The following is a 57,671-nucleotide window of genomic DNA, read 5'->3' on the forward strand; positions in this document are numbered from 1 at the left end:
CTTCTGAACCAAACACTTTAAATTCTTCTGGGAATGCTACATCATTAAAGTTTCCGTTTGCATAAACTTTAATAGGGGTTGTTTTCTTTGCGTCACTAATATATTGAATAATTTCTTCTGCCGTTAAATGTTGTACCATAATTTAATACGCTCCTTGAATTTTATAAGTTGTTAAATGTGTAATAACCATTTTCTTTGTTAACTAATTTCTCTGCAGCACCGATTGCACCATTGGCAAAAATATCTTTTGATTGTGCACGGTGTGTAATTTCAATTGTTTCATCTGTACCTGCAAATAATACATCATGTTGTCCTACGATTGTACCACCACGTACTGCATGAATACCAATTTCTTCTTGTGTTCGTTTTTCATTGTTTTCATGACGATCATATACCGGTGTTGATTGTGTTCTTAATTCTTTAATTACATCATATAATTTTACAAGTGTGCCACTTGGGGCATCTACCTTTTTATTGTGATGTGCTTCTGTTAATTCAATATCAAAATCTTCTAATAGTGGGACTGCTGCTTCCAAAATTTTAGTTAGGGCATGTACACCATAGCTCATATTTGCACTAAAGAATACAGGCATTTTTTTACTTAACAATTGCAATTTATCGATAATCTCTTCTTTTTCACCTGTAGTTGCTATAACTAATGGTAATTCGAAATCATCATCTAATAGTGGTAATAATAATTCTGGATTTGAAAAATCAATCGCTACATTTGCATCTTTTGCGTCAGATATTTTTTCAAAAGTAGGGTAGGGATATGACTTATCATTATTTCTCACAATAATACCACTGATTTCATGTCCTTTTTCTTCAGCTAATCTTGCTACACGCTCGTTCATCGCGCCGTAACCAATTAATAATATTTTCACACTAGTTCACCTGCTTTAAATTGTTCATATGCTGTTTCTAATTTCTGTCTATCATCATCTTGTAGCGTCACTAGTGGTAATCTTACTTCATAATTGCCAAAACCTTCCACTGTAGTTAACACTTTAATCGGTACTGGATTGACATCAACTGCCAATGCATCAAGTAAAGCTTTAACTGGTTTAAATTGCGCTTCAATATTTTCCCCTTGTTGTTTAGCGTCGTATAACGATTGGAAAGTTTTTGGTATAACGTTAGCTACTACAGAGATAACACCGTGACCACCTCTTTGATAATATTCTACAATATTATCGTCATTACCACTAAAGAGCGCAAATTCAGCTAAGTTTAAACGTGATTTTAAAGCTTCTAAATACTCAAAATCATTTGTGGCATCTTTTAAAGCAACAATATATTCATTTTCACTTAAAGTTTCTACTGTTTCAGGTTCAATTGTCATATTCGTACGAGAAGGGACGTTATATAATACAACTGGTAATTTGACTGCGTCAGCAATTGTGGTAAAGTGTTCGATTAAACCTCGCTGACTTGTTTTATTATAATAAGGTGTAATAAGCATAATAGCATCTGCACCTATTTCACGTGCTCTCACTGATGCTTGGATTGATTTTTGAGTATTGTTAGTCCCAGTTCCAGCAATTACAGGAACACGCCCATCAACATAATTCACTACTACTTCTAACACGTGTTCTTTTTCTTCATCTGTTAGTGTTGGATTTTCTGCAGTTGTTCCATTTACAACGATTGATTTCGCATCATTTTCTAATAAATATGCTAAATGTTTTCTTAAAGCATCGTAATCAACTTCATTATGTGTGAATGGTGTGGTTAGGGCTACACCAACGCCCTCAAAAATATGTGCCATCTTATTTAACTCCTTTCAGACTCATTACTTGCTCAAGAATTTGTACTGCGTTCAATGCTGCACCTTTCAATAAGTTGTCTGAAGTACACCAAACATGGAATGTATTATCTAAAGAATCATCTTTTCGGATTCGACCTACAAATATTTCATCTTTACCAGTAGAATGAATCGCTAACGGGTATTCATTTTTTTCTGGGTTATCGACTAATACGACACGTTCGTCCTGTTCAAATAATTGTTGAATCTCAGCAACAGACGTATCTTTGTTTAATGTCACACTCATGTGAACACTGTGACTATCTTGTACAGGAACACGTACACATGTCGCCGTTACTTTTAAATCATCATCTTTTAAGATTTTTCTTGTTTCATCGATCATTTTTTGTTCTTCTTTCGTATAACCGTCTTCTAAAAATACATCAATATGTGGTAATACGTTATTATAAATAGGGTGCGGATAAGCTTCTGGTTCTTTACCATTTGCGCCTTCAGCTAAATCTTGTTTACCCTTAACACCTGAACCAGAAACAGCTTGATATGTGGTATAAGCTACACGGTTTAAACCAAACGTTTCTTGTAAGACTTTTAAAGGAACTACAGATTGAATCGTTGAACAGTTTGGATTTGCAATAATCTTACGCTCTAACACTGGTTCATTAACTTCTGGAACGATAAGATCAATACCTTCCGTCATTCTCCATTGACTTGAATTATCGATAACGATTGCTCCTGCTTGTTCAAAAATAGGGGAGAAGTGTTCACTTGTGCTACCACCTGCACTCATTAATACATAGTCGTAGTGTTCATTTGCTGCTTCCTCTGTTAATTCTTGTACAGTATATGTGTTACCTTGGAATTCTACCTGTTGACCTGCTGAACGAGCTGATGAAAATAACACTAATTCATCATATTTAACGCCTTTTCTATCTAAAGTCTCTAACATGTTTCTTCCTACTAAACCTGTTGCACCTGCTACTGCTAATTTTGTCATAATTTATACACTCCATTTATAATTTAATTTTATAAAAATTTTAGAAAATTCAGATTTCAAAAGCTTTATATAAAGCATGTACCGCGCGCTCACCGTTATCTGCATCAATCACACTTGAAATACTAATTTCTGAAGTTGTAGTTTGGTAAAAAGGAATATCGTTTTCAATTAATGTAAGAAATGCTTTTGAAGCGACACCTGACATATCACGCATACCTGAACCGATTAATGAAATTTTGACATAGTCTTCATTAATTTTGAAGTCTAAAGCACTGTATTGTTCAGTCAATGATTCAAAAATATTAGTAATTTGTAATACATCTGTATCTTTTATAGTAAAGGACATTTGTAGTCCTTCCAAGTTAATAATTTGAGAAATCATATCAACATTAACAGACCCCGCTTCTAATTCATTAAACAATGCTGTTAACAAATTGTTATCGGGTAGGGGATAACTGATTGTTACATGCATCATATGTGTGTCTAAAGCAACGCCTGTTACCGCTTTTTTCTCCAATATCTCAGTTTGTGGCATAATCCATGTTCCTTTCACATTTGATAAAGTTCTTCCTAAATATAGTGGAATATTATAATTATTAGCGAGTTCAACACTTCTTGTTTCCAACACGCCAGCACCTAAAGCACTCATTTCCATCATCTCTTCATATGAAACATAATCCAAACGCCTTGCTTCTTTATATAACCTAGGATCTGTTGCATAAACGCCGTCTACATCCGTATAAATTTCACACGGTGTTTGATTGCTAGCTGCTAAAGCTACTGCAGTCGTATCTGAACCTCCACGACCAAGTGTTGTTATCTCCAAGTCGTCATTGACGCCTTGGAATCCAGCGACTACTAACACATCGTGATGGTTAAACGATTGATTAAACGTTTCGGGGTCAATTTCAGCAATTCTACTCTTCAGATGATGTCCGGTCGTTTTAATACCTGCTTGATAACCGGTCATCGCTCTTGCCGAAACACCGATATCATTCAATACCATCGAAAGGTAAGAAACAGTCTGTTGTTCACCCGTCGTAAGTAACAACGCTAATTCTTGATCCTTAGGCGTAGAAGTTAATGATGATACATTCGCCATTAACTCATCTGTGGTTTTACCCATTGCACTTACAACTACAATCAATTGTTCTCCTTGTTCCACTCTATTTTTTAACATTTCAGCTATGCTTTTAATTTTAGTAAAATCACTAACTGAAGAACCTCCAAATTTTAAAACACTTCTTTCCAATTTCTATATCCTCCTCAATGATAGGGGAGAATCACAGTAATATAAAAAAAGAACAAGTCCGGAGTTGCGAACCTGTTCATTAATATATACAAGTGATGCACTCCATTATTTAAAAATAATGACAGACTCTTAGCTCTTAACCATAAAGTCCAACGTGTTATAAGCTGCTATTATAACTGTTTCGGCATCTCACCCTTTCAAAATTAGCTGCTAGCAGACAGGTTCTACTAAAATTTACTAATGATTGATGCGCCTCATCAAAACTATTTAATTTTTGTTTATGATTCACATTATACATAGGGTTATATGTCATGTAAACTGCTTTCAACAAAGTTTTTCTAATTTACTGAAAAATTAAACTATATAATTTCCATTTAACTTTAATAGTGTATTATTTAACTAACTAATTAGAATTCTTCATAATTATCCGGATCTTGTCCTTTTAATCTACCATCTGGTTGTGTTAAATTATCAATTTTTTCTAGGTCTTCATCTGTTAATGCGAAATCAAACACATCTTTATTTTGTATTTGTCTGCTAATAGAAGTAGATTTTGGAATTGGAACGACGCCGTTTTGCACATGCCATCTTAAAATAATTTGCGGAATTGTTTTATTGTACTTTTCAGCAATCGTAGCAATATTTTCATCATTAATAACAGTTGATGCTCGTCCCAGTGGACTCCATGCTTCTGTAACAATACCTTTTTCTTTGTTGAATTGAATCATTTCTTTTTGATTAAAGTAAGGATGTAGTTCGATTTGGTTAACAGCAGGTAAGACACCTGTTTCACGTTCAAGTGTTTCAATATGTTCTTGTGTAAAGTTACACACACCGATAGATTTAATTAAACCTGCTTTTTGAGCATCGATTAATGCTTTCCAAGCTTCAACATATTTACCTTGTTTAGGATTAGGCCAATGAATTAAATATAAATCAATGTAATCTACATTCAAACGATAAATTGACTCTTGAATTGCTGTTAAAGCAGCATCATAGTCTTGATAACGTCCTGGTAATTTAGAAGTGATAATAATTTGATCTCGAGATACATGACTTATTTCTATCGCACGTCCAACTGTACCTTCATTTTCATAATTATAGGCAGTATCAAGTACTCTATAACCTTGATTAAGGGCATTTACTATAGCATGTACACCTTCAGATCCATTTAATTTGTATGTACCAAAACCAATTTGTGGCAATACTTGGCCATCAAGCAAATTCAAATTTTTCATAAACTTATTCCTCCTATTTACTTTGTCAATGTTGATTATATAACTCAACATTATCTATTTAAAATAATTTGCCTACACAAAGTAATATTAAAAGGGGAGACAAACAAAAAACGCAGTTATCAAATACATTAATTTGCACTGATAACTACGTTACTTACTAATTAAAATTATTTATTTAAAACGCCTGTTTCCTTTAAATATTCCTCATATGGAATTTCTTTAGAAACAGATCCTTCTGGATTTAAATCGATGACACGATTTGCAATCGTATTTATAAATTCAAAATCATATGATGTAAAGATAATTGAACCTTTAAATGATTTCAATCCATCATTCACCGCTGTAATACTTTCTAAATCTAAGTGGTTAGTAGGTTCATCAAGTAACAATACATTCGAACTTGATAGCATCATTTTACTTAACATACAACGCACTTTTTCTCCACCAGATAAAACATCTGCTTTTTTCTTAACTTCTTCACCACTAAACAACATACGTCCTAAGAAGCCACGTAAGAAAGTTTCAGTCTGTTCATCTTCAGGTGCATATTGACGCAACCAATCAACTAAGTTCATATTTACGCCTTCGAAGTATTCAGAATTATCTTTTGGTAAGTAACTACGTGATGTTGTTACACCCCATCTAACAGAACCTTCGTCTGGTTCCATTTCTCCAGCTAATATTTTCAGTAAAGTTGTCTTAGCAATTTCACTATCACCAATTAATACCGCTTTGTCATTTGGATCCATTGTAAATGAAATATTGTCTAATACTTTCACACCATCTACAGTTTTAGATAGGTTTTCCACAAACAATAAATCATTACCGATTTCACGTTCAGGTGTGAAGTTAACAAATGGATAACGACGTGAAGAAGGTTGAATATCTTCTAATTCTATTTTTTCTAATTGTTTCTTACGACTTGTAGCTTGTTTTGATTTTGATGCATTGGCAGAAAATCGTGCTACGAAATCTTGTAGTTCTTTGATTTTTTCTTCTTTTTTCTTATTTTGATCTTGTGCCATTTTCATAGCTAATTGGCTAGATTGATACCAAAAATCATAGTTACCAACGTAGACTTTAATTTTACCATAATCTAAATCTGCAATATGAGTACATACATTATTTAAAAAGTGTCTATCATGCGAAACAACGATAACTGTATTTTCAAAATTAATTAAGAAGTCTTCTAACCAGCTAATCGCAGGAATATCTAAGCCGTTTGTAGGCTCATCTAGTAATAACACATCTGGTTCACCAAATAAACTTTGCGCCAATAACACTTTTACTTTTTGATTATTTTCTAACTCAGACATCGTTTTATCTTGTAAATCTGCTGAAATACCTAGACCAGAAAGTAGTGTGCCTGCATCAGCTTCAGCATTCCAACCATCCATTTCAGCAAATTCACCTTCTAATTCCGCAGCGCGGATACCATCTTCATCGCTGAAATCTGGTTTCATATAAATTTCATCTTTTTCTTTCATCACTTGATATAAACGTTCATGTCCTTTAATAACAACATCTATTACACGTTCTTCTTCATATGCGAAATGATCCTGTTTCAAAATAGCTAAACGTTCATTTTTCCCTAAAGATACATGTCCTGTTTGAGCATCTAACTCACCAGATAAAATCTTTAAAAAAGTGGATTTCCCAGCACCATTTGCGCCAATTAAGCCATAACAATTGCCATCTGTAAATTTAATATTTACATCTTCAAATAATTTACGATCACCAAATCGTAAACTTACATCAGTAACTTGTAACATGTATTTACTCCTTTATTCGTTAATCTACCGGACAAATTATAACACAATTAACTTGGACTTTCGACCATTCTCGATGGAGTAATGCTTGTTTGTGTTATGCGTGTTATAATAATATAGAATAAATTTATGTACGAAGGAGAAAAGTATGGCCAGAGACGAAAAAGATATTGTAGGCTCAATTGAGTTTTTAGAAGTAATCGGTTTAGAAGGATCTACTTATAAATTAAAAGGACCTAACGGCGAAGAAGTAAAGCTCAATCAATCTGAAATTCAAGATGATGATGAATTAGAAATCGGTGAAGAATATAGTTTCTTCATTTATCCAAATAGATCAGGAGATTTATTTGCCACACAAAACATGCCTGATATTACGACAGATAAGTATGATTTTGTAAAAGTATTAAAAACAGACAGAGATGGTGCACATGTTGACGTAGGTTTACCTCGTGAAGTATTAGTACCATGGGAAGATTTACCAAAAGTTAAAACTGTCTGGCCGACACAAGGTGACGAATTACTCGTTACATTAAGAATCGATAGAGAGAAAAATATGTTTGCACGTTTAGCATCAGAGACAATCGTCGAAAAAATGTATACGCCTGTACACGATGAATCATTACAAAATAAAATAATAGAGGCAAGACCATACCGTTTATTAAGAATCGGTAGTTTCCTATTATCAAAAGAAGGGCATAAAATTTTCGTTCACGAATCAGAACGTAAAGCTGAACCTCGCTTAGGCGAAAATGTCGAGGTACGAATTATTGGTCACAATGACAATGGCGAACTTAATGGGTCATTTTTACCATTAGCCCATGAACGTTTAGATGATGATGGACAACATATCTTTGACTTATTAGTTGAATACGATGGAGAATTACCGTTTTGGGATAAATCTAGTCCAGAAGCGATAAAAGAGGTGTTCAATATGAGCAAGGGTGCATTTAAACGAGCAATCGGACATTTATATAAACAAAAAATAATTAACATTGAAACAGGAAAGATCTCTTTAACTAAAAAGGGATGGAGTAGGGTAGAAGACTAAACCCCGCCACAAAGAAGACAATATAATAGATAAATATTTATATTCCCAACCGAAATACACTACAAATTTGTAGTGTATTTCGGTTTTTTTATTAACATTTACTATTTTCAACGTAATCTCTGTAATATTGCACACACCTAAAAATGTATTAGAAACCGCTAAATGACAATGTTTTCAAGTACATTTAAACACCTGAAATATTTCAATTATAAATTTTGTAAATAACATCAACATTTTCTTAACATATCTTTTACATTAAACTCATTTGTAATTAATAAACGATGTGTAGTATAGGGATTGTAAGAACTACATATAAAACACATATGGGTTATTTATCTATTAGGAGGATGTTTCAATGAAAAATTGGCAATTAGTTGGTACTACAGTAATTGGCGCTTCACTTTTATTAGGTGCTTGTGGTGGCGGTAATAGCGGCTCAGGCGAAGGTAAAGGTAGCGGGGAAGTTAAAGGCGATGGTTCGTCAACAGTAGGCCCTATCATTGAAAAATTAAATGAAAAATTCGCAAAAGATAATAAAGATGTAACAGTATCTAACGGTACAGCTGGTACTGGTGGAGGATTTGAAAAATTCATTTCGGGAAATACTGATTTCTCAAATGCTTCAAGACCAATAAAAGATGAAGAAAAGAAAAAATTAGAAGATAAAGGCATCAAATATGATGAATTCAAAATTGCACAAGATGGTGTAACAATTGCAGTAAATAAAGAAAACGACTTTGTAAATGAATTAACTAAAGAACAGTTAAAAGAAATTTATTCTGGTAAAGCAAAAACATGGAAAGATGTTAACTCTAAATGGCCAGACAAAGAAATCAAAGCATTTTCACCTGACCAATCTCACGGAACTTATGACTTCTTCACAGAAGAAATTATGGACAAAGGTGATATTAAAGCAGAGAAAAATGCCGATACAAACGTAATTGTTTCATCTGTTGAGAAAAACAAACAAGGTGTTGGTTACTTCGGTTATAACTTCTATCAACAAAATAAAGATAAATTGAAAGAAGTTAAAATCAAGGATGACAACGGTAAGTTAACTGAACCAACTAAGAAAACAATCCAAGATGGTTCTTATGCATTAAGTAGACCATTATTCATCTACACAAACGAGAAGAAATTAAAAGATAACAAAGGATTCCAAGATTTCATGAAATTTGTCATCGATGACAAAGGTAAATCAGCTGAAGATGCAGGATTCGTCGCTTTACCTAAGAAAGACTACAAAGAACAAAAAGATAAATTAGATGACATCATTGGTAAAGAAAGTAAAAAAGAAGATAGCAAAAAAGAAGACAAATAAGTATTAAAACATATTTAAAGGTTGGGATTCTGGATTAGGGGTGACAAAGTGGTCTATGTGCCACTTTGTCAATCCAATTCCTTGTTCAATACATCTAATAATTATAGCGTGTGCTGTTATGTTTTTACTAACGCTTAAATTAACGGATGTGAACATCCCAGCCTTTATTCATATTTGGGAGTTTAATAGAAAGAAGGGAAATTTATGGCAAATCAGAACCTTTCAGTAAGTGAAATGATCGCTAAAAATAATGCTAATAAAAAAGGAATAAGCAATAAACTTGTTCCAATTATCTTGGGAATTATTGCATTGTTTTCAATCCTCACTACTGTCGGCATAATCGTAACATTACTAACTGAAACAATTACATTCTTCACACGAGTTCCAATTACCGATTTCTTATTCACTAAAGATTGGAATCCATTTTCTTCTAATCCAGAATATGGTATTTGGGCTTTAATCTTAGGAACGTTAAAAATTACCTTTATCGCTACGATTGTTGCAGTACCAATTGGTTTAGGAGCAGCATTATATTTAAGTGAATATGCATCGCAACGTTCTAAAAAAATCATTAAACCAATCTTAGAAATACTGTCAGGTATTCCAACTATTGTATTTGGTTTCTTTGCATTAACATTTGTAACACCGTTACTAAGATCAATTTTCCCAGAGTTGGGTAGTTTTAACTCAATTAGTCCTGGAATTGTCGTTGGTGTAATGATTATTCCACTCATTTCAAGTATGAGTGAAGATGCTATGTCATCTGTACCTAATAAAATGCGTGAAGGTGCATTAGGATTAGGGGCTACAAAATTTGAAGTTGCAACGAAGGTTGTATTACCGGCTGCCACTTCTGGTATCATGGCTTCAATTGTATTAGCAATCTCTCGTGCAATTGGAGAAACGATGATTGTATCACTTGCTGCAGGTAGTACACCAAATTCAACATTAGAGTTAACAGGTTCAATTCAGACAATGACTGGTTACATTGTTCAAGTTGCTACAGGTGATGCTACATTTGGTTCAGATATTTACTATAGTATCTACGCGGTTGGTTTCACATTGTTCTTGTTCACTCTTGTAATGAACTTAATATCTCAATGGATTACGAAACGCTTTAGAGAGGAGTATTAATATGGAACAAGTGAATAATAATTCAAAATCGTTAGTTAACCAAAATACAGTCGAGAAAAAACTATCTAGTCGATTAACAAAAAATAAAATTAATAAATGGGCATTTTTCGGTTGTACGATGATTGGATTACTCGTATTGGCCGTCCTATTAATAGATACACTAATCAAAGGTGCAGGTCATTTAACACCTTCATTCTTTACTAATTTTTCATCTTCTACTCCGTCAATGGCAGGGGTTAAAGGTGCATTGATTGGTACGATTTGGTTGATGATTACAATTATTCCTATCTCAATTATTTTAGGAGTTGGTACAGCAATTTACTTGGAAGAGTATGCAAAGGATAATGCATTCACAAACTTTATTAAAGTTTGTATCGCTAACCTTGCAGGTGTACCGTCAGTTGTATTCGGTTTACTTGGTTTAACAATTTTTGTAAGAGGTATGGGCGTTGAGGCTTTAGCATTAAGTAACTCAGTACTTGCTGCAGCATTAACAATGTCACTATTAATCTTGCCAGTAATTATCGTTGCCAGCCAAGAAGCTATTAGGTCCGTTCCAAATTCTGTTAGAGAAGCTTCTTATGGATTAGGTGGTAATAAATGGCAAACTATTCGCCGTGTTGTATTACCAGCTGCTATTCCTGGAATCTTAACTGGTTTTATCTTAGCGCTATCTCGTGCATTAGGTGAAACAGCACCGTTAATATTAATCGGTATACCAACCGTATTATTAAACTTACCGTCAAGCGTATTCGATCAATTCCAAGCACTACCAATGGCAATTTATAATTGGGCGAAATTACCTCAAGATGAGTTCCAAAATGTTGCTTCTGCAGGAATTATCGTCTTACTCATTATCTTATTATTAATGAATGCTATCGCTATATTCTTAAGAAATAAATACAGTAAAAAATATTAATCATAGAGAGACTAAAATGGGAAAATTGCAAAGCTTTATCAATATTTGCAAACAGTCTGAATAAAAGGAGTTTTAATTATGACTAAAAATGATATTATCGAAGAAAAATCAGCACTAGATGCTCACACAGATCACGACGCAACGCCTGTGACTACAATCGAAGCTGAAAAGAAAGACAATAAAATTCCAGATAGCGAAAAGAAAATCGTGTACTCAACTAAAAATTTAGATTTATGGTATGGTGAAAATCATGCACTAAAAAATATTAATCTAGATATTTTAGAGAATAATGTAACAGCAATTATCGGTCCATCAGGTTGTGGTAAATCAACTTATATCAAGACATTAAACAGAATGGTAGAACTTGTTCCAACTGTTAAAACAGCTGGTAAAATCGTATACCGTGATCAAAACATTTTTGACGAAAAGTATTCAGTTGAAAAATTAAGAACTAATGTCGGAATGGTATTCCAACAACCTAATCCATTTCCTAAATCAATTTATGACAATATCACTTATGGGCCAAAGATTCACGGTATCAAAAATAAAAAAGTACTTGATGAAATCGTAGAAAAATCACTTCGTGGTGCAGCAATTTGGGACGAACTAAAAGATCGTTTAGATACAAATGCTTATAGCTTATCAGGTGGACAGCAACAACGTGTTTGTATTGCCAGAACATTAGCTATTGAACCAGACGTAATTTTAATGGATGAACCAACATCTGCATTAGATCCGATTTCAACATTGAAAGTTGAAGAACTTGTTCAAGAGTTAAAAGAAAAATATTCAATCATCATCGTGACACACAATATGCAACAAGCAGCTCGTGTTTCTGATAAAACTGCCTTCTTCTTAAATGGTTATGTAAATGAATATGATGACACTGATAAAATCTTCTCAAATCCATCAGATAAACAAACAGAAGATTATATCTCAGGTCGTTTTGGTTAATATGCCTATGGCCGTAATTAGACATAAATATGAAGGTCAACTCGAAGACCTAATCAAAGATTTACGTCGCTTAGGTATACAAGTGTATCGCCATATCGAATTTGCATTAAACTCTTTAAGTGAAGAAGATAGAAATTACGCGAGACAAATTATTGAAAAAGATAAAGAAATAAATCAACAAGAAACCAATATAAATGAAAAGGTAATCATGTTAATTTCAAAGCAACAACCTATTGCTTCTGATTTGAGATTGATGATGGCTTCATTGAAAATTGCATCTGATTTAGAGCGAATAGGTGATAATGCTGCAAGTATCGCTGAAATCAGATTACGTGCCAAAATTATCGATAATTACGTGTTAACACGTTTAAATACGATGGGGAAATTAGCATTATTAATGCTTAAAGATTTAGACGATGCTGCAAAAAGTAATGATATCACCTTAATCAAAGAAATCATTGAACGAGACGATGATATAGACGACTTATATAAAAACATCGTTAATACAACTTATTTAATTGATAACGATCCATTTGTATCAGGTCAAGCCCATCTTGCTGCGAGACACTTAGAACGAATAGGTGATCATATTTGTAATGTTGCAGAAAACATATACTTTTTCATCACTGGAAATAGGTACGAATCCTATAATAAATAATTTAAACAATATCATCCAACTAATAGAATATAATATAATCAATAACCAAATTTGAAATTCATATAATTAATCCTATGAAATATAACCTAATAAAAAGCAAGTAAATGATTTTTTGTTCATTTACTTGCTTTTTTATTATAGAAAAAAACCATACGCAATGCGTATGGTTCAGTATTTACAAACCAGTAAATTGTAGCGCACTTGTTAGTGACGGGCACACATTAAGTCTATCTACGTATATTTTTATTTTATATCACTTTCGCAGTTAGTTAATTTATTGGTCAGTAGCTTCTATTTCATCGGTAAGTTGCTCTAATTCATTTACTAATTTACCTATATATTGAATTGTCGCTCTCAATGGTTGATCGGTAGTAATATCTATACCCGCAATGCTAGCTAAATCAGCAGGGGACTTACTTCCTCCAGCGCGTAAAGTATCTAACCATTGCTCGACTGCAATCTGTCCTTCATTTTGTATTCGTTGCGACATAACAGTACCAATTGTTAATCCTGCAGAATAAGTATAAGAATAGAGACCCATATAATAGTGTGGTTGTCTCATCCAAGTCAATTCAGCACCTTCAGTTAACTTCACACTATCACCAAAGAATTGACTATAAACATCTCTCATTATTTCATTAAGTTGTGGTGCTGTAAGTGATTCACCTGCATCAACTTTATTATATACTTCACGTTGATATGCAGCTTCTAATAAATGTGTAACCATATTATGATAGTATGTTCTTGAAACGATTGAACCAATAACCCAACGTTTAAATTTCGGATCATCACTATGTTCAAATAGATAGTTTGCCATCAACATTTCATTCATAGTTGATGGGGCTTCAACAAAATACATAGACGCTTCAGATTCTAAATAATTTTGTTGGTGTTGGGCTAATGTGAAATGGCCAGCATGACCTAATTCATGAGCTAATACAAATGTTTCAGTCATTTTACCGGTCCAAGAGATAAACACATATGAGTGTGATGCATATGGACTTGCACAATAGGCACCCGTTTCTTTACCTTTATTCTGGGCAAAATCAATCCAACGATCCTCATATGCAGTTTCTACCATATTAAGGTAATCTTTACCTAACACATTCAACGCACCATAGATATAGCGCTTTGAATCTTCAATTGAAATCTCAGGCTCAAATTCAGGATCTATTGAGACCTTTAAATCTTCGAATTTCATTACGTCTAGGCCATGAACACGTTTGAGTAACTTAGCATATTTTTGCATAATAGGAGCTAAATCGCTCATAATAACATCAATTTGTCGGTCAAACATATCACGTGTGACTTCTTGGTCTTGCAATAAATAGTCTATAACCGAGTCATAACCACGTAAATCAGCTTCAATTTTTTCCTGTTGAACCTTCATATTATAAGTTGCAGCAGTCGTATGCTGATATTTTTTCAACGCCTCACTAAAATGCTTAAAGCTCTTTGTTCTAAATGACTCATCCGGATTGTCTTCATATTCATTTTCAAATGTTGCATAGTCTAATGGATATGACTGACCATTGTGTTCAAAGGATTCAAAATCAATATCTAACATTTTAGTAATACCATATAATTCATAAGCGCCATCCAATGTAGGGGATAAACTCGCTAAAGTTTTTTCAACTTCAGGTGCTAATAGATAAGGTTGTCTATGCTTTAATTTAGTTAAATAATGAGGATATTTTGAAGTTGAAATAAGTTGAGCCAATTGATTACTATTAAGTTCTAAAATTTCTGATTCTACAAATGCTAACTCACTTGCAATCTTTCCATAACTTGTAGAAAATTTCGAACTTAATGTTTGAGCTGTAGGATTTGTCGTATCAACACTTAGTCTTAATTCAGCAAAATTTGCCATTTTGTCTAGATTTATCAGTATGTTTGCATATTCATCTAATGCTGTTTCAATTAAATCTATGTCTGTTAAACGTCCACTGTAATTTTGATTAAACGCTTTAGCATCTGTTATGGTCTGTTCAATCATTTCATAAAATTGTTGATCTGATAAGAACAAATCTGTAGTGTCCCAAGTTTCATTTGTAGGGACATCATTTCTAAAAGGTAATGCTTTACCCATGTTAACAACTCCTTTATCACTACGTTATATCATACATATTTCATTATACATGAATTTAATGTTTAAAATACAATGCGAGGCATTAACCAATTCGAATCAGATTAAAGGAACATGTAAGGCATTTTATTTATATAGAAGATTTTAATTCAGAAAATATATTAAAAATTATATTTGACCTAATAAATTGAATATTTTAATATAAAATCATACTACTGAAGTCTGAACAGTTATGAATAAAGATATAGTATACTTATAGATAATAAAGAAAGTAGAACCTTTAAAAAATCAATCTAAGGAGTGCTCCAAATGACAATAATGGATATGCCTAATTTTTTATGGATTACAATTGGAGCTATGATAATATTAACTTTATTTTGTAATCTTGCTTTAAACAAATGGTTTGCACCTGCAATTATTACATTTATCGTCTTGGGTGTTGCAGCATTCTTAATTCCAAACTTCCAAGATATTACTTATGAACCACTACTTGGTTATGCAGCATTTCTAGCTATAGTCAGTTTGATTATTAGTTTTTTAATTTGGTATTTCACACGAGATTTTCGACGCAAACGTAAAGAGAAGAAAATGCAAAAAGCTATTGCTAAACGTGGGGGAATTCCAGAAGAACATATGGAAGATTATAAACACTATAGAAAGCGATAAATAATAAAAACTACGGTAATCCTTATTATTAGGGATTACCGTAGTTTTTTAGTATAATTATTTTTTGTATGCTTGTTGTATATTGTTTAATTGTTCGATTGTTAAATTGATGCCACCTTCACCAAAGAACCATGCATTCGATTCAAAAGGGGTTACATCATTTTGTTTGATAGCTTTCACATTTTTTATTACAGGATTTTTCAACGTCTGAGGAATATGCTGTTTATCTTGCTTTAAATCTTTTGTTCTATCAATAACAAAAATTTTATCAGGGTTAAGTTTTTCAAGATATTCATTTGAAACTAATATACCACTTGAATTTGCTTTCATTTTCGGATCAGCATGTTTGATGCCTAAATCTTTGTTTAAAAAGCCTCCAAATCTACCACTATCTGCAAATGCTTTAATTCCTTTATCATCTACATTTAAGAACAGTACACGATCATTGTTTATACTCTTTTTAGTTTCATTAACTTTATCATCTAATTTTGAAATTAATTTATCTGTCTGTTGCTCTTTATTAAAGATCTTCCCAATATTTTGTGTATTATGCTTAATAGATTTTATGTAATTATCATTATCTGGACTTACAAATACTATTTTGGCTTTAGGAGCAGCTTTTTTCATTTCATCTAGCGTCTTTGTATGTGCCTGTCTAAATGAAGCAAATATTACATCTGGTTTTGTTTTAGCTAAAGCATCATAATCTGGTTGACCTGGATTACCTAAATTTGTATATTTTTTATCTTTAAACTCATTCAAGCTCTTAGGTAAAAAAGATGCACCTTGACCTTTAGAAATTGCTACGATTTTATTTTGTAATTTCAATGATTTCATAATATCTAAAGCACCATAATCCATAACTGCAACACGTTTAGGATTTTCAGGAACTTTAATTTTTTCTGTTTTCATTTTCCCACGATTATGATCTTTATTTTTATCTTTAAATTCATAAGTTTGTTTAATACTAACTGTTTTTTGATCTTTTTCTGCTTTTTCATTTGAATTGGAACCACACGCTGCTAACATCACAGCAAAACATAAAACTACAAACAATATTTTCTTCATTACTTTATCCTCCTTATAATAGCTTTTATTATATCCTAATTGAAAAGTGTTATCAATTAGATTTTTAAAAACTTAGTTTTATACTATTACTTTGATTGCAGAATAATTCACTTTTTGCAGAAAATATGTAAAATCTAACAAACCAATGATAATAACTACATTAATAAGTACAAACTCACAATCATAGGAGATAAATGTATATCAAAAATTTAACTATTACTGAATGCAAAATAATAGTTAAATATAGGACAATCAATAAAATATACTTGCTTAAAGCAGGTTAACTTAGATGCTAGTGATTTATTATTCAAAATTTACAGGATTGTTCAAATACAAACATATGGAATTGAATAGCATTTTGACTTTAGAGAAAAATGTCTTAAAAGAATGAGCTTGAACAAGATTCTGATTAGAATTATCAACAATTTAAATAATATGAATAATTTTATTAGTTAAATGACTCGAATTTGAATTTATAAAATGTGATGAATTAGATTTATAAGCATTAGCAAGCTAAATTATATTTATTGGATTTAGTAACTGAAATCAAGTCTTAAATAATAACATAATTTCAACTATAGAAAGCAACCAATAATTAATGAACAGGATTATCTATAATTTTAAAAATTGAAATTTACTAATGAATGATATGATAGACGTTGATGCAAATTAACAGTACGATAGATGAAATAGGGTTATAATGCGCACTTTTCAATCACTGCACATAACTTCCTATAATATATATTATGTAAACTAAAAACAAAAATTCAAAGTAAGTCATATGAATCAATGACTTTAACTGTCCATTAGTTATATTTAATGTAATTTCATGTTTAATATATTAAACGTTTATAACTGCTCATACATGTTGCTTATTATTACTGAACGATTTATCGTCCTTATAAACTTACAACGATCTAATCCATATATTGCGAATTAACTCGCAATCTCAAAAATTTTACGCCACAACATTCTAATTTTTAAGATTTAATTATATCCATAATACTCAGACAACCAAATGCATTATTGCTCATCATGCTATATGTGATTCTATATTACATTCAACGTACAATGACACGTAAAATTAATTTCCGATGCTCAGAAATTGCAATCTCAGCGTCATAATATCGAACACGCAACATGCTGCTAGATACATTCTTATACGGCTGACATTTTTATGATATATAAATAACATGATGGAACAATCCTTAGTTAACTGGTTTTAAAATAAAAATTAACTACTATAGGTTTACATAACATATTTATGGTTATTTATATTTTATGGTTGCATTTACATTATATATGTTTATACTGTTATTATTATTAACTTAGGAGTGACTAAAATGAGTCAAAACAATCGAATCAAATGGCCAAGTTTAGTTGTTGGTGTGATTTTCCTGATTATAGCAGTTTTTATCATGAGTTTTCCTCAAGAAAATCTCTTCGTTATTACTTGGCTAATTGGACTATTATTTATAATCAATGGCTTTATGGAGCTTGTGATGAGCTTTAATATGAGGAAACATACAAATCAAAATTCAGTATTCATAATGCTAACTGCTGTTATTAATATTATTATCGGTATTGTCATTATGCTTAATATTGTTACGAGTACTACATTTATCATTTATCTATTTGCTGTTTGGTTTATTATTCATGCAGTTTTAGCTATATTTACAGTTACACAGCTCGAGAGATCTAATCGTTTATTACACACGATTTCTATTTTTATTAATATTTTAGAAATAATTTTGGGGATACTTTTATTATTTAACCCTATAATTGCAGCTGTGCTAGTATCATTTGTACTTGCGTTCGTATTTGTGATTATAGGTATCTCACAAATTATTATCGCATTATCATAATAAATTAATTTTAAAAACCACATTGTAAGACAAAAGCGTTTATTGAAATAAATGTATTTCAATAAACGCTTTTTTAAAGATAGTTCGGTAGTTATAATGACACTATTTCGTTAGCACATTTGTTAGAACTAATCATACGCAATAATCGAGCCATTTCATTGCAAAAACAAAAATTATAAAAATAAATTTTACTATAAAAATATTATAATGTAATGATATTGCAATATAATATTTCGATTGATATACTAAAAATGTGGAAGACATCGAGTATCAACAACTAAGATTATTCCACACAATTTAGTATACTTGTTATATTAGATTGCCATCCTAATATAACTAATATTTTCATTTAAAAATGAAAGACAGCAACCTGAATTTTGCTCATACATAATCAGGTTGCTGTTTTATTTTTGCTATTTTTTCACTTTTTTACGTACATTATTTAATGTATTAAACAGCCAATATTTCGTCTTCTTAATCGGCTTATAGAAGTCACCAATCAACTCTTCAATTTGTACATTAAAGCCTCGTTTAAATCTATATACACCGTAATCCTCACTATTTTCAGTGAAATCACCTGATAATCCATAGAAATTATAACGCGCATACCCATGTTCAAAACAATAATTCATCATAAACCAATGCATCATATAAGGTCCCATATATTGATTATATTTCGTTGATGATCCACCAGAGAAATAGTTAACTTCATAAGCATTTGCAAAGTAAACACCAGATGCTAGGTTTAATATCGAACCGTCTGTTTGACGTAATTCACTTGCTTGTAACAATTCTTTCTTGTCATGTTCAATTTGTTTATCTAGTTCAGCAATTTTCTTTAACTGCTTATCATTTTTATTTTCTTTTTGCATGATTTGATCTCTACGTGATTCCTTATCATTAATGGCTTCTTGAGTGCTATTAATATATTCATCTAAATCAATATACGCTAACGGCACCAATGCTTTGTCGCCATAATTATCAATAAAATTATAGAAATATTCATCTGTTTTCGATACAAATCCAGTACGTTCTTCTGTTTCTCTATATAAATCCAAGAATATACCGAACTCGTCACGTGATAACATACGTACCTTTACGCCATAATTAATCGCTTTATTAATATTACGCTTTCTTTGGCTATCAAATTGCTTTTTCAAACTAGCAGGCGTTTCATTTTCAAGGTTTAGTACACCGATCCATCTCACTTGGCTTGAAGTATCGTATTTTGTAGTGAAGCCATGATGCGTATAGCCATGTGATTTAAACAGATTAACCAATGCGTCATTTTCATTATATTCTGGTAAAGGATTAATATCTTTATCATAGACATTATAAATCCAATACGGATCCATTTTCACATATAAACAATTGTTTTGTTGTAAATATGTATCTAATTCACGTAAATAGAAATCCACTAAACCTAAATCGTTATAATCCATGACCGGACCACGGTTTGAATAATAAACATAGCTACCCATTGTGGGAATTTTAGAGAAAAGACTAGCAGCAATAACTTGATTATCGTCATCTTTTAAGCCTAATAATACAACTTGAAATCCATCTTCTTCTCTCGTCGCAATATTTTCTTTCACTTGAAAGTAATGACTTTCTAATGCTGGATTCTGTACAAAATTGTCATATTCTTTGACAGTTAACTCTGTAAATTTCATTCTAGCTTAGTTCCCTTCTATAATTTATGTTTACTTCTTTATATCTTTTAATTTTTTAAGTGCTGTATATATTTTATATGCTGGTTTATTAATTGGTTTGATAAAATCACCAACGTATTCAATTACATCTGCATTGAAACCTTTTTTAAATTTAACTACGCCTGCATCCTCTGCATCTTCTGTAAAGTCACCACTAATGCCATAAAAATTATAGCGGTCTATATTATTGTCTAATGCATAGTTTATCATAGTCCATTGCACTGCATAACTTCCAGCAAAATGTCTAAACTCATTTGATGTTCCACCGGCATAGTAGACAACTTCATAAGGGTTGATAATGAAGAATGCTGCAGATATTGGTAACTCATTACCATGTTGTTTTTGTAATGCTTTTGCTTCGTCAATTTTCTGTTGATTTGCAATAAGTTGTTTTTCTAAATTATCTCTTTTGTTATAAGCTTTTTTATTTTCTGGACGTTTTTCTATATCTTTTAAAGCTTTGTTGATATCTTTACTTAAAACTTCACGTTCAGCAGTAAGTTCTTCGATATATTCATCAAAATCCATATATGCCAACGGTACCAGCACACGATTTTTATAATATTTCAAACGATTATAATAGAAACTATCGTCTCTATCTTCGAAAGCTTTAGTTTCAGACGTATCTTCCATAAATGCTCTAAAGATTGGCAATTCATCTTCACCTAAGAAACGTACTTTAACACCATTTTTTTGAACTTTTTTAGTGTTTCGCTTACGTAAACCATCCATGTCTTTTAGGACATCCTTATCAGTCTTATCCTTTAACTCTAATACTGAGTGAAATCTTATTTGAACGACTGGATCAAAACCAGTTAAGAAACCTTGGTGTTTATAACCTAAATGCTTCATCTTATCGAAGATCCAATCATGCCCTGCATTCTCTAATACATCACCATCATGATTTCGATATTGGTAAGGTAAATATGGATCAACTCTTAAATAAAGCGCACGATGTTTCTTTACATATTTTGATAATTCATTAAAGAAGTAATGCACAAGTTCTTTATTTTCAAAATCTATTACCGGTCCACGGTTAGTATAAAAATATTTAAAGTATTTCATTACAGGTACAGCAGTTAATAAACATGCTGCAATAACTTCATTTTCATTATTTTTTATACCTACTAAATGTGTTTCTGTACCTTCTGCAATTTTTAATTCATAGTTCCCCACCATTTGAGTGAAATGGCTATTAGGCATACTATCTGTAAATGTCCCGAATTCTTTTGCAGTCAAATTAGTAAATTTCATTTTATATACTCCTAAATGTCTATGATTCTATTTCTAATATTATAATCTTCAATCTTTATTATTATACAATATTCATTTATAAAACAAAATCAATACCTATGTTCAACGATGTTGATTTAATGCATTTTATAACGTTTTCTTTAAATAAAATAATATTTTACACTTAATCACTATCTATTCTTTCAAAATGTATTAAAAATAAGAACTAGTTACCGTAAAGTACAAAAACTGGAAAACATAAAGTTCTCCAGTTTTATACTACTTAATACAGTAATTAAGCTTTGCTTCTATTTTAATTTATTTTAATGCATCACGCAAAGTTTTACCTATCTCAACACTAGATTGTGGGTTTTGACCAGTGATAAATTGTCCATCTGTTTCAACATGTTCAACAAAATTATCTTTAACAATAAATTTAGCCCCTTGATTCTCTAGCTCTGTTTGCGTCAAGAATGGCACTTTGTCGTCTAATCCCATTGCACGTTCTTCATCATCAGTAAATGATGTTAGCGTAACGCCTTGGACTAAAAAGTTGCCATCGTTATCTTTGGCACCGACAAATGCACTTGGACCGTGACATACAGATGAAATGACTTTGCCATCAGATTTAAAGTCAGCTAATATAGATGCTAATTTTTGATTGTGCGCATAGTCAAAAACTGTACCATGACCGCCCGGTAAATAGACAGCATCGTAATTTTGGACATCAACTGTTTCAATACTTGGCACATCTTTTATAGCATTAACAAAGTTATCATATTGAGTTAACTCATCATTTTGTGTTGAATTGGGATCTAATGGTACTGCTCCACCTTGAATAGACACAATATCTACATCAATGCCTGCTTCTGTTAAAATATTATATGGTTCACTAGCTTCTTCTAACCATAAACCTGTTGGTGTACCATCATCATATTGACTTCTGCTCGTTAATATAAATAAGACTTTTTTACTCAAAATAAGTCACCTCTTCATTAGTAATATGAGTAGTTTCTAAATCTTTATTTTAAACTCATTTCTTCCTTTAATATTTTACCCGTACTAAATAAAGAGTATGCATTTCTTACTACATTTATTTTAACTATCAAGTGCTTGACGAATTGAATTTAAATAATCTGTAGTTGTATCGTGGTTATCTTCGCTAAAACGTCTAACAATCTCACTACCGATAACGACACCATCAGAAGCTTCAATAATATCTTTTACATGATCAGGCGTTCTAATACCAAATCCTGCTACTACTGGTACACTCGAAATTTCTTTAATTTGCTTAATTTTTGACTTTAGTTGTGGATGAAACTTACCATTTTCCCCTGTAGTGGCATTCATGGTAACGGTATAGATAAAACCTTCTGCTTGTTTAGCAATTTGCTCAATTCGTTCTTCAGAAGTCGTCATAGCAATTAATGAAATGATATGAAGCTTACGTTGTGGATGGCGCTCCTTTAGTTGTTCTAATAATTCAAATGGCAAATCAGGTATTATTAATCCATACACGCCTGCATCTTCACATGCTGTAAAGAAAGCATCTTCTCCATAAAAATTTATTATATTATAATAAGTCATCAATACATAATCACTCTCAATTTCAGCTTGATGAGATTTTAATTCATCCAATATATATTGAATGTTTACACCTTCTTCAATCGCCTTGCTTCCTGCATCCATAATCACGGGTCCATCAGCAACAGGATCAGAGAATGGCACACCTACTTCTATAATATCTGCACCAGCAGCACTTAAAGTTTTCATATTTTCAATAAAACTTTTGTTTCCCATTATATAAGGAATAAATAGTTTACTCATTATTGTCACCGCCTTGTTGCATATAATTCCTTATCGTTTCCATATCTTTATCTCCACGTCCTGATACAGTAACTACAAGAATTTCATCTTTACTCATCTTTGGAGCTAATGATTCTACATAGCTTAGTGCATGGGCACTTTCAATAGCTGGTATAATACCTTCAGCCTTAGTAAATGAAACAAGTGCATCCATTGCTTGTTTATCACTCGCAGTTTCATAAGTCACACGCCCAATATCATGATAATATGAGTGTTCTGGTCCAACGCCTGGATAATCTAAACCAGCTGATATAGAGTGGGCTAACTGAATCTGGCCATGATCATCTTGTATTAAATACATTTTAGTACCATGTAATACCCCTTCTTTACCTTTGTTGATAGCTAACGCATGCTTATCACTATCAATACCTTCACCTGCAGCCTCTACACCATATAATTTCACAGCATCATTGATAAATGGATAAAATGTACCAATCGCATTAGATCCTCCGCCAACACACGCTACAACTGCATCGGGTAAACGCCCTTCCTTTTCAAGAATTTGCATTTTTATTTCTGATCCAATCACACTTTGAAAGTCTCTAACCATAGTTGGAAATGGATCAGGTCCTAAAGCTGATCCTAATAAATAATGCGTATCTTCTACATGACTGACCCAATATTGTAATGCTTTGTTGACAGCATCTGATAAAGTGCCTTGACCTTCAGTAACAGGTTCAACTTTGGCACCAAGTAATTCCATTCGAAAGACGTTTAAAGATTGTCGTTTTATGTCTTCTTCACCCATAAAGACTACGAGTTCCATATCAAACAATGCTGCAACAGTTGCACTCGCAACACCGTGTTGACCTGCTCCAGTTTCGGCAACTAATTTATTTTTCCCCATGCGTTTAGCCAATAACGCCTGCCCCAAAGCGTTGTTTATTTTATGCGCACCTGTATGATTTAAATCTTCTCTTTTTAAATAAATCTTTGCGCCACCAAGTTGTTCAGTATACGATGCTGCATATGTTAAAGGGGTACTACGGCCTACATAGTCCTTTAAATAGTTATCTAATTCTTGTTGAAAGGCTGGATCTGCTTGCGCCTCTTTATAAGCCTTTTTTAATTCTTGAATTGCAGGCATCAATGTTTCTGGTACATATTGACCACCATATGCTCCAAAAAATCCAAATTCATCTGCTTCTGTTTGTATTTTTTTAACCATTTTGTTGTACTCCTTTCACATATTCAATGATTTCATACATTTTCTCACTATCTTTAACCCCATCAGTTTCAATTCCACTTGCAATGTCATAACCCACATGATTCAAATTAAGTTGTTCGATTTTTTTTATATTTTCCAAATTAATACCACCAGCAATTAAAAATTCAATATCGGTTAATGATTTAAGTATCGACCAATCATAAACTTTTCCAGTGCCACCAAAATCTTCAGATGGTGTATCGATAATAAACAAATCAACACTTTGTTGATAATGAATAATAGATTGTTGCAATGTTGCTAAATCTTTTGCAGGTAATGCCTTTATAATTTTTAGTTGTGGTGCAATTTGCTTTATATAATTTATTGTGGCTAAAGTTTCATCTCCGTGTAATTGAATGGTTGTAATACCAGTATGCGTTATTAAGTCAGATATAGTAGTTTTGCTAGGGTTGACCACAATAACCACTTTCTCTTTATCGTCGGGAATGAGTTGGGTGAATTGATTAATGGTTTGTACATCTACAAAACGTTTACTCTTTGGATAATGTATAACACCAATTGCATCAATATTTAAATTTTTCGCCTTTTCAACATCATCTAATGTTTTAAAGCCACAGAATTTTAGTTTCATTATGACTTCACCTTATCTAATTTTAAGCTTGGCAAAAATTCATTTAATTTATCACTTTTCATCAAAGATTCTCCAATCAACAAGCCATCGATACCTGAATCAACAATATTTTCAACATCTTGTTTGTCATGAATACCACTTTCTGAAATATAGAAATATCCTGATTTTTTATCTTGTAATATTTCATTTGTATGCAGGACATCTGTAACAAAACGTCTTAAATCTCGATTATTCACTCCAATAATTTTAGGATCCAACTTATAAGCACGTGCTAATTCTTGTCTGTCATGAACTTCTATCAAGGCTTCTAGACCTAATGATGTTGCATAATCATATAAATCACGCAATGCTTCATCAGTAAGCACATTGACGATTAACAATATTATCGAAGCACCTGCTTGTTTGGCCACATCGATTTGTATGCGATCTACTACAAAATCTTTGCATAATACAGGTAAATTGGTTTCAACAGTTAACTCTTGTAGCCTTTCATAGCTTCCTGAAAAATAACGTTCATCAGTTAATACTGATACAGCATTCGCACCATATTGTTCATAATCCTTTACTTGTTGTGTTAAATTCCTCTCCGGTAATTTATCTAGAGACGGACTTTTCGACTTGATTTCTGCTATAACAGCTAAATCATTTGATTGTGCTAACTGTGACTCTAATGTAGGTTTATGGGAAACATCAATTTTTGATAATGATTCTAGTTTTTCTTCATAATATCCTACCTTTATCAGGTCCTTTTTATACTCTACGATTTCATCTAATATAGTCATACGTTTTGCCTCCCATTTTATTGTACTGTTCTAATGCTTTACCCTCATTAATCAATGTTTGCGCTTTTTCTACTCCATCTTTGATACTTTCAGCTTTCTCAGCAACGTAAAGTGCTATACCAGCGTTCAACACAACAACATCTCTTTTTGCTGTTTGATCGCTACCAGTCAAAATATTTTTTGTAATTTCTAAGTTATCTTGTGGACTGCCACCAACTAAGGCCTCATTGTTCGCACTTTGTAGTCCGACATCTGTTGCATTTAACGTATAATTGATCACGTCTCCTGTTTCAGTTACCTCATAAATAATATTGTCTCCTGAAAGCGTTGCTTCATCCATACCATTTGCACCATGCATTACGATTGCTCTTTTTCTCCCTAAATCTGCAAGGGTATGCGCAATTTTTTCTAATTTGGATGTTTCATAAACGCCCATCACTTGATAATCCAATTTAAATGGATTAATTAATGGACCAGTAATATTAAATATTGTTGGCGTACTAATTTGTTTTCTAACAGGTTGGATATGCTTCATAATTGGATACGTTTCTGTTGCACTTAAAAACACTAACCCTTTATCTTGAAGTTGTTCAGGTGTTTCCTCAACTGTTCTCGTCTTGATATTCATCGCATTTAATAGATCTGTACTTCCAGAGGCAGATGTTACGCTTTTATTTCCATGTTTAATTACAGGGACACCAGCGCTAGCAACTACAAATGAAACAGTAGTTGAGATGTTAAAGCTATTTGACTTATCTCCACCTGTACCACAAACGCACATACTATCGCTATAGGTAGGTTGTTGATCATACATTGAATGAATTAAACTTTTTGAAATATAAGTTAACTCATCTTGAGTAATTTCCTTTTCTGAAAATGTCTCTAATAATTTCACCTTTTCACTATCAGTTAAATCTGTGTTGATTAGACTGGAAATAAATTCATTCATATCTTCTTGATTTAATGGTTTATATTGATTTAACTTTGTTTGTAATTGCATTGTCTTTTGCCTCCCTTACTATTTCAATAAAGTTTTTGATTATTGTTTCACCATATTCTGTGGCAAATGATTCAGGGTGATACTGAATACCAAAATGTAATTCACTTTGATGTTCAAATGATTGAATACAATCCACGGTTTCTGCAGTTATTGTTAAACAATTAGGAAATGTTTTAGGATTACTAATCAACGAGTGATATCGCATTATTTCAGAATATTCTGGCATATTTTGATATAAAGGTGTATCTTTGATTACTTTCATTTGATCTGTTTTTCCGTGCTTAATGCTATCAGCTTGTATTACATCTCCACCATAATATGCTGTTAAAGCTTGCGAGCCTAAACAAACGCCTAATATTGGTTTATCTTTATAATGTTCAATGATTGTCATTAAATCCTTTGTATCTAACGGATGTCCAGGTCCTGGCGAAATTAATACACCGTCGACATTCAAATCATATATATCAGGATCATCTGGATATTTCACTATAACTTCTTCTTGTTTAGCAATCATATCTACTAAGTTATAAGTAAACGAATCATAATTATCAACTATAAGAATCATGGTGATACCTCCAATAAACTTTTAGCTTTCAATCTTGTTTCTTCATATTCTTTTTCTGGAATAGAATCATATACAACGCCACAACCTGCTTGTACATTAACATGTGTATCGTCTATCATCATTGTACGTATTGCTAAAGCAAAATCTAAATCATGATTACAATTGATATAACCTATACCTCCACTATAAATACCGCGTTTATGTGGTTGCGCTTCATAAATACGTTGAATTGCTCTTAACTTCGGTGCACCCGAAACTGTTCCAGTAGGTAATAAACTTGCAATGACTGACATCGGTGAGTAATCGTCGTTTAATTTACCCGTCACTTCACTGACAATATGAATAACGTGTTCATATCGCTCAATTGCCATTAGTTTTTCAATTTTTGAAGTTCCCGTCGTACTAATTCTATGAATATCATTTCTTCCTAAATCAACTAGCATACTGTGCTCGCTTAACTCTTTTTCATCATTTTTTAGTAATTTTTCATTTTCAATATCTTCAGCTTCATTCTTACCACGCTTAATTGTGCCTGCTATTGGATTTGTCACAACTGTATCACCTTTCACCTTAACAAAGCTTTCTGGTGAACTACCCACAACGATAGGCTCATCCATATTGAGATAATACATATATGGACTTGGATTTTGACGTTTTAAATTTTGATACAATTGATAAGCTAATTGCTTTAGATGATTGCCAAATTGATGACGATAACTATAAATAATAGAGGGTACGACTTGGAACATATCACCCTGCTGTATTAAAGACTTCATAGCACTAACCGTTTCTTCAAATTCTGACTGTGTCATATTAGCTTCAATCTGCTTATTACTTAAATCATGCGCTTTATATTCAGGATAAATCGTAATATGCTTTAATTCGTTAATTCTATCTTGAACACGCTGTTTCAATTCAGATTCTGCTTGATTTGAAAATAAATTAGTTGCGATAATAAACAATTGCTCTTTATAGTGGTCAAACACATAAACATCTTCTACCATATGAAATTTAGCATCATGCTGTGGATGATCTTCCAATTCAATTTGTTTTAAAACAGGAAACTCATGTCTAACTAAATCAAAACTACATGATCCTACAAACCCTGATATAAATGGTAGAGCTGCTAATTCACTATCATCGATTTCCGCTTTATAGTCGTTGACCAACACTTTCAATGCTTGATAAGGGTTATCATTAATTATTTTTTGTTGTTCATTCGTTACAACTTCTAAAGTTTCGTTATCTAATGTTACGGATCCATACGTATCAAATATCACAATGGAATAACGTCCCTTTAATTGTGATTGATCCGAACTTTCAAGGACAATTTTTTGCTTTCTTAATCTCGCTAATGCTTCCGGTGTTACTTCAGCATTTAATTTTTCATAATATATTTTCATTTCAACTTACCTCCTAATAAAAAAACAGCACCCTTAACTCAAATTATGTCAAGGACGCTGTCGCGCGGTACCACCTAAATTTAGTAGAAAAAAATCTCTACTCACTCTTAAGTTATTAAATTTTAAATCCAACAAAACCCAATTTCAGTTTATGTGAGTGTTAGTTTGCATCGACCACTAACTTTCTGAAACTACTCATTCATAACCTACTACATTTTGTTTTCCATAATTTTGAATATAAAAAGACACCACAATAACGCATTCTGTAAGGACGCGTTACCGTGGTGCCACCTTAGTTAACAATTTCATTTGTTCACTTAAAAAATATAATATTATACATTCAAAAGCCCAATTCACAATATATGCCGTGCTAATTTTCATCAACCATTAGCTTTCTGTGTACTACGAATCATATATGTTACTCATACTTTCAAATGGCAACCAAAGTTGCAAAAAGTAATTAACTAGAATAATACGAGCATCTCAGTTATTTGTCAACAGTAATCATCTTTTTTTTGAAAATTAATATCCTGTTATATATATTAAGCATCTACTAATTTAGTAAAAACTAACTTTGGATTGATCTTTATCTAATTTTATAATGACATTAGTATTGTCTCGTTCATGTTTACCATAATGTTCTTGTACTCCCGAAAATCTTGAATTACCTATTTTCTTCGTTGACAATTTACGATTAACATTAAGCATTCCCATATTTTCTAGGTCTTCTTTATATTCTTTCATATCATTTATTGATACACTAACTAAACTCGGTAGGTCAATCATTGTTTCTTGATGCTTTCCATTTTTCAGCGTAGTTTCAATATTAAACTTATGAAACTTTGGTTTTACATACTTTATTGTTCTTAAATCCTTTAATTCTTCATTGTATTTCTTATAATCTGAACTGCCCTTTTTTTCATAAGAAATCAATGATTTTAATGTATCTTCTCTAGAGCTATATTCTTTATCAAAGTTATGTTTATCCTGTTTCGCAGCCCATTTCACCACTTCTTTATCATCTTTTTTAGACAATTCTTTTAAGTTCGTTGTCGATTCTTCTAAATTATATCCTTTCATTTTGCCATCTTTAACTTGTATAATTTGAGTTATTTCATTATCTTTATTAATTTCTTTCGACGATTGATGAGATATGTATAAAATATGTTCCCCAGTTCCAAGTTTTGATAATGCTAATGGTTTACCTTCTTTTTTAGAACTAAAGCCACAACCTGCCAGTACAATTGTAAACATTAATAATATTCCTACAACTTTTTTCATCATTGTCTCCTTTTCTGTTATTAAATTTTATATTATTCGTCATCATTCATTCTAGGATGCATTTTCTTTACATCTCTTGAATATTTCAAACAATATAAATTTATATCTTTTAACTTTCTTACGTTTTAATTATATATTAAAATTGATTGTGTTAATACATTTTTTTGTGTTACTAAATTTTAATACGATAATAGATTTTCCAATTACATAAATTGATATTGTCAAACACAAAAACACCCCTAAAAGTGAGTTTTTGGTTCTACTTTCAGGAGTATTTATAAAGATATTAAATTGACTTATAAAGCTGTAAGACAATATGCCTTTAGTAATGCTGCAGTGGCATTTAATGAGTCGATGTGTGTTCTTTCAAGTGCGTGTGATGATTCTATACCAGCACCAAATAAACCATGTCGTACATCTGCACCAGCTTTGAGCGCTGCTGATGCATCGGAACTATAATATGGATAAATATCAATTTTATATGGTATTTTATTAATTTTGCAGAGGCTAACGAGTTGTTCCTTTAAGGCTTTATGATATGGTCCTGAACCGTCTTTAGCACAAATTGAAACTGTGTATTCGTCGGATGCTTGGCCATCGCCTAGCGCTCCCATATCTAAAGCAATATATTCAACAACTTTAGGTGATATTGATGCATTTGCACCATAACCAATTTCCTCATTATTAGAAATATAAAATTGTGTCGTTTGTGGTAATGTTAATTGATTATGTTTGATATCCTTCAATAATTCAATAATCATTGCAACACTTGCTTTATCATCTAAATGACGCGATTTAATAAATCCAGATTCTGTTATTTGTGTCCTAGGATCGAAACTGATAAAGTCACCGACCTCAATCCCTAAACTTTCTGTATCTGCTTTGCTCATTACCTTTTCATCTAAACGTACTTCCATATGTTCTATATCCCGTGGTAGTTGATGATTATCACGATATACATGTACACTCGTTTCATGCATACAGATTGTGCCACTATAGATTTGACCTGCTGCTGTTTCTATTTCACAGTATTCACCTTCGATCGCATTATAATGAAATCCTCCGATTAATGTTAAAGCTAATCGCCCATCTTCTTTGATTTCTTTTACCATTGCACCTAATGTATCAACATGTGCAGTTATACATTTATACTGTGCATCGTTTTGACCATTAACTGTGATTAATAATGCACCTTTGTTAGTGATTTCCGTATCAAAACCTAATTTCTGCGCGTGTTGTTGTACATACTCTATCGCACGTGTAGTATGGCCTGATGGACTATTAATCTCTGTAAGTTCTTTAATTGTTTTAAAAATAGCTTCCATATGTACTACCTCACTTATATTGATTTAATTAATAACTTGTAGTTATTTTTATTTCCGTTCTTATAATTATATATAATATACCTACAAAAAATAGTAAAACTTGAATAATTAGTGAACTTGGTGTTAACCACGTTGTGATATCCCAAAGTAACGCTAAGACGCCTAATACAACCCCTACTTTGTTTACCTGTTCTGAATATTTTAAAAACATTTGTTGTGCAAATTGCCAACTTTTATCATTTTTCAATGATTTAAAACTGCGATAGCCCATTAGTAAATTGGGTTTAGCTATTAAATTTTGCTGCACATTCTTCTTGAAATTTCGTATGATCAAATGATGCGCTACTATGAAAGTTAGCAAAAGCATATTGCTACATATCCTCCCTTAGATAAATTAACACAAAGATAGCCAACCCAAGTGATGATTTAATCTTGGGTTGGCATTTTATAAACTATATGTCTCGAATACTAAATGTTGAATGTTTATTAGTGCAATTTCAATAATCATATAAAAGTATCTATTAAACATGTATCATTCCAAATATAAATTACTTAAATATATGACTAAACTTGTTACCTTAATACATTCTTAAGTGTTTATTCGATTTAATCTTTTTGAATTTCTTCCACTGTTTCTTCAACTTCTTGGCGCGATATTTTCTCACGTCCATTTTTCATTGCTTTTAAACTTTTATATGCAAGCGCTAGAGGTAGTCGACAGAATAATAATATCGTCTTTTTATTGATATCCTTTTTATATTCATCTGCTTTAGCTAGATTTTCTTCAGCATATTTAAATAAATCATCACGCGTCCAACCATCTGGTTTAAAGCTCACACCACGTTCTTCTAAGTCTTCATCTTCATTACGCAAGATATTTACGGCTTGTAGACCTCGACCAAAGCCAATTGCTAAATCGCGGTCAGTCTTAACACCGGCACAAATGTCCCAAATTTCTGACAACATGACACCTACTAATCCAGCAACATAATATGTATAATCATCCAAATCTTCTCGTGTATGGATTTCCCAGTTTGCCTTAGCCCACTTCGCCATACCATATGCCATCTCACTCGTAGATGACTTAACAACTGTTAATGTCTTATCAGGACAAGCCTCCAACCAATCACCTAAACGACGGGTAACTTCAGGCATATCATCTAGAACAGGTTCTAAAATATTAAGATATTCGGTCTCATTAAATGGTTTCTTTAACAAATCACTGACTTGCATTAATAAATCATATTTCAAATCGTTATCGATTTCTTCATGATCTTCAATTTCATCAATTGCACGCATTACCAAATAAGCCGATGCAACTGTATGTTTGATTTCTTTATCTAAAAAAGTAATCGGTATATAGAATGTACGGCTCGTTTCTTTCAGAACTCGCATTGCATCCTTTGGGAAATTCTTTTCTGTCATTTTCTTGTTACCTCCCTTTTTTAAAATACTATCACATAATGGCAAAATAAAACATTATTCCAAGGCAAATTCAATTTATAGCCTTCAATTATCTATAAACAATAATTTATTCTATAATTTGCAATAAATAAGATTTGCAATATTAAAAAATTATCATTTATATTTTTTGTATTATCCTAGTGATCAATACCCTTTTTGAAAATCAACTTTATTATTGAGATGATTTTTATTTTCTATATTTTGCAATGTCTCATAAAAGCATGCAACTGCATCATCAATATCTGTCAACGCTGATATGTGTGGTGTGATAGTTATATCACTTCTATCCCACAGAACAGAATTGGTCGGTAAAGGTTCTTCATCCACAACATCTAATATAGCATGGCGAACAGTATTATTTTCTAGTGCTTGTATTAAGTCCTCAGTATTGACAACTTGTCCCCTGCCTACATTAATAAAGACTGCTTTATTAAACGTTTTAAAAATAGTGCTATTAAATAACTGATTTGTTTCTTGTGTTAAAGGCAACGTGCTAATTATGTAATCTGATTTTTCTACATATTGACTAGATTGTGCTACTGTTGTCACAGCTTTAAATTCACTTTTTTGCTCGCCACTATACGAAATACCGTATACTGTAATACCTAATAACGAAAAAATTTCCGCTATTTTCTTACCAATTTCCCCTGTTCCAAATAGAGTTACTGTAATTTCCTTTAATGGTTTAGGAGTGACAACAGACCATTGTTTATTTCTTTGCTGTTTCTCTAATATTTCGTGATGTTGTGCTTCTTTAAGCATGTAACTGAGACAATATTCTGCCATTTTTTGTCCGAAATCTGTTACTGTTCTCGTTAAAAGTGTTCCTGATTCAAACCAACCCTTTAATTGTAAATAATTATTTACACCAGCATTGAACGTATGTACCCACGAAACTTGCTGCGGTTGAAAGCTTTGGCTAGGGCTAAAACCTACATATACATCTGCCCATATTAAATCATTATTATCTATTTCCTGTAATTGCTTAAATAATAAATTATAATTTTTTAATTTTGGTAGATATTCATGAAATGCTGCTTGATAATCACCAGCTATTAATATATTTTGAATCTTCATTATTATTCTCCTTTGTTAACTGTACCAAATCATACCTTCTATAATTATACATTTAAATTTTTATTCTTCGTTAATATTCCCTTCACTGTATCGACTAAATATACTGATTGATGTTGCTTATTAATACTTGCTACTATACAATATTACTATTCTGAAAATTTTGATAGAGGTGATTCGCTTTATGAAACAAATTCTTTTCGTCGGATTAGGTTTAATTGGCGGAAGTTTAGCTAGCAATCTTCGATATTATCATGATGATATTGAAATTACGGCATTTGATGCTGATGCATCACAACTAGAAAAGGCACATTCTATCGGCATTATCGATTATAAATCTACAGATTATCAGGCTTGTGTCGAAAATGCAGATATTATTATTTATGCCACACCAGTTCAACAAACAATTAAATATCTTCAAGAATTACCTAACTATCATATCAAAAAGCATGTCATCGTTTCTGATACGGGTAGTACAAAATCTACAATACAGCAGTACGAAAGTTATTTATTAAAGCACGATATTCATTTAGTTGGTGGCCACCCTATGGCTGGAAGTCATAAATCGGGAGTTCTTAACGCAAAAAAACATTTATTCGAAAATGCATTCTATATTTTAGTACATAATGAATCAGCAAATGATGATGCATTTGAAATTATACAAGAGCTATTGAAAACAACTGATGCTAAATTTATTTCAACAACTGCTGAAGAGCATGATTTTGTTACTGGTATCGTGAGTCATGTACCACATATCATCGCATCTAGTTTAGTACATCTTAATGCTGAACACGTTAAAGATTCATCCTTAGTTAAAACATTGGCAGCTGGTGGTTTTAGAGATATTACTCGAATCGCTAGTAGTAACCCTGTCATGTGGCGTGACATCACATTAGAGAACAAAGACACAATTTTAAAGTTATTACGAGAATGGAAACATCAAATGGCTGATGTGATTGATTTAATAGAACATAATAACCCTAAAGACTTACATGATTTCTTTAATGACGCTAAAGTATATCGTGATGAATTACCCCTTAAATCACAAGGTGCGCTGTCTGTCGAGTATGATCTATATGTAGATATTCCGGATAAACCAGGTATGATTAGCAAAGTAACTCACATCTTAAGTTTACATAATATTTCTATAAGTAACCTTAGAATATTAGAAGTCCGTGAAGATATTTATGGAGCCTTGCGTATTAGTTTTAAAAACCCTGAAGATCGCAAACACGGTGCTGAAGTACTAAGTGATTTTGATACTTATTTCGACTAGATTTTCATTGCGATATTTTGTGTAATTTACATCAAAAACCCAACACTCCCATTTTTAGGGGAATGTTGGGTTTTGTTTTGTTCACTAATGGTTTTAAATCAATGCATCTATCTTCGCAATATTTTCTTCGGTTGTTGCCCAGCTCGTCACAAAGCGTATGATTGTATGTGTTGCATCATATTGTTCCCATATCGAAAATTTTATTTTTGTTTGTAGTTCTTTTAATTTATCGTTATGTACAATAAAAAATTGTTGGTTTGTTGATGAGTCTATATACAGTTGATAACCTTTGTTTACAAATGATGTTCTTAATTTTTGAGCCATTTTTATAGCATGTTGACTAATTTCAAAATACAAATTATCCGTGAACAATTCTAAAAATTGCACACCTAATAATCTACCCTTTGCTAATAGAGCGCCATGTTGCTTAATACGTGTTACAAAATGCTTTGGCATATTATTTGAAGTAAAGACAACCGCTTCACCACAAAGCGCCCCTATCTTTGTACCTCCAATATAAAAAACATCACTTAATTGTGCGATATCTGCTATTGTTACATCTGAGTAATCACTTGCCAATCCATAGCCTAACCGTGCACCGTCTATAAATAGTGGTATTTGATACGCTTTACAAACCGCAGATAGTTGTTCTAATTCTTGCTTTGAATACAATGTTCCATACTCAGTTGGAAATGAGATATAAACCATGCCTGGAAATACCATATGGTCATGGTTAGCATCGTTATAAAATACTTCTATATAGTCCTTTACTGATTCGGCGGATAACTTCCCGTTACTTGAAGGAAGCGTTAATACTTTTTTACCCGTAAATTCAATCGCTCCCGCTTCATGAGTACTGATATGTCCTGTATCTGCTGCAAGTACGCCTTGATATGGTTCTAACATAGTATCTATAACGATTTGATTAGTCTGTGTTCCACCTGTTAATAATTGTACTTCTGCTGTTGGTAAGCCTATCACTTCTTTAATACGTTCTTGAGCTTGCTTTGTATATGAATCAGTACCATAGCCTGACTCTTGAACCATATTAGTTTCAATCAGTCGCGCTAACACTTTTTCATGTGCACCTTCTAGATAGTCATTTTCAAATGAAATCATTTATGAGTCTCTCCTTCTATATCTGGACTAACCACTTGACCTAATATGTTTTCAATAGTTTCCATTGCTTCTTCTAATGCTTTAACTTCACCTGGTGAAATATCAGCGATTAACTTTTCCACCTTTTTATTTGATGCAGTTTCTACATATTCATTAAGCTTTTGCCCTTCTGCTGTTAGATAAATATGCAATTTTCTACTATCTTCTGAATCCTTTTCACGATATATATAGTCAGCAGTTAATAGTTTATCAAGAATCCTGCTTAAATAGCTTTTATCTATATCTAAATAGGTTGTTAATGTATTAGCTGTTATACCACTATTCCTACTAATTTCTCCTAATATTCTCATCTCTATCATAGAATAGTTTAAATTAAATACTTTCTTATCAAATATACCTAAGATTCTTGTATAGTAGCGATTAAACTTTCTTATTTTCTGTACACTCAAATTCAACACCTCATTAGTTTACTTTGTCAACTAATTGTAGCGTAGATTAATAAGTTGAGTTTGTCAACTATATAAAAGGTATGTGTTTGCTACATCTTATGTCCAGCCATTAATCCTAATCTTCCATTCTTTGTCCCTGCTGCAGTATACGATACAGCTCGAGACACTATGCCTCTACCATACTTTCTTTGTAATTCATCAATTGCTTTAGCTAAACGTTCCTTGCGCTTTCTTTCATATTCATCGATAAATAAATTCAGTTGTCTCTCCCTCTCGTTGACAAACTGTGTTAATGAGACGCTCAATGTACGATATAATGCTGAACGATCACATAATTTATCTGCAAAATGCTCAATAACTTGAAATATTTGATCATCTAGATTGGTCGGGTTATCCAAAGTATATTGTTTACTAATACCTCCTTCATCACTGTAACCAAATGAAAAATGGATAGTCTTTGCTAATTTATTCCTTGCTCTAACACGACTTGCTACATCCTCTATAAGTTCACGCATCACAACCTTTGTTTCTTCATATCGGTAATCTCTCATCAATATTTGGCTTTTACAAATAGAGGGATTCATCACTTCATACTTATCTCTCACTTTACTTTGATCTATACCATTCGCATGTAAATGTAAATCTACGCCGATAATACCTAAATCCCTCTTTAAGTATGGATATGGGTAGTTAGCTAAATCACCAATAGAGAAAATCCCTCTCTTATTTAATTTGGCTTCTGTACGCTTACTAATTCCCCAAAATTTACTCAATGGTTTAATTGGCCATAACTTTTGAGGAACATCATGATAACGCCACTCTGCTATCATTTTCGGACTATGTTTCGCTTCAATATCCATGGCTACCTTACTCAACAACATATTAGATCCGATACCAATACTACAATCAATCCCTGTCTCTTCCTTTATCTCATACTGTAATCTTTCACAAAATGAATGTAAGGTCGTGCTAAACCTATGATAGCTATCTGTAACATCCATGAAAAATTCATCCACGCTATATTGGTGCAAATCTTCAGGTGCAACATAACGTAAAGCAACCTTAGAGATTGCTATCGATACTTCTAAATATTTGCGCATACTTGGGTTAATAATATATATGTCATTTCTATGTGGTATTTCAAACAACCTAGATCCAGTCTTGATTCCCAATTCCTTTAAAGGTCCTGTAGCTGCTAATACAACAGAACCTTGACGTTTAGTATCAGCTACGACTGCAAGTTTAACTTCTTTTGGATCTAGTCCCTTCTGTATGCAAGACACACTTGCAAAAAAGCTCTTTTGATCTATACATAGCACATCTCTTTCTTCCACTAGATTATAATCATACATATCCATAATGAATGCCCCCTTCATAAAAATATTATATACGAACAAATGTTCTCTTTCAACAATTAACGAACAAACGTTCTGCTAGAATAAAATTTCTAACTTTTGGGAATTTTCATGCTATAATGAATGCGTCAATTATAGTTAAGTAGGAGGAATTGCAATGCCAATCGTCAATGTAAAATTATTAGAAGGTCGTTCAGATGAGCAACTCAAAGCACTTGTTTCTGAAGTAACTCAGGCAGTTGAAAAAACAACAGGTGCAAATAAAGAAGCAATCCAAGTAGTGATTGAAGAAATGAATCCTGCACATTACGGTGTTGCAGGCGTAAGAAAATCAGATCAATAAAGTATCTATGACTAAACATAACAATGGTAATACAATAAAGAAGCGCTCACTCCTAAAGTGAACGCTTCTTTATTATTATTTATTCATTTAAAAACTTTTTAACTTCTTCTTTGTTCTTAGCTTTATCAATTTGTAAAGCACTACCATCTGTTGGTGTCTGTAAATCTTGGTAAGTACCTTTAATTGGTAATGTAACAGAATCTATATTCTTATCACCACGAATACCAAAGTTTAACGCAGTTTGTATCAATGCTGAATCTGGCATATTGGTATTCAAATATCCTCTTAAAATACCAGCCACTTTTGGTAATTTAGGTAATGTATCTAGACTCACTAATTCCTTCTTCAGTGATTGCATAACTTGTTGTTGTCTTCTCACACGTCCAAAGTCACCTTCAGCGTCATGTCTAAATCGCGCATATCCTAATAACTCTTTACCATTTAGTCGATGATTACCTTTTTTTAGAGATACGCCGATATTTGCTGACATATCCTTTTCAACATCAATTGGGACACCATCAGGTTCAAGTTCATCAATCATTTTCTCAAATCCAGTAAAGTCTAAGATTGCGTAATATTCAGGATCAATATCTAAATTCTTCTTCAATGTCTGTCTCAGTAATTCAGGACCACCAATTGAATAAGCTGAATTTATTTTGTGTTGCCCACTACCTGGAATATCTGCATATATATCACGCATAACGGACATCATTTTCATTTTCTTATGAATATAATCATACTGCGCAATCATAATAGAGTCTGTTCGTGAAATACCACCTTGCTCTTTATCTGCACCCAGTACCATAATTGTAATCTTGCCATCATTTTTAGAAGCACCATTAAATTTATGTGCTTTGAGTGTCTTGCCATGGTCTTTGGCATAGTCTATTCCTGAATGATAACCATGTACACAATAGCCAATAATAATAGCTAGGATTACGACGAAAATCAAAATAATAAACGGAAACTTTCTAATTCTCTTCTTTTTTACTCTTCTCATAGAACTGTCGGTCGTTCTTTTTTCTGTAAATTCATTGTTGCTTTGTTTGTCTTCACTCATTAGTATCAACCTTATATCTTCAAAATTGCACATTTATGTACTATAATTAATATATACTAACTTATATAAAAAGTGTATAAAAATCAAGAAAAAACTTAATAAATGGTACTAAAGTCCAATACAGAAAGGATGTTAATCATGAATATAAACAAAGCATACTTCGCCGGAGGTTGCTTTTGGTGCATGGTCAAACCATTTGATACATTTGAAGGCATTGAAAAAGTAACCTCTGGTTATATGGGAGGTCATGTCGACAATCCAACATATGAACAAGTGAAGACTGGCGAAACTGGGCATCTAGAAACTGTTGAAATCGAATATGATGTCGCATTATTTTCGTATAATAAATTATTGGAAATATTCTTTTCTGTAATTGATCCAACAGATGCTGGTGGCCAATTCCAAGATAGAGGCGCACAATATCAGACAGCTATTTTCTATACAAATAATGATCAAAAGGAATTAGCTGAAGATTATGTAGAAAAGTTAAAGCATACAATCGATAAAGACAAAGCGATTGCCACACAAATCTTACCCGCTTCAGAATTCTATAAAGCTGAGGAAGAACATCAAGATTTTTATAAAAAGAATCCTGAACGCTATGCTAAGGAACAAGCTGATCGCAATCAATATAAAAATAGTAGTGATGTTTAGTCTGTTGTTGATATGGCATCAACACTCACAATTTGAATAAACTGTACTACAATCCATTCAAGTAATACCCAAAAACATGTGAAATACATAAGACACCTCGATAATTTGGTATATATTCTTATTAAATTATACGACTGTGGCTTATCCCTTTATCAAATAAGCGCACCGATTAAAATTTAATATTTCAATCGATGCGCTTTATTATTATAATCTAAAACGATTCTTTCTAAGATTTACTTTTGCTGTTTCATTTTCAATGGTATTTTATGCTTTTTAGCAACCTTTTTACCATCATAAAGTTTCATAACTGTTTTAATACTTTCTTCTCCCATTAAACTAGGTTGTTGTGCTACTGTTGCAAATAATTTTTTATTGTCTACTGATTTTAACGCATCTTCATTTCCATCAAAACCAATAACTTTAATATCTTTATTACCTATAGCCTCCACTGCTCCTAAAGCCATTTCATCATTTTGAGCAAAGACGGCTTTAATATCAGGATGCGCTTGGATAATATTTTGTGTGACATTCAACCCTTCCGTTCTGTTAAATTTCGCACTTTGTTTTGATACGACATCCAATGATTTATCAGCGATATTATGGAATCCTTTACCACGTTCTCTCGTCGCACTCGCACCAGGAATACCTTCTAATTCTGCCACTTTGGCATCTTTGCCTATTTCATCAACAATAAGCTGTGCACCCATCTCTCCACCTTTAACATTATCAGAAGCAATAAATGACGCTACTTTCCCTTTAGAAACTTCTCTATCTAAAGTAATTACTGGAATATTTTGGTCATTCGCAATTTGTATGCTACCTGAAATAGCGTCTGAATCAGTAGGATTTACTATTAAGTAGTCTACGTTTTGCTGAATTAAATCATCGATATCATTAGCTTGTTTTGCTGCATCATCTTGCGCATCCGCAAACTTGACCTTTACGCCTTGTCGTTTCGCTTCATCTTCTATACCTTGTTTAATTTTTACAAAGAAAGGATTATTCAAAGTAGAAATACTAACACCAATTACAATATCTGATTTCTTCTTATCCGATTTACTATTACTATTATTTTCTAAAGGGGATTCAAGCGAACAACCTGTTAAAAATAATAGTACAGCAATTAAACAAATAAAGATTTTCTTCATACTCTAAACCCCCTATTTATTCTTTCTATCAATCAACACTGCTATAATAATCACTACACCTTTAACAACTTGTTGGTAGAAAGATGATACACCAAGCAAATTCAAACCGTTATTTAACACACCGATAATCAATACACCAATAAGCGTACCGACAATTCGCCCCTTACCACCTGTTAGTGAAGTACCACCTAATACAACAGCGGCAATGGCATCTAATTCATATGACATACCTGCAGTCGGTTGAGCCGAATTAAGTCTCGATGTTAAAATCGATCCAGCAAGTGCAGACATTAGCCCTGCTAAACCGTAAATACACACTTTCAGTTTATTAACTTTTATACCTGAAATAAATGCAGCCTTCTCATTACCGCCCATAGCATAAGTCTGTCTACCAAATATCGTCTTATGCAGTATCACATAGAGAATAATAAAGGTAATGAACATCGTAATGGCAGGCACTGGAATACCAATAAAATAACCTCGTCCAAACAATTGGAATGCATAACTGCCGTTTAAATTCGTTATTGGATTACCATCTGTAATAACAAGCGTTACGCCTCGAAATACAGTCATTGTAGCCAAAGTTGCAATAAATGGTGCCATTTTCCCTAAAGTAATTAAGAATCCATTAATCGCACCTAAGACTGCTCCAAAAATGCATCCGATAATAATAGCGATAATACCATCAACACCAGAAACCATGAGAATTGCTACTAATGCACTAGATAAAGCTAAAGTGGAACCAACTGATAAATCTATTCCACCTGTTAAAATAACAAAGGTCATACCAAATGCAATTAACCCATTAATTGATACCTGTCTCAATAAGTTAAATAAATTGGATGGTTCCAAAAATGCACTGTTTAAAATACTAATAATAATAACGAGTAAGATTAATCCAATAAATGGAATTACTTTTTCTAAATAAGATAATGATATTTTAGATTGTTGCATCTAAATTCCCTCCAGTAGCTAACGTCATAATATGCTCTTCAGATAATTCATCTTTATTTAATATGCCTGCAATATGTCCCTCATGAACCACTGCTACTCGATCACTCATACCAATTACTTCAGGAAGCTCAGATGAAATCATAATAATCGACATACCGCGTTCAGTCAGTTCATTCATTAATTGATATATTTCTCTCTTAGCACCGACATCTATACCTCTTGTCGGCTCATCTAAAATTAACACTCTAGGTGCGGTTGCAATCCATTTAGCCAATACAACTTTCTGCTGATTTCCACCAGACAAATCTATGCAACTATTTTCTTTACGTCCTTTAATATTTAAGCGTTGAATCATTTGGTCAGTATATTGATCCATTGATGATTGTACTAATAAATTCGTCTTTGAAAAGCTTTTTAACGCAGGTAATGTCATATTCTCTACAATTGTATCTTGTAATACTAGACCTTCTTCTTTTCTATTTTCTGTAATAAAAGCTAATCCTTGCTTAATTGCTTGATTCGGATTGTTAATATGAAGCGGTTGTCCTGCTAATTCAACATGCATTTGACCTACATCCAAACCAAACAATACACGCATAATTTCGGAACGACCTGCTCCCATCAATCCACTAAATCCCAGAATTTCTCCTTTATTCAACTCAAAGTTCACATTTTCAATACCATGCGCTTTGCTATTCAAATTTTGCACAGTTAAAATCGTTTCACTTGCAGTAAAATTTCTATGCGGATATTGATGATCCAAATCTCTACCAATCATTGCTTTGATGATTTGATGCTGTGTTGTCTGTTCTGTTTGTGTCGTCAATATTGAACGGCCATCTCGCATGACAGTGATACGGTCTGACAACTCAAAAATTTCTTCCATTCTGTGCGAGATATACACAAATGATACGCCTTCACTTTTTAACTTATTGATTTGTTCAAATAACACTGTTATTTCACTATTTGTTAAAGCTGCCGTAGGTTCATCCATGATAATTATTTTGGCATCTTGCATTAACGCTTTACTTATTTCCAGCATTTGCTGCATACCTACAGATAAATTACTCGCTAATTCATTCAATTCAATTTTGAGGTTCAACTTTTCAAATAAAGCTAAGGCTTCTTTACGCATCGTTTTATTATCAATTAGACCGAAACGTTTCACCTTTTCCTTTCCTAAAAACAAATTCTCCAAAACTGTTAAATTAGGCCAAATATTTAATTCTTGTTGTATAAATGCAATCCCGTTTTCTTCAGCATCTTTAGTATTTTTGTACTGTACTTCGTGACCATTGTCATAAATTGTACCTTTATCTGCTTTATAAACCCCAGTTAAAATTTTCATTAAAGTACTTTTTCCAGCACCATTTTCACCCATAAGCGCATGGACTTCCGCTTCACGAATTTCTAGGTCAACGCCCATTAACACATCGTTTTGACCAAAAGATTTGTAAATCTGATTCATACCAATCATCATTTCACCTCCTAGAATATAACGCCACTTGTTAAGATTACATTGGCATATGGTGTCCCTTCGCCAGTTCTAATAATTGCTTTTACATCATGACTCAACATTTTTAATTCTTCATGGCTTACACTTTCAATGGTTAAATTAGTAGCCTTTAAATCTTCAAATAATTGATTATTATCATTTTCAATTTCAGTTGCTACCGTCATCCGTTCAATCTTCATATGCTCACTCACTATATTAAATACATCTAAAAAGGAGGGTTGTCCTAATGTGAGTGCGAGATCAATTTTGTGTACATGTTGTGGTACCGGTAAGCCACAATCCGCAATAATAATTTTGTCCGTGTGTCCCAAATCACTCAATACCTTTGAAATTTCACTATTTAACACACCTGTTTTATACATTTATAAACCCCTTTCTCCTATATGTAACCCGTTACATAAAATTCATTAATTTCTAGTGCTTTGTCTTTTTTTAATTATTAATTTAATTTGTTCACAATCCGCTTCATCAATATTTAATAATTTTGAAACTGCTGTGGTACCTAAACGATATGCTGACTGATCAACCGTAGTAATTTGTGGATATGTCATTTTAGAAAAAGGAATATTATCATATCCTACAATTTGAATCGCTTCTGGAACTTTATAATTTAATTGTTGAATCATTCCTAGCACTTGAATTGCTATCATATCGTTACTGCAAATAATAGAATCAATATATTGTGTCGTGAGTATGGTTTCGAATAATTTAGCATCTTGCAACGTTGAAACCGGACAATCTATAACCTTAATATTCACTTGTTCCAATACATGCTTTGCACCTTTATATCGTAATTTGAATGTTTCAATAGTAAGATCCTCATGCAATAACAATACATGCTGTGCGTCACCATTGATTACAATTTGTGCCTGCAGTTCACCGCCTCTATAGTGGTTCGTTGAAATGCCATTTTGTTCCTTATTTAATCTGTCTACAAAAACAACAGGAAGACTTTGTGTTGCTATCAATTCAGTAATTGAATGGTGATCGAATGCAGTAGAAATGATCCCAATACAATTATGAGAATTAAAGGTGTTAATATATCCTTTTGCTTTTTCTAATGAATTGTCACTATTACCAATTAAGACTTGAAATCCATGCTTTAAAGCAATATCTTCAACACCACGAGCAATTAACATAAAAAATGGATTGCTAATATCAGGTAACAGTAAACCAATTATTTTTGATTTCTTTTTAAATAACGTTCTTGCAGCTTCATTAGGTTTATAATTTAATTGCTTAATCGCTTGTTCAATTTGAAGCTTGGTATCTGCTTTAACATAACCGTTATTATTAATCACTCTAGAAACAGTTGCTACAGACACACCGGCTAATTGTGCAACTTCTTTAATTGTCGCCATAGTGTAGTCACTCCCACCAATATATGTAACCGTTTTCATAATAGCATATTTTTTCAAAATTGAATAGATGATGTATTATTTTCTGCATAAAATTTATAAAATCTATATCCAGTCAAAATTTTCTACTTTTTATAGTAAAAAAGACCATTACGCAAATAACGTAATGGTTCATCTTAAATATTTAATAAAATACAATACCAAACAATAAACCAAGTAAGACGATTGACCAAGATGGCCATTTAAAATACATTAACAAAACAAACATAATGCTCACCAAAGCAAAATCGATTTCTGATTGAATCGTTGTTTTCCAAATGGGATTGTAAAAAGCAGAAATTAAAATTCCGACTACCCCTGCACTAATTCCTTTTAAGAAGCCATTTGCATAGATATTATTAATAAGATTGTCCCAAAACGGTAAGACACCAAATAATAATAAGAAAGCAGGTAAAAATATAGCAATTGTGGCTAAAATACCTCCACCTATACCAGCAACTTCAGTACCGATAAATGACGCAAACGTAAACAGTGGTCCCGGTACTGCTTGAGTAGCACCATAACCAGTTAAAAATTGCTCTAAAGTTATAAGATTTTGAGGGACAAATTCACTTTTCAATAATGGTAAAACGACATGACCACCGCCAAATACAAATGCCCCCGCTCTATAGAAACTATCAAACATAGAAAGCCAGACGTTATTGGTTAACGTTCTAATATATGGTAATAGGAATAGTAAAAGAAAGAACAGAAATAGTGAAAGGTAACCCATACGTTTAGGTAAATAAAATAATTTGTTATGTGTTTGTTGATTATTTGATTTATTTCTCAAAAATATCAACCCATACATACCTACGCACATCAAAGAAAAAACTTGTATAAAAATATTCTCAATCAGCAGTGTCAAAGTTAAAGTAAATAATGCTAATGTAATAGTCGTTTTAGTAGTAGTAAGTTTTTTGCCCATACCAATAATTGCTTGCGCTACAATTGCAATAGCTACCAATTTTAACCCCTGAATCCATGTAAAATGTGTATTTTCATTAGCAAAAAATAACGAAAAAGCCATTAAAATAATTACTGAAGGTGTAGTAAATCCTAAAAACGAAATAATCCCACCTAGAATTCCACCTTTTATAGTTCCTATACCAATTCCCACTTGGCTGCTTGCCGGTCCTGGCAAAAATTGACATAAAGCCACAAGGTTTGAATATTCTTGCTCATTAAGCCATCGTTTCTTTTTAACATATGTGTCATAAAAATAACCCAAATGAGCAGTTGGACCCCCAAATGAAACAAAACCAAGTTTCAAAGCAATCCAAAAAATGTGAAAATATTTTTTCAATTTATTCTCCTCTATTCTCTTTATTATTTCAAAGGATGAATTTATCATAATAAATCAAGCAATTGAATTTCTTTATAATGTAGCAATAAAATCGTAACTTTAAACACCTAAGCCTACTTACTTAATTTTCGATCTATAAATCCAATACAACCATTTGAATTATTAATTTTTAATTATTGCAGGTAGTAACAAACGATAAGCACTACACAATCTCTATTTACGTGACAGAAGATAGTTTAAATTGAGTTTATAAACTTTATACACACTAGTCAAACCAATTTTTAAAACTTTACACTCTTTTTACAAAAATGTAAATTAACAATTTAAAATCAAATTGCATTAAAGAGAGTAGAATGTAATTTTTTATTTTGAAGAATAATTAAACTACTGTTGAAAGCGCTTACCTACGATGTTATATTATATACATACCTTCGGCAAAGGGGTAATGATCGTCATATAGAGTTAGAATTAAATGACTTTTCTAGTATTCAAGTTAGTTTATTAGTAGCTAATACTTCTCCAATCATTGGCTACACAAACCATTAAGCACTACACTTAAACTCCTAAAAGCTTAAAGTCATGGAATTTAAGCTACAAAAAGGCCAAATCTTTTAATTAAGATTTGGCCTTTTTGATGTTTTCTTGTATTTACTTTTAGTTACTTATCTGTCATCCATATTACTTTTTCTTTCTAATTACATGCATTACCTTTAACATACTAAGCCAAAGCGAATGGTGTTTACGATATACTAAAAATCTTGGTTCCCACTCTGGTTTAAATTTCTCTTTATATTTTCTTAATCCTTGGAATCTATATAGTCCATTGAAATGTTCAAATACTCTTCCAGCAATACGTTCTCCATAGAATGAAAATTGTACTTGTCCGACATTTGATAAAGTAGCCATTCCCATATTGAATTTACTATAGCCTTGTTCTTTTGCCCATAAAAGCATTTTTAAATATAAACCATCCATCAATGGTACATCAATATCTAGCTTCCAACGAATCAAATCTACAGATATCGTTTCATGCTCACATACCGGCATAATTGATGAAAATGCTATAACTTTATTATCATTATTTTTAATAATGGCTATTGGTGCCTGATTTAAATAAAAATTATCAAATTGTCCTACAGAAAAATGCATTTCATTTCTATCACCTAACCACTCATCACTCACTGCTTTAAGTTCAGCTAATAAACTATTAGAAAATGGCGGATATAGTACTTCAAAGATCAACCCACTATCATCTAACTTATTAAGTGTTGCACGCAAACCTCGCTTCTTTTTTCCTGAAGTAGAGAAATGATTCAAATCAATAACTGCTTCTTCACCTAATTTGAAAAACTGGTTTCCAAAATTATGGTATAGCGACATATATTTATCCGTTACTTGGTAGAAGATGACATCATAGCCGAAAAATTTTGCTTCCTTATAAAATGATTCCAATAATGTATTAAATGAAGTCGAGTTACCAATTGGATCACCCAGTACAATATAGGCATTATTTTTGTAACGATACATTACAAATGCATCTTGTTGTTCATTTATAAAGAACTTCTTATCTCCACTATACATTAAATGACTGAGGAAATGACCGCCATACTTAGCGATGATCTCTTCACAAATTTCAAGTGACTCATCCGTCCTTAAAACGCGGTAACGATGTTCAAACCACCAGACAATGAATCCAACAATAATTGCAACTAAAATAATAGTTATCCAAAAGTAATAGCGTAATATAGAGGTATCAATTTCCACATGATAAATATCTAAACTCGCAAATGCACTTGTTATGATAATGTGATTTAGAAATAGAATAATCGCACCTATCAACACACTTAAAAGCAACTTAGTAAATCTAAATGGGCGTTTGATTACTGTTGCTCGTCTATAAAATAGTACAAGCAGTATGATGATAATAATTAACCAACCTAATAATATAAATGAAGCATAAGTATATGCTGTTACACCGAAAATTAATATGGCTGAGATAATAGAAAACAATATTGCACGTTTTGATCCACAGTAAACACCAAACGTATTTAGTAACAACAATAGGCATGCACAAGTATGAACTGCCACAATTGTATAATATACATTATGGTTTGGTGCATATAATCCATCGTATATAATTGTCAGGTTATTTAAGAAGAACATTAAACTCGTAAACATTAATAGCACTGCAATTGAAAACGATGGTATTCTTGCCAATACGTCCTTTTGATATGAAGCTAGCAATGAAGACATATCCTTTACAGGAATACTGAGCCTTGAATCTTCCCAATAACGCTTTGCAGTATCTTTAAATTCAAAGGTTGAAAGAATCAACGCAATCAATAATGGGAATAAATAATATGCAAAACGATATAGCAGAACTGCTAATACGATTTTTTCTTCAGGAATACCTAACCCCTTCATGCCTAATAACACAACTAAATCAAATGAACCAAATCCACCAGGAATAAAACTGATGAGACCTGATAACGCAGCAATGATAAAGATGCCCATAAAGGTAGGAAATGCAATATGAATACCAACAATATATGCAGCAAAGTATAGTACTAATGCGGCAACAAACCATTCAATTGCCGATACGATAGTACAATATACCCCTAGATACTTTTCACTTTGCTGAACAGGTTTAAGAATTGTAACAACAATAAATATCGGTAAGAATAATGCAACGATATATAACAACCATCTTATCCATGGAAATGGACTAAAAATGTGCGAGACATCAAAAATATGTAATACAACCAAAATAGACAATAAACTTAGACCCGTTAACATGGATACTAAAACAATTGAAATAGTATGGACTAAAGCCTTTTTATCCTTAGTCGTATCTTTATAAAATAAAAATCTTACGCTAGCACCAATAAAGCCGCCAAAACCAATTACTGAATTAAGCGCATTTACAATATAACCAATACGAATTGTTCTTAAAATGGAAATACGCAAATTTAATGTCTTTGCTAAAATCACATCATATAAAGACATTACAACAATTGAAGCACCACCACTTAAAAACAATCCAACTAACCATAAACTATTAATTTTGCCAAATGCTTTTACAGTTTCCTTAAAATTAATATGGGCAAGTTCACGATACAATGTAAAAATCACAAAACTTAATAAAGCAACTGCAAATACAACCTTTAATACAGAGAGCAGTTTACTTCTTACTTCCTTAGACATTTTTTCACTTCATTTCTACGAGTTTCATATATTCATAAAAAATATACCACAATATAATTGTCAAAGAAATATAATTAAGCAATCATGAGCTAACAATAATGTCATATTTAATATTGATAAAATTGCTTTAATGCTTAAAAATATTTTTGTTTGTTTTATTGTTGTTATTTTGATTCATCGTTATCGTCATACTTATTATGGTTATATCATTTGTATTATCATATTCAACTTTAGTACTACCAATCAATTACGTTGATTTCCACATTTTAATTGAAATATTTTCCATATTAAAAAACCCGCAAATGAACTTTTAACATTCATTTGCGAGCTGATATCATTTTTTGACGAATATCTCAACATCGCCTATTCAAGCGAACTATTTATCTAGTTATACGACTATCTTATTAACGATTGACTTCTTCGTCTTTAATTTCATAATCTCCAGCATCATCACCATAATATTTATTATATCTACGCTTATAAAGATAGAATAAATGAGTAACTAATACCTTTAAGATTGCATAAGCTGGAATTCCAAGAATGACACCAACGACACCGAGTAAATTACCCGCACTTAATAAGATAAAGATAATTGTAAGTGGGTGAATTTTCAATGTTTTACCCATGATATTTGGTGAAATAAAGTGCCCTTCTATAAATTGTACTGCAGTCCATACCACAATTAACTTTAATAACATAATTGGCGAAGTGATTAAAGCAATTATAATTGCTGGTGAAATTGCAATCGTTGGACCAATATATGGTACGACACTTGTGACCGCGGCGATACAAGCAAGAATTAAACTATAATCCAATCCAATAATGCTATAACCAATAAATAATAAAATACCAATGCAAAATGACACGATAATTTGTCCTTGAATATAAGAACCAACTTGTTCACTCATTTTATCCAATAGATCATGAAAATCTTTTCTAAATTTTGGTGCCATTAAATTCGTTGAAAATTCTTTAAATTTGTGGCCATCCTTCAACATAAAGAATAATACAAATGGTGTTGTAGCAATAACGACACCGACATTTACTAATGCTTCTGCTACATTTTTCACTTTAGTACCAAAACCATTAAAGTAATCTGAAATCATTGATGGAATCTTCTTAGACAATGCATCAAGTTGGTCTTGAATTTGACTATAAGAATTAGATATCAACGAATATTTAGTAATCCGATCAATTAAACCATTTACTTTATCTACATAATGTGGAAAATTATGACCAAAACTTTTAATTTGAGTGCCAATTACAGGAATAAGTAAATTAATCGCCAATGATATAACACCGACAATTAGTAAAAATAGAATAATAACTCCCCATGCACGTCCAATATTATAACGTTCCATTAAATTAACTAAAGGATTAAGTAAATAGTACAAAATAATAGAAACGATAATTGGTGCAGCTATTGTATTAAATACAATAATAAATGGTTTAAAAATATAAGATACCTGGTCAAAAATAAAAATCGCAAATCCGACCAATATGAGTACAATGAGGCCAAAAATTAAATCTTTACCACCAAAAAATTTCATAAATCGTGTCTCTGGAAAACTTAACTTGAGCCGATCCTTTTTATTTTTTGATTCTTGTTGAGTATTTTGTTCTTGATTCATAACTTCACCATACCTTATTTTGATTCATAATAATGTCTTAATAAAATACATTTTAACCTAAGCTTTTATTTTGATAGTCACAAATAAATACTTTTATATTTAGTCTTAAAAAGTAACCTCAACTATCAAATATCGTAATTAAGACAATAAAATACGAAAAGTTAACATACCATCCTAATTTCAGTTCCATAGCATGTCAATAAATTTATAATAACATATCCACGTTGTTCTAAACATATATTTCCTCACATAATGTTTAGTACGTATTAATTTTAAAATTTATATACTTTTTGAAACGTAAGTAACAATTTGCTTTTGTGAATTTTTTATCTGAATTGTTTCTATTACTTGTAAAATAAGTAAGGTTATAGCATAAACATCAATTTTCACAAGCTATTTCTAGTACCTAAATAGGTGCCGACTCCTGTGGGAATAGCACTTGCCGAAGACTACAGGCTGAGGCTGGGCCCACGGAAAGCGTGCATCAATTTTATTTACTAATATAAAATGTTAATCAACTGTTACATTTCTTTATACAAAATAGTATAATCCTAATTTGAATTACTTATTCACCAAAATGACACAAGCTATTTCTAGTACCCAATTAGGTGCCGACTCCTGTGGGAATAGCACTTGCCGAAGACTACAGGCTGAGGCTGGGCCCACGGAAAGCGTGCATCTATTTTATTTACTAATAATAAAAAAATTGACCTACACCTAGCACATGTCCCCAAAATAAAAACTGACCACAAAGCCAAAGGTCTGTAGACAGTTTTTAAAAATTAGAAACATCCTTATTAAATTTATTTTTTATTTGCCATAAAATGATATACATGTAACGTAAGATAAGTAATTTCCGCTTCATATATTTCAACCTTTAACTCTTGCTGTAACATCTTCATAATTTTGAGCGCAATATTATAACACAATGGATATTGCTCCTTTAATAACGCTTCAAACGCACCATTATGTTGTAAATTCTCACCACTACTCAACCTCTTTATTAAAAATTGAATATGTCGAATAAACCGTTGATATTGAACCGAATTTTTATCAATATCACTTTTCAAATCATGCTCTAATATAAAAATACTTTTATTAATAAGTCGATTAATTGATTTAATTTCTTCAAGAGATACCGTTTCAGTATTTGAAGCTATGTGTAATGCGATAAATCCTATTTCATCTTCTGGAAAATTCACATCCAACACATGATTTAATTTATAAATCACCTTTTCCGCTATCGAATAAGCTGTTTGGTATAATTGCTTTGTTTCAGCTACAAAAGGATTATTTATAACTTGACCTTGTTTCAAGCGTTTATAAGCAAAAATAATATGATCCGTAACAGAGACCACGAGTTGTTGATTATCAATTGTCAATTCCGAACTCGTTATAATATTAACAGCATCGATAACTGCTTGTATAAGTTGATCATCTGCATATTCAATAATAGATTTGTAGTATTCTTGTTGCGATTTCTGATCTAGTACATAAACCTTTTCAATAGATTGATTATTATGAATAGTCATGCCAGCTTTTTTATTAAACCCTATCCCTTTAGCAATCAACACGTACTCATGCATATCTTTTGTGCAAATGATAACATTATTATTTAAAACTTTAGTAACTAAGTAATCATTCATATTGTTCATCCTTATTTATATGTCAGTAAAATTATATATTGAAACTAAAAAAATTGGAAGTAATAGATCGCCTTCATTCATAAAAAAGCACGTATAAAATATATTTATCACTGCCTAATGTGCAATAACAACAACGATGATTAAATTATTGGTTCCTTCATCTTAAATAGAGTACAGTAACAATTATAATCATAAAGCATACATAGTATATTTTGAATAATAGTCCAAGCTATTTTATACAACACATACCTCCATTAAATATTACACAAAGCTGACTAAACAAATTAACAACAACACAACTAAATTTTATAAAAAAAGACAATTGCTATATTGACCACTAGCAATTGTCTTTCTACGTTAGACTATAACAGTACTAACATAAATATTTAACTGTTATTTTATTTTTTCATGCCCCAACTTTCAATACCAAATAAATTAATTTCCAACTCTTCTGGTCTAAACACTGGCTTTCTACCAGCTTTACGTTGTTTCTGATAATCATTCATTACTGCAAATGCAATATTGGATAATCCTATAATTGCAACTAAGTTAACAATGGCCATTAAGCCCATGAATAAATCAGCTGTACTCCATACAACATCCGTTTTTGCTACTGCTCCAATAAATACTAAAACAACGACAAGACATCTAAAAATAAATAAGATAACTTTATTTTTTGATAAAAACTCAATATTTGATTGACCATAGTAATAATTTCCTACAACAGATGAGAATGCAAATAAAGCAATTGCCACCGTTAAGAATATACCACCAATGCTACCAATGTGTTCATTGAGTGCTGACTGTGTTACGGCTACACCCTGTGGTGCATCTTCACCGAACTTCAATCCAGAATATAATAAGATCATAATTGCTGTTGACGTACAAACAAGCATTGTATCAAAGAATACACCTAATGATTGAATTAAACCTTGTTTCACTGGGTGAGGTGCAGCCGCTGTTGCTGCTGCGTTAGGGGCAGAACCCATACCTGCTTCGTTTGAGAACAAACCACGTTTTACACCTTGTAAAATTGTAGCACCAATTGTACCACCTGTTACTTGTTCTAGACCAAATGCACTTTTAATAATCGTTGTAATCATTGGAATGATTTGATCGAAATTTAATATTAAGATTACAATAACTGTAAAGATGTAAAGTATTGCCATAATTGGAACGATAACAGATGACATCGTAGCAATACTTCTTACACCACCAAAGATTATAACAGCCGTTAAAATTGCTAATATAATACCTGTAATGACTGGACTCACATTGTACTGTGTTTTTAATGATTCTGCTATTGTATTAGATTGAACTGTATTAAATACGAAAGCAAATGTAACTGTAATCAATACCGCAAATACAATACCCAACCATTTTTGATTTAGTCCTTTTGTTATGTAATAAGCTGGTCCACCACGGAAACCACCATCTTCGTCAGGCACTTTATATACCTGTGCTAATGTTGCTTCAATAAAGGCACTTGCTGCACCAATGAAGGCGATAATCCACATCCAAAACACTGCGCCAGGTCCACCTAAAACAATCGCTGTAGCCACACCTGCTATATTACCGGTACCAACACGAGAAGCTGCACTAATTGCAAATGCTTGGAATGGTGCGATACCTTTCTTGCCATTATCTAAAGTTTCAGGTTTCTCACCAATGGCACGAAACATTTCAGGAATCCATCTCAACTGAACAAACTTAGACCCAATTGTAAAGAAAATACCGGCAGTTATCAGTAACCCAATTAGGTACTGAGACCAAATCAAATCATTACCGACTTGGACGAAATCTTTAAACCAATCCGGAATTAAACCATCAAAATCTCTCACTTTTATCCCTCAAATCTACTATTTAAAATTCATAATAAAATCAAGAGATTTATAGTATTATCACAAGCCGTATTATCTCTTTTAAAAGCGATAATATACTTGCAAAGTTAATAGACAATAAATAGAATCGAATCATTCCATTTGATATCTATAACTAACCATAAATCTCTTGGGTTCAATTATATTGCATATGTCATTATTTTATCATTCTATAGAAGAATTTACTAACAATTTTTTTAATTTTATTTTAAATCTAATCCTTCGACCTCACCGAAGTCGGTAACATCTACGATAAAACTACCATTCGTATATTGTTCAGATAAATGAATATCTGAAATTAACCCTGTTTCTTGATCTTTAGAAGAATAAATCGTGTAGTTCTTATCTTCAGGGTTCACTACTTTAGCAGCAACGATACGATGTGGCGCCTTTTTAAGTTCTTTCAATAACGTAATACCGCGTTGTGCACGTTTAGCTTCTTGTAATATCTTGAAGCTTATTCGTTTTAATGATCCACGTTGTGTTGCCATTAGAATAGTATTTGGTTCAGAAATAATTTGTGTTAACACAACGAAATCTTCATTTTTCAAGTTGATTGATTTCACGCCAGCTGCTCTGAGCCCAGTATCTGACAACTCTTCACTACTGTATGTTAATGACATACCTTTATTGGTAATCACTGTCAGTAACTGTGTTTTAGAAATACGCATTACGTCAATAATTTCATCATTATCCTTTAACTTCATAGCAACTAAAGGTTTATTATAGCGCGACGTTTTAAACATAGACACATTGCTTTTCTTAATCATGCCATTTTTAGTAGCTAAAATATAATACGCTTCAGGTTTAAAATCACTTTCACCATAAATATCAATAACATATTCGCCTTCATCGATTGGAACAATTTGCGATACATGTTGGCCTAAGTCTTTCCATTTAATGTCAGCTAGTTTATGAACCGGAATAAATAAATATCGTCCTTTGTTTGTAAATACTAAGACCGTATCAAGTGTATTCATTTCTTGTTGTTTTAACAATGCGTCTCCATCTTTAACACCAATCTCATCTATACCACTTGCGTTGAAACTACGTAAAGATGTACGTTTAATGTAGCCATGCTTCGTAATACTCATTACTACAGTCTCACTAGGAATCATCACTTCTTTATCAATCTTAATTTCTGTAATTTCAGCTTCAATTTTAGAAAGACGTTCTTGTTTAAAACGTTTGCGAATATCTGTTAGCTCTTCTTTAATAACTGTTAATAATGCATCATGATTATCTAAAATATTTTTCAGTTTATCAATTAATGCCTTTAACTCATCATGTTCATCCTGAAGTTGTACAATATCGGTATTGGTCAATCTATACAATTGTAATGTAACGATTGCTTCAGCTTGTGCTTCAGTAAAAGCATATTTATCAACTAAGTTTTCCTTCGCATCCTTTTTATTTTTAGAATTACGAATTAATTGAATCACTTCATCTAATATTGATAAAGCTTTCATTAAACCTTCTACAATATGCATACGGCTTTCAGCATGATCTAATTCAAAGCGTGTACGTTTTGTCACCACATCAATTTGATGATTTAAATAACTATCAATAATTTCACGAATGCCCATTAACTTAGGTCTGCCTTCACTTATTGCAACCATATTAAAGTTATAAGCAACTTGAAGATCAGTATTTTTGTATAAATAGTTAGCTACAGCTTCACTATTTACATCTTTCTTCAATTCAATTGCAATACGTAAACCCGTTCTATCTGTTTCATCACGTACCTCAACAATGCCATCTACTTTTTTGTCGGCACGTAATTCATCCATTTTCTTAACCAATGCACTCTTATTCACTTCATAAGGTATTTCAGTAACAATTAATTCTTTACGTCCATTTCTAAGTTCTTCAACATCAACTTTAGAACGGACAATGATTTTACCTTTACCAGATTCATATGCCTTTTTAATTCCATCAATCCCTTGAATAATGCCACCTGTTGGGAAGTCTGGACCTTTAACATATTTCATTAACTGGCTTACTGTAATATCTGGATTATCAATATACTTTAATGTCGCTTGAATGACTTCACCCAAATTATGAGGTGGTATATCCGTCGCGTAACCAGATGAAATACCAGTACTGCCGTTAATCAACAAATTCGGTAATCTTGCAGGTAACACCATTGGTTCCATCGTTGTATCATCATAGTTCGGCATAAATGGTACGGTTTCTTTATTAATGTCTCTAAGTAATTCCTCAGAAATACGACTCAACTTAGCCTCAGTATAACGCATTGCTGCTGCTGGATCATTGTCGATACTACCATTATTACCTTGCATTTCTATTAATACATGGCGTAATTTCCAATCTTGGCTCAATCGCACCATTGCATCGTAAACGGATGTGTCACCATGCGGGTGAAATTGTCCAATTACGTCACCGACCGTCTTGGCACTTTTTCGGAAATTTTTATCAAATGTATTTCCGCTTGAAAACATTGCATATAAAATACGTCTTTGAACAGGTTT

At 32.2% G+C, this 57,671-nt stretch carries 50 protein-coding genes and 1 riboswitch (2 of these 51 cut by a window edge); of the genes, 11 read left to right on the top strand and 39 right to left on the bottom strand.

Features of this window, described 5'->3' with window-relative positions; genetic code table 11:
• From dapD to SH09_RS06040, 7 genes are all read right to left on the bottom strand, one after another.
• Positions 1-139 carry the 5' end (the start) of a 2,3,4,5-tetrahydropyridine-2,6-dicarboxylate N-acetyltransferase gene (gene dapD / locus SH09_RS06010; protein WP_042738719.1) on the bottom strand. The gene continues 581 nt to the left of window position 1, outside the view, so 139 of the gene's 720 nt are visible here — the first part of the coding sequence; the start codon lies at positions 137-139; its stop codon lies off the left edge, out of view.
• Positions 140-161: 22 nt separating this feature from the next.
• A complete protein-coding gene (gene dapB / locus SH09_RS06015) occupies positions 162-884 on the bottom strand; it encodes a 4-hydroxy-tetrahydrodipicolinate reductase (RefSeq protein ID WP_042738720.1) in 723 nt (240 codons plus the stop codon).
• Positions 881-1,768, bottom strand: a complete 888-nt coding sequence (gene dapA / locus SH09_RS06020) for a 4-hydroxy-tetrahydrodipicolinate synthase (protein WP_042738721.1) — start codon at positions 1,766-1,768, stop codon at positions 881-883. The genes dapB and dapA overlap by 4 nt, the downstream gene beginning before the upstream one ends.
• A 1-nt stretch (position 1,769) precedes the next feature.
• Entirely contained in the window at positions 1,770-2,759 is a 990-nt protein-coding gene (locus tag SH09_RS06025) for an aspartate-semialdehyde dehydrogenase (RefSeq protein WP_042738722.1), read from the bottom strand.
• Between the two features lie 49 nt (positions 2,760-2,808).
• A complete protein-coding gene (locus SH09_RS06030; protein ID WP_042738723.1) occupies positions 2,809-4,011 on the bottom strand; it encodes an aspartate kinase in 1,203 nt (400 codons plus the stop codon).
• A gap of 87 nt (positions 4,012-4,098) precedes the next feature.
• Positions 4,099-4,277, bottom strand: a riboswitch (Lysine riboswitch).
• 141 nt (positions 4,278-4,418) lie between these two features.
• The gene (locus SH09_RS06035) at positions 4,419-5,249 is read right to left on the bottom strand and encodes an aldo/keto reductase (RefSeq protein ID WP_042738724.1); all 831 of its coding nucleotides are present in this window, start codon (positions 5,247-5,249) and stop codon (positions 4,419-4,421) included.
• 167 nt (positions 5,250-5,416) lie between these two features.
• On the bottom strand, positions 5,417-7,021 hold the full coding sequence (locus SH09_RS06040; RefSeq protein ID WP_042738725.1) for an ABC-F family ATP-binding cassette domain-containing protein: 1,605 nt from the start codon (positions 7,019-7,021) through the stop codon (positions 5,417-5,419).
• Between the two features lie 145 nt (positions 7,022-7,166).
• On the opposite strand from SH09_RS06040, the gene cvfB reads away from it, so the two are divergent.
• The 6 genes from cvfB (at position 7,167) to phoU (ending at position 13,052) form a co-directional block, all read left to right on the top strand.
• Positions 7,167-8,066, top strand: coding sequence for an RNA-binding virulence regulatory protein CvfB (gene cvfB, locus SH09_RS06045; protein WP_042738726.1), 900 nt, complete (start codon positions 7,167-7,169; stop codon positions 8,064-8,066).
• Between the two features lie 355 nt (positions 8,067-8,421).
• A complete protein-coding gene (locus SH09_RS06050; RefSeq protein ID WP_042738727.1) occupies positions 8,422-9,387 on the top strand; it encodes a PstS family phosphate ABC transporter substrate-binding protein in 966 nt (321 codons plus the stop codon).
• A gap of 204 nt (positions 9,388-9,591) precedes the next feature.
• Positions 9,592-10,521: a phosphate ABC transporter permease subunit PstC gene (gene pstC / locus SH09_RS06055; RefSeq protein ID WP_042738728.1), complete on the top strand. Its 930-nt coding sequence runs from the start codon at positions 9,592-9,594 to the stop codon at positions 10,519-10,521.
• Between the two features lies 1 nt (position 10,522).
• A complete protein-coding gene (gene pstA / locus SH09_RS06060; RefSeq protein ID WP_042738729.1) occupies positions 10,523-11,440 on the top strand; it encodes a phosphate ABC transporter permease PstA in 918 nt (305 codons plus the stop codon).
• A 78-nt stretch (positions 11,441-11,518) separates the two neighbouring features.
• Positions 11,519-12,394 (top strand): phosphate ABC transporter ATP-binding protein PstB, encoded by an 876-nt coding sequence (pstB, locus tag SH09_RS06065; RefSeq protein ID WP_042738730.1) that lies wholly within the window; start codon positions 11,519-11,521, stop codon positions 12,392-12,394.
• 7 nt (positions 12,395-12,401) lie between these two features.
• Positions 12,402-13,052: a phosphate signaling complex protein PhoU gene (gene phoU, locus SH09_RS06070; RefSeq protein ID WP_042739029.1), complete on the top strand. Its 651-nt coding sequence runs from the start codon at positions 12,402-12,404 to the stop codon at positions 13,050-13,052.
• A 274-nt stretch (positions 13,053-13,326) separates the two neighbouring features.
• On the opposite strand, the gene pepF is transcribed toward phoU, so the two are convergent.
• The gene (pepF, locus tag SH09_RS06075) at positions 13,327-15,141 is read right to left on the bottom strand and encodes an oligoendopeptidase F (protein ID WP_042738731.1); all 1,815 of its coding nucleotides are present in this window, start codon (positions 15,139-15,141) and stop codon (positions 13,327-13,329) included.
• 306 nt (positions 15,142-15,447) lie between these two features.
• Here pepF and SH09_RS06080 point away from each other — a divergent pair, with 306 nt between their 5' ends.
• Positions 15,448-15,804: a membrane protein gene (locus tag SH09_RS06080; protein WP_042738732.1), complete on the top strand. Its 357-nt coding sequence runs from the start codon at positions 15,448-15,450 to the stop codon at positions 15,802-15,804.
• A gap of 57 nt (positions 15,805-15,861) precedes the next feature.
• Here SH09_RS06080 and SH09_RS06085 read toward each other — a convergent pair whose 3' ends face one another.
• Positions 15,862-16,872 carry a siderophore ABC transporter substrate-binding protein gene (locus SH09_RS06085; RefSeq protein ID WP_042738733.1) on the bottom strand — a complete coding sequence of 337 codons (1,011 nt, stop codon included), beginning with the start codon at positions 16,870-16,872 and terminating at the stop codon, positions 15,862-15,864.
• Between the two features lie 1,343 nt (positions 16,873-18,215).
• Between SH09_RS06085 and SH09_RS06090 the strand changes: the two genes are divergently transcribed.
• A complete protein-coding gene (locus SH09_RS06090; protein WP_042738734.1) occupies positions 18,216-18,737 on the top strand; it encodes a DUF308 domain-containing protein in 522 nt (173 codons plus the stop codon).
• A 413-nt stretch (positions 18,738-19,150) separates the two neighbouring features.
• Here SH09_RS06090 and SH09_RS06095 read toward each other — a convergent pair whose 3' ends face one another.
• The 15 genes from SH09_RS06095 to SH09_RS06165 all read right to left on the bottom strand — a co-directional run bounded on the left by SH09_RS06095 (position 19,151) and on the right by SH09_RS06165 (position 34,244).
• A complete protein-coding gene (locus SH09_RS06095) occupies positions 19,151-20,410 on the bottom strand; it encodes an aminoacyltransferase (RefSeq protein ID WP_042738735.1) in 1,260 nt (419 codons plus the stop codon).
• A gap of 30 nt (positions 20,411-20,440) precedes the next feature.
• Complete coding sequence (locus SH09_RS06100; RefSeq protein WP_042738736.1) at positions 20,441-21,703, bottom strand: aminoacyltransferase; 1,263 nt, start codon at positions 21,701-21,703, stop codon at positions 20,441-20,443.
• Positions 21,704-22,000: 297 nt separating this feature from the next.
• The gene (locus tag SH09_RS06105; protein WP_042738737.1) at positions 22,001-22,660 is read right to left on the bottom strand and encodes a type 1 glutamine amidotransferase domain-containing protein; all 660 of its coding nucleotides are present in this window, start codon (positions 22,658-22,660) and stop codon (positions 22,001-22,003) included.
• Between the two features lie 120 nt (positions 22,661-22,780).
• Complete coding sequence (gene trpA, locus SH09_RS06110; protein ID WP_042738738.1) at positions 22,781-23,509, bottom strand: tryptophan synthase subunit alpha; 729 nt, start codon at positions 23,507-23,509, stop codon at positions 22,781-22,783.
• Positions 23,502-24,716 (bottom strand): tryptophan synthase subunit beta, encoded by a 1,215-nt coding sequence (gene trpB / locus SH09_RS06115; RefSeq protein ID WP_042738739.1) that lies wholly within the window; start codon positions 24,714-24,716, stop codon positions 23,502-23,504. Before trpB ends, trpA begins: the two co-directional genes overlap by 8 nt.
• A complete protein-coding gene (locus SH09_RS06120; protein WP_042738740.1) occupies positions 24,709-25,347 on the bottom strand; it encodes a phosphoribosylanthranilate isomerase in 639 nt (212 codons plus the stop codon). Before SH09_RS06120 ends, trpB begins: the two co-directional genes overlap by 8 nt.
• Positions 25,347-26,129 carry an indole-3-glycerol phosphate synthase TrpC gene (gene trpC, locus SH09_RS06125; RefSeq protein WP_042738741.1) on the bottom strand — a complete coding sequence of 261 codons (783 nt, stop codon included), beginning with the start codon at positions 26,127-26,129 and terminating at the stop codon, positions 25,347-25,349. Before trpC ends, SH09_RS06120 begins: the two co-directional genes overlap by 1 nt.
• Positions 26,113-27,129: an anthranilate phosphoribosyltransferase gene (gene trpD / locus SH09_RS06130; protein WP_042738742.1), complete on the bottom strand. Its 1,017-nt coding sequence runs from the start codon at positions 27,127-27,129 to the stop codon at positions 26,113-26,115. Before trpD ends, trpC begins: the two co-directional genes overlap by 17 nt.
• Positions 27,098-27,694 carry an anthranilate synthase component II gene (locus SH09_RS06135; RefSeq protein ID WP_042738743.1) on the bottom strand — a complete coding sequence of 199 codons (597 nt, stop codon included), beginning with the start codon at positions 27,692-27,694 and terminating at the stop codon, positions 27,098-27,100. The genes trpD and SH09_RS06135 overlap by 32 nt, the downstream gene beginning before the upstream one ends.
• Positions 27,691-29,097, bottom strand: a complete 1,407-nt coding sequence (locus SH09_RS06140) for an anthranilate synthase component I (RefSeq protein ID WP_042738744.1) — start codon at positions 29,095-29,097, stop codon at positions 27,691-27,693. The genes SH09_RS06135 and SH09_RS06140 overlap by 4 nt, the downstream gene beginning before the upstream one ends.
• 558 nt (positions 29,098-29,655) lie before the next feature.
• Positions 29,656-30,378, bottom strand: coding sequence for a hypothetical protein (locus SH09_RS06145; protein ID WP_042738745.1), 723 nt, complete (start codon positions 30,376-30,378; stop codon positions 29,656-29,658).
• 296 nt (positions 30,379-30,674) lie between these two features.
• Positions 30,675-31,703 (bottom strand): M42 family metallopeptidase, encoded by a 1,029-nt coding sequence (locus SH09_RS06150; RefSeq protein ID WP_042738746.1) that lies wholly within the window; start codon positions 31,701-31,703, stop codon positions 30,675-30,677.
• Between the two features lie 28 nt (positions 31,704-31,731).
• A complete protein-coding gene (locus SH09_RS06155) occupies positions 31,732-32,070 on the bottom strand; it encodes an SdpI family protein (RefSeq protein ID WP_042738747.1) in 339 nt (112 codons plus the stop codon).
• Positions 32,071-32,309: 239 nt separating this feature from the next.
• Positions 32,310-33,128 carry a squalene/phytoene synthase family protein gene (locus SH09_RS06160; protein WP_042738748.1) on the bottom strand — a complete coding sequence of 273 codons (819 nt, stop codon included), beginning with the start codon at positions 33,126-33,128 and terminating at the stop codon, positions 32,310-32,312.
• Positions 33,129-33,311: 183 nt separating this feature from the next.
• Positions 33,312-34,244 carry a D-2-hydroxyacid dehydrogenase gene (locus SH09_RS06165; protein ID WP_042738749.1) on the bottom strand — a complete coding sequence of 311 codons (933 nt, stop codon included), beginning with the start codon at positions 34,242-34,244 and terminating at the stop codon, positions 33,312-33,314.
• A 181-nt stretch (positions 34,245-34,425) separates the two neighbouring features.
• Here SH09_RS06165 and SH09_RS06170 point away from each other — a divergent pair, with 181 nt between their 5' ends.
• A complete protein-coding gene (locus SH09_RS06170; RefSeq protein ID WP_042738750.1) occupies positions 34,426-35,517 on the top strand; it encodes a prephenate dehydrogenase in 1,092 nt (363 codons plus the stop codon).
• Between the two features lie 93 nt (positions 35,518-35,610).
• Here SH09_RS06170 and SH09_RS06175 read toward each other — a convergent pair whose 3' ends face one another.
• The 3 genes from SH09_RS06175 to SH09_RS06185 all read right to left on the bottom strand — a co-directional run bounded on the left by SH09_RS06175 (position 35,611) and on the right by SH09_RS06185 (position 38,437).
• Positions 35,611-36,636, bottom strand: a complete 1,026-nt coding sequence (locus SH09_RS06175; protein ID WP_042738751.1) for a threonine aldolase family protein — start codon at positions 36,634-36,636, stop codon at positions 35,611-35,613.
• The gene (locus SH09_RS06180; RefSeq protein ID WP_042738752.1) at positions 36,633-37,085 is read right to left on the bottom strand and encodes a MarR family winged helix-turn-helix transcriptional regulator; all 453 of its coding nucleotides are present in this window, start codon (positions 37,083-37,085) and stop codon (positions 36,633-36,635) included. The genes SH09_RS06175 and SH09_RS06180 overlap by 4 nt, the downstream gene beginning before the upstream one ends.
• A gap of 89 nt (positions 37,086-37,174) precedes the next feature.
• Complete coding sequence (locus SH09_RS06185; protein WP_042739030.1) at positions 37,175-38,437, bottom strand: Y-family DNA polymerase; 1,263 nt, start codon at positions 38,435-38,437, stop codon at positions 37,175-37,177.
• A gap of 160 nt (positions 38,438-38,597) precedes the next feature.
• Here SH09_RS06185 and SH09_RS06190 point away from each other — a divergent pair, with 160 nt between their 5' ends.
• Positions 38,598-38,783, top strand: coding sequence for a 2-hydroxymuconate tautomerase (locus tag SH09_RS06190; protein WP_042738753.1), 186 nt, complete (start codon positions 38,598-38,600; stop codon positions 38,781-38,783).
• Positions 38,784-38,862: 79 nt separating this feature from the next.
• Here SH09_RS06190 and SH09_RS06195 read toward each other — a convergent pair whose 3' ends face one another.
• Complete coding sequence (locus SH09_RS06195; protein WP_042738754.1) at positions 38,863-39,843, bottom strand: LCP family protein; 981 nt, start codon at positions 39,841-39,843, stop codon at positions 38,863-38,865.
• Positions 39,844-39,981: 138 nt separating this feature from the next.
• On the opposite strand from SH09_RS06195, the gene msrA reads away from it, so the two are divergent.
• Positions 39,982-40,497 (top strand): peptide-methionine (S)-S-oxide reductase MsrA, encoded by a 516-nt coding sequence (gene msrA / locus SH09_RS06200; protein ID WP_042738755.1) that lies wholly within the window; start codon positions 39,982-39,984, stop codon positions 40,495-40,497.
• A 233-nt stretch (positions 40,498-40,730) separates the two neighbouring features.
• Here the strand turns inward: msrA and SH09_RS06205 are convergent, their stop codons facing one another.
• The 11 genes from SH09_RS06205 to parC form a co-directional block, all read right to left on the bottom strand.
• Positions 40,731-41,645 (bottom strand): D-ribose ABC transporter substrate-binding protein, encoded by a 915-nt coding sequence (locus SH09_RS06205; protein WP_042738756.1) that lies wholly within the window; start codon positions 41,643-41,645, stop codon positions 40,731-40,733.
• A gap of 12 nt (positions 41,646-41,657) precedes the next feature.
• Positions 41,658-42,599 carry an ABC transporter permease subunit gene (locus SH09_RS06210; protein ID WP_042738757.1) on the bottom strand — a complete coding sequence of 314 codons (942 nt, stop codon included), beginning with the start codon at positions 42,597-42,599 and terminating at the stop codon, positions 41,658-41,660.
• Entirely contained in the window at positions 42,586-44,076 is a 1,491-nt protein-coding gene (locus tag SH09_RS06215; RefSeq protein WP_042738758.1) for a sugar ABC transporter ATP-binding protein, read from the bottom strand. Before SH09_RS06215 ends, SH09_RS06210 begins: the two co-directional genes overlap by 14 nt.
• 11 nt (positions 44,077-44,087) lie before the next feature.
• A complete protein-coding gene (gene rbsD / locus SH09_RS06220) occupies positions 44,088-44,477 on the bottom strand; it encodes a D-ribose pyranase (RefSeq protein WP_042738759.1) in 390 nt (129 codons plus the stop codon).
• 45 nt (positions 44,478-44,522) lie between these two features.
• Positions 44,523-45,476 carry a LacI family DNA-binding transcriptional regulator gene (locus tag SH09_RS06225; RefSeq protein ID WP_042738760.1) on the bottom strand — a complete coding sequence of 318 codons (954 nt, stop codon included), beginning with the start codon at positions 45,474-45,476 and terminating at the stop codon, positions 44,523-44,525.
• A gap of 181 nt (positions 45,477-45,657) precedes the next feature.
• Complete coding sequence (gene chrA / locus SH09_RS06230) at positions 45,658-46,818, bottom strand: chromate efflux transporter (protein ID WP_082039188.1); 1,161 nt, start codon at positions 46,816-46,818, stop codon at positions 45,658-45,660.
• A gap of 678 nt (positions 46,819-47,496) precedes the next feature.
• Positions 47,497-50,022 (bottom strand): bifunctional lysylphosphatidylglycerol flippase/synthetase MprF, encoded by a 2,526-nt coding sequence (mprF, locus tag SH09_RS06235; protein WP_042738762.1) that lies wholly within the window; start codon positions 50,020-50,022, stop codon positions 47,497-47,499.
• 404 nt (positions 50,023-50,426) lie between these two features.
• Positions 50,427-51,653, bottom strand: a complete 1,227-nt coding sequence (locus tag SH09_RS06240) for an AI-2E family transporter (protein ID WP_042738763.1) — start codon at positions 51,651-51,653, stop codon at positions 50,427-50,429.
• A gap of 803 nt (positions 51,654-52,456) precedes the next feature.
• Positions 52,457-53,299 (bottom strand): glucose PTS transporter transcription antiterminator GlcT, encoded by an 843-nt coding sequence (gene glcT / locus SH09_RS06245; protein WP_042738764.1) that lies wholly within the window; start codon positions 53,297-53,299, stop codon positions 52,457-52,459.
• A gap of 398 nt (positions 53,300-53,697) precedes the next feature.
• Entirely contained in the window at positions 53,698-55,140 is a 1,443-nt protein-coding gene (gene alsT, locus SH09_RS06250) for a glutamine transporter AlsT (RefSeq protein WP_042738765.1), read from the bottom strand.
• A gap of 242 nt (positions 55,141-55,382) precedes the next feature.
• Positions 55,383-57,671, bottom strand: partial view of a DNA topoisomerase IV subunit A gene (parC, locus tag SH09_RS06255; RefSeq protein ID WP_042738766.1) — the 3' portion only. It continues 114 nt past the right edge of the window; the window shows 2,289 of its 2,403 coding nt (coding positions 115-2,403); its start codon lies off the right edge, out of view — the gene reads right to left on this strand; it ends in the stop codon at positions 55,383-55,385.

Source organism: Staphylococcus gallinarum, assembly GCF_000875895.1.
GTDB classification, from domain to species: domain Bacteria; phylum Bacillota; class Bacilli; order Staphylococcales; family Staphylococcaceae; genus Staphylococcus; species Staphylococcus gallinarum.

What these genes read in the sequence shown, in the direction of transcription:
- SH09_RS06085 (WP_042738733.1), bottom strand. Translation starts at nt 16,872, where the DNA reads ATGAAGAAAATATTGTTTGTAGTTTTATGTTTTGCTGTGATGTTAGCA.
- pstA (WP_042738729.1), top strand. Translation starts at nt 10,523, where the DNA reads ATGGAACAAGTGAATAATAATTCAAAATCGTTAGTTAACCAAAATACA.
- SH09_RS06195 (WP_042738754.1), bottom strand. Translation starts at nt 39,843, where the DNA reads ATGAGTGAAGACAAACAAAGCAACAATGAATTTACAGAAAAAAGAACG.
- mprF (WP_042738762.1), bottom strand. Translation starts at nt 50,022, where the DNA reads ATGTCTAAGGAAGTAAGAAGTAAACTGCTCTCTGTATTAAAGGTTGTA.
- trpA (WP_042738738.1), bottom strand. Translation starts at nt 23,509, where the DNA reads ATGAGTAAACTATTTATTCCTTATATAATGGGAAACAAAAGTTTTATT.
- pstB (WP_042738730.1), top strand. Translation starts at nt 11,519, where the DNA reads ATGACTAAAAATGATATTATCGAAGAAAAATCAGCACTAGATGCTCAC.
- SH09_RS06210 (WP_042738757.1), bottom strand. Translation starts at nt 42,599, where the DNA reads ATGCAACAATCTAAAATATCATTATCTTATTTAGAAAAAGTAATTCCA.
- SH09_RS06135 (WP_042738743.1), bottom strand. Translation starts at nt 27,694, where the DNA reads ATGATTCTTATAGTTGATAATTATGATTCGTTTACTTATAACTTAGTA.
- SH09_RS06140 (WP_042738744.1), bottom strand. Translation starts at nt 29,097, where the DNA reads ATGAAAATATATTATGAAAAATTAAATGCTGAAGTAACACCGGAAGCA.
- SH09_RS06120 (WP_042738740.1), bottom strand. Translation starts at nt 25,347, where the DNA reads ATGAAACTAAAATTCTGTGGCTTTAAAACATTAGATGATGTTGAAAAG.
- SH09_RS06040 (WP_042738725.1), bottom strand. Translation starts at nt 7,021, where the DNA reads ATGTTACAAGTTACTGATGTAAGTTTACGATTTGGTGATCGTAAATTA.
- SH09_RS06155 (WP_042738747.1), bottom strand. Translation starts at nt 32,070, where the DNA reads ATGCTTTTGCTAACTTTCATAGTAGCGCATCATTTGATCATACGAAAT.
- SH09_RS06050 (WP_042738727.1), top strand. Translation starts at nt 8,422, where the DNA reads ATGAAAAATTGGCAATTAGTTGGTACTACAGTAATTGGCGCTTCACTT.
- cvfB (WP_042738726.1), top strand. Translation starts at nt 7,167, where the DNA reads ATGGCCAGAGACGAAAAAGATATTGTAGGCTCAATTGAGTTTTTAGAA.
- SH09_RS06100 (WP_042738736.1), bottom strand. Translation starts at nt 21,703, where the DNA reads ATGAAATTTACTAATTTGACTGCAAAAGAATTCGGGACATTTACAGAT.
- SH09_RS06240 (WP_042738763.1), bottom strand. Translation starts at nt 51,653, where the DNA reads ATGAATCAAGAACAAAATACTCAACAAGAATCAAAAAATAAAAAGGAT.
- SH09_RS06185 (WP_042739030.1), bottom strand. Translation starts at nt 38,437, where the DNA reads ATGTATGATTATAATCTAGTGGAAGAAAGAGATGTGCTATGTATAGAT.
- SH09_RS06225 (WP_042738760.1), bottom strand. Translation starts at nt 45,476, where the DNA reads ATGGCGACAATTAAAGAAGTTGCACAATTAGCCGGTGTGTCTGTAGCA.
- SH09_RS06035 (WP_042738724.1), bottom strand. Translation starts at nt 5,249, where the DNA reads ATGAAAAATTTGAATTTGCTTGATGGCCAAGTATTGCCACAAATTGGT.
- SH09_RS06205 (WP_042738756.1), bottom strand. Translation starts at nt 41,645, where the DNA reads ATGAAGAAAATCTTTATTTGTTTAATTGCTGTACTATTATTTTTAACA.
- SH09_RS06175 (WP_042738751.1), bottom strand. Translation starts at nt 36,636, where the DNA reads ATGATTTCATTTGAAAATGACTATCTAGAAGGTGCACATGAAAAAGTG.
- SH09_RS06160 (WP_042738748.1), bottom strand. Translation starts at nt 33,128, where the DNA reads ATGACAGAAAAGAATTTCCCAAAGGATGCAATGCGAGTTCTGAAAGAA.
- pepF (WP_042738731.1), bottom strand. Translation starts at nt 15,141, where the DNA reads ATGGGTAAAGCATTACCTTTTAGAAATGATGTCCCTACAAATGAAACT.
- SH09_RS06170 (WP_042738750.1), top strand. Translation starts at nt 34,426, where the DNA reads ATGAAACAAATTCTTTTCGTCGGATTAGGTTTAATTGGCGGAAGTTTA.
- SH09_RS06215 (WP_042738758.1), bottom strand. Translation starts at nt 44,076, where the DNA reads ATGATTGGTATGAATCAGATTTACAAATCTTTTGGTCAAAACGATGTG.
- trpC (WP_042738741.1), bottom strand. Translation starts at nt 26,129, where the DNA reads ATGACTATATTAGATGAAATCGTAGAGTATAAAAAGGACCTGATAAAG.
- SH09_RS06150 (WP_042738746.1), bottom strand. Translation starts at nt 31,703, where the DNA reads ATGGAAGCTATTTTTAAAACAATTAAAGAACTTACAGAGATTAATAGT.
- glcT (WP_042738764.1), bottom strand. Translation starts at nt 53,299, where the DNA reads ATGAATGATTACTTAGTTACTAAAGTTTTAAATAATAATGTTATCATT.
- SH09_RS06190 (WP_042738753.1), top strand. Translation starts at nt 38,598, where the DNA reads ATGCCAATCGTCAATGTAAAATTATTAGAAGGTCGTTCAGATGAGCAA.
- trpD (WP_042738742.1), bottom strand. Translation starts at nt 27,129, where the DNA reads ATGCAATTACAAACAAAGTTAAATCAATATAAACCATTAAATCAAGAA.
- SH09_RS06145 (WP_042738745.1), bottom strand. Translation starts at nt 30,378, where the DNA reads ATGAAAAAAGTTGTAGGAATATTATTAATGTTTACAATTGTACTGGCA.
- SH09_RS06025 (WP_042738722.1), bottom strand. Translation starts at nt 2,759, where the DNA reads ATGACAAAATTAGCAGTAGCAGGTGCAACAGGTTTAGTAGGAAGAAAC.
- phoU (WP_042739029.1), top strand. Translation starts at nt 12,402, where the DNA reads ATGGCCGTAATTAGACATAAATATGAAGGTCAACTCGAAGACCTAATC.
- pstC (WP_042738728.1), top strand. Translation starts at nt 9,592, where the DNA reads ATGGCAAATCAGAACCTTTCAGTAAGTGAAATGATCGCTAAAAATAAT.
- msrA (WP_042738755.1), top strand. Translation starts at nt 39,982, where the DNA reads ATGAATATAAACAAAGCATACTTCGCCGGAGGTTGCTTTTGGTGCATG.
- SH09_RS06095 (WP_042738735.1), bottom strand. Translation starts at nt 20,410, where the DNA reads ATGAAATTTACAGAGTTAACTGTCAAAGAATATGACAATTTTGTACAG.
- SH09_RS06090 (WP_042738734.1), top strand. Translation starts at nt 18,216, where the DNA reads ATGAGTCAAAACAATCGAATCAAATGGCCAAGTTTAGTTGTTGGTGTG.
- SH09_RS06080 (WP_042738732.1), top strand. Translation starts at nt 15,448, where the DNA reads ATGACAATAATGGATATGCCTAATTTTTTATGGATTACAATTGGAGCT.
- rbsD (WP_042738759.1), bottom strand. Translation starts at nt 44,477, where the DNA reads ATGTATAAAACAGGTGTGTTAAATAGTGAAATTTCAAAGGTATTGAGT.
- SH09_RS06165 (WP_042738749.1), bottom strand. Translation starts at nt 34,244, where the DNA reads ATGAAGATTCAAAATATATTAATAGCTGGTGATTATCAAGCAGCATTT.
- dapA (WP_042738721.1), bottom strand. Translation starts at nt 1,768, where the DNA reads ATGGCACATATTTTTGAGGGCGTTGGTGTAGCCCTAACCACACCATTC.
- trpB (WP_042738739.1), bottom strand. Translation starts at nt 24,716, where the DNA reads ATGGTTAAAAAAATACAAACAGAAGCAGATGAATTTGGATTTTTTGGA.